Source organism: Xenorhabdus ehlersii, assembly GCF_003610465.1.
GTDB classification, from domain to species: Bacteria; Pseudomonadota; Gammaproteobacteria; order Enterobacterales; family Enterobacteriaceae; genus Xenorhabdus; species Xenorhabdus ehlersii.
Window position 1 is genome coordinate 1 of the sequence record NZ_RAQI01000005.1, and the last position, 57,671, is coordinate 57,671.

Genomic DNA, 57,671 nt, shown 5'->3' on the forward strand with positions numbered 1-57,671 from the left:
GGGGAGGAGCCCAGAGCCATCAGCGATATGAGTGTCAGGAGAACGGTCTGGAAAGGCCGGCAGTAAAGGGTGAGAGCCCCGTATCCGAAGACACTGGTATTTGTGAGCTCAACGAGTAGGGCGGGACACGTGGTATCCTGTCTGAACATGGGGGGACCATCCTCCAAGGCTAAATTACTCCTGACTGACCGATAGTGAACCAGTACCGTGAGGGAAAGGCGAAAAAGAACCCCGGCGAGGGGAGTTGAAAGAGAACCTGAAACCGTGTACGTACAAAGCAGTGGGAGCCTTTGATTTATCAGGGTGACTGCGTACCTTTTGTATAATGGGTCAGCGACTTATATTCTGTAGCAAGGTTAACCGCATAGGGGAGCCGCAGGGAAACCGAGTCTTAACTGGGCGTTAAGTTGGCAGGGTATAGACCCGAAACCCGGTGAATCTAGCCATGGGCAGGTTGAAGGTTTGGGTAACACTAACTGGAGGACCGAACCGACTAATGTTGAAAAATTAGCGGATGACTTGTGGCTGGGGGTGAAAGGCCAATCAAACCGGGAGATAGCTGGTTCTCCCCGAAAGCTATTTAGGTAGCGCCTCGTGAAGTCATCTTCGGGGGTAGAGCACTGTTTCGGCTAGGGGGTCATCCCGACTTACCAACCCGATGCAAACTGCGAATACCGAAGAATGTTATCACGGGAGACACACGGCGGGTGCTAACGTCCGTCGTGAAGAGGGAAACAACCCAGACCGCCAGCTAAGGTCCCGAAGTCATGGTTAAGTGGGAAACGAAGTGGGAAGGCTCAGACAGCCAGGATGTTGGCTTAGAAGCAGCCATCATTTAAAGAAAGCGTAATAGCTCACTGGTCGAGTCGGCCTGCGCGGAAGATGTAACGGGGCTAAACCATGCACCGAAGCTGCGGCAGCGACACGAATGTGTTGTTGGGTAGGGGAGCGTTCTGTAAGCCGGTGAAGGTGAACTGTGAGGTTTGCTGGAGGTATCAGAAGTGCGAATGCTGACATAAGTAACGATAAAGCGGGTGAAAAACCCGCTCGCCGGAAGACCAAGGGTTCCTGTCCAACGTTAATCGGGGCAGGGTGAGTCGACCCCTAAGGCGAGGCTGAAAAGCGTAGTCGATGGGAAACAGGTTAATATTCCTGTACTGGCCATAATTGCGATGGGGGGACGGAGAAGGCTAGGCAAGCCGGGCGACGGTCGTCCCGGTTTAAGTGTGTAGGTGGGATAACTTGGCAAATCCGGTTATCCAGGACACTGAGGCACGATGACGAGGCATTACGGTGCTGAAGTTGCTGATGCCCCGCTTCCAGGAAAAGCCCCTAAGCGTCAGATTATGGTCAATCGTACCCCAAACCGACACAGGTGGTCAGGTAGAGAATACTCAGGCGCTTGAGAGAACTCGGGTGAAGGAACTAGGCAAAATGGTGCCGTAACTTCGGGAGAAGGCACGCTGGCGTTAGGTGAAGAAACACGCTTTCGGAGCCGAGGCCAGTCGCAGATACCAGCTGGCTGCAACTGTTTAATAAAAACACAGCACTGTGCAACACGAAAGTGGACGTATACGGTGTGACGCCTGCCCGGTGCTGGAAGGTTAATTGATGGGGTTAGCCGCAAGGCGACGCTCTTGATCGAAGCCCCAGTAAACGGCGGCCGTAACTATAACGGTCCTAAGGTAGCGAAATTCCTTGTCGGGTAAGTTCCGACCTGCACGAATGGCGTAATGATGGCCAGGCTGTCTCCACCCGAGACTCAGTGAAATTGAACTCGCTGTGAAGATGCAGTGTACCCGCGGCAAGACGGAAAGACCCCGTGAACCTTTACTATAGCTTGACACTGAACCTTGAGCCTTGATGTGTAGGATAGGTGGGAGGCTGTGAAATGTGGACGCCAGTCTGCATGGAGCCATCCTTGAAATACCACCCTTGAATGTTTGATGTTCTAACGTCGGCCCGTTATCCGGGTTGCGGACAGTGTCTGGTGGGTAGTTTGACTGGGGCGGTCTCCTCCCAAAGCGTAACGGAGGAGCACGAAGGTTAGCTAATCACGGTCGGACATCGTGAGGTTAGTGCAATGGCATAAGCTAGCTTGACTGCGAGAGTGACGGCTCGAGCAGGTGCGAAAGCAGGTCATAGTGATCCGGTGGTTCTGTATGGAAGGGCCATCGCTCAACGGATAAAAGGTACTCCGGGGATAACAGGCTGATACCGCCCAAGAGTTCATATCGACGGCGGTGTTTGGCACCTCGATGTCGGCTCATCACATCCTGGGGCTGAAGTAGGTCCCAAGGGTATGGCTGTTCGCCATTTAAAGTGGTACGCGAGCTGGGTTTAGAACGTCGTGAGACAGTTCGGTCCCTATCTGCCGTGGGCGTTGGAAGATTGCAAGGGGCTGCTCCTAGTACGAGAGGACCGGAGTGGACGCACCACTGGTGTTCGGGTTGTCATGCCAATGGCACTGCCCGGTAGCTAAGTGCGGAAGAGATAACCGCTGAAAGCATCTAAGCGGGAAACTTGCCTTAAGATGAGTCTTCCCTTGTCCCTAGAGGACACTGAAGGAACGTTCGAGACGAGGACGTAGATAGGCCGGGTGTGTAAGCGTTGCGAGACGTTGAGCTAACCGGTACTAATGACCCGTGCGGCTTAACCTGACAACACCGAAGGTGTTTTGGGGTTTGAGAGAGAGAAGTTTCAGAGAAAGCAGGCTTGTTCGGGATTGAAAACAGAATTTGTCTGGCGGCAACAGCGCGGTGGTCCCACCTGATCCCATGCCGAACTCAGCAGTGAAACGCCGTAGCGCCGATGGTAGTGTGGGGTCTCCCCATGTGAGAGTAGGACACTGCCAGACATTCAATTAAATGCTTGTTGCCGGCATAAAAGGCAGCAGGATAAAGAAATTCGGTGGTGCGGTAGTTCAGTTGGTTAGAATACCGGCCTGTCACGCCGGGGGTCGCGGGTTCGAGTCCCGTCCGCACCGCCACCGTATTTAGATGAAACCCTGAGAGATGTCTCTCAGGGTTTTTTCTGTTGCCTAATCTACAGCTTATTGCTTATATCCTTATCAATGATTTTAAATTCGTATTTTTCATTTAGATGCTAAATGAGCTTATTTACGTTTTATTTTATTCCATTAGAGCGATGATCTTTTAATGTATATACCAATCGCCATTGAAGATGCTTGATTTCTTATCCAAATCAGATCATGCATGCAACCATGAAAATTCATCTGACACCAGAACAAAAACACGCCCTTGAATTGATGCATGATACTACTCGCGACAGTCGAGTCTGTGATCGCATTAAGGCGGTGCTTTTGGCCTCAGAAGGTTGGACTGCTCAGATGATTGCACAGGCCTTGCGTATTCATGAAAGTACGGTCAGCCGTCACCTGAAAGATTTTATCGCGCAGGAAAAGCTCACCCCAGAAAATGGCGGCTCTGAAAGCCATCTCTCTGCCGAACAAACCGCCGACCTGATTGATTATTTGACCGCCAATTTGATGCATACCACAACCCAAATTGTGGCCTATGTCCAAGCCCGTTGGCAGGTTTCTTTCAGCGTGGGCGGAATGACAAAATGGCTTCACCGCCAAGGTTTCAGCTATAAAAAACCCAAGGGTGTTCCTCATAAATTCGATGCGCACAAACAGCAACAATTTATTGATGACTACAAGGCGCTGAAAGAGGAAGCGGGGCAGAATGAACCGATCCTATTTATTGATGCGGTGCATCCTTCACAGTCCACAAAGCTCAGCTATGGCTGGATGAAAGCAGGAAAAATCAGGTAAAAGGGATCGAAACCACCGGCAGTCGTACCCGTCTCAATATTCTGGGCGCCCTGAATTTACAACGGATTGAAGACACCGTGATCCGTGAATATCCGCGCATCAATGCCGAAAATATCGCCTATTTCTTCGGTGCGCTCCGAGAAACTTACCCGCTTTCGCAAAAAATCCACATCATTTTGGATGGAGCGGGTTACCATCGAGCCGAGTTGGTGAAAGATATTGCGTATGTCCTGAATATTGAATTGCATTACCTCCCGCCTTACAGCCCAAACCTCAATCCGATAGAGCGATTGTGGAAGTATATGAATGAGCAAGTGCGTAACAATATCTATTTTCCGGATGCGAAGACCTTCCGTGAAACTCTTCGTCACTTTTTTCATGTCACTTTGCCAGAAAAAGCGAAAGAGCTCACGACTCGACTGACTGATAATTTTCAGATTTTAAAACCTGCATCTTCAAGTTAGATTGGTATAGTGGAATAATTACAGCTTTTATAAATTAATTAATTTTATCAAAATAATTTTAATTAATCTTATCCTTATATGTCCTTACCCGATAGAAATTTATTTTTTAATATTAAATAAATCAATCTACTCATTCTAATGAGTAATTGTTTTACTAATATGTTGTGCTGTTATTATATAGTTACACAACCTTGTTGCTTTTTTAAGCACTAGAGATTGAAATCAATTACCAAGATGTCATATTAGTGGAGATAAAGGTGTTGAGGTAAGCTGGGGGAAACTTGATCAGGAATAGTTATTTAAGAAAAAGCTGGGCGAGAAAAGATTACGCTCAAAAAAATTTTGCCATGAGATATGTTGCTGGACAGCCTGTGGAACGGGTTTTCCCTACTTCTAAGCAATTACTTGAGGATGAGTCGCTACCACGTGGAGAACCGCTTCTTGACCATAATCGTGAGCTTTCTGTTGCCATCTGGAATATCTATAAACAACAGCGTCCATCATGGCAGTATGTTTTGGCTTCTTTGATTGAGAAGAGTGACCTTGTCTTGCTACAAGAAGCACAAACGACCCCAGCTTTATTGAAATTCATTACAGACAGCGGCTTGGTCGCGGACCAGGTTCCTGCATTTGCTATCCCTCAACACCCATCAGGTGTGATGACATTGTCCTCGTCTTCACCAGTTTATTGCTGTCCGCTGCGTGAAAAAGAACCGATATTTAGGCTATCTAAATCGTCATTAATTACAATTTATCCATTGCCAGACAAACGCCAGTTAATGGTGATAAACGTGCATGCCATTAACTTTAGCCTTGGTGTTGATGTTTATAGTCGACAATTAAATAACATTGGTATTCATATAAGCTTACATAACGGCCCCGTCATTTTTGCTGGAGATTTTAATACGTGGAGTCGGCAGAGGTTAAAAATATTAGAACGTTTTGCACACCGTATGCATTTGGAAGAAGTATATTTTAATGATGATCATAGAACGATTGTTTTTGGCAAACCGCTGGATTTTGTTTTTTATCGTGAATTAAAAGTTTCCCGTGCAGCAGTTGTAATGACCGGTGCTTCTGATCATAACCCATTGATGGTGAACTTCTCTTTATGACGATTTCTCTATGTGATGATAACTGATGGATAAAGTGGCGTATTGATCTTGCAGAGAAAAGATAAAAAAGCGTCGGAGATTATCGACGCTTTTTGAAACATACTTGAATAGTTTATTGGTTAGAAGAGCGTTTTGCTGATAGTTTCTTCTTCACACCGAAGAAATAGGCTAGAGTCAGAATAAATACCCAACCCAGACCAACATATAGCGCGTCTCTTGTTTGCTCAAAATAACCCAGTAATGCGATGACACTGACCATGAAGACAAGCGTGATTATCGGGGCTATAGGCCACATCGGAATTGGAAATTTCAATGTCTTGACTTCTTCCGCACTCATTTGGCGACGCATGGCAATTTGCGAGATTAAAATCATCAACCATACCCAGACGGTTGCAAATGTGGCAACGGAAGCGATAAGAATGAAGATCTCTTCAGGGATCAGATAATTTAGCACTACGCCAAGTAACAGAACCGCAGTCATGACAAGAACCGTCATCCATGGCACACCATTACGAGTTAATTTTTTGAATGATTCGGGAGCCTGTCCTTCTTGTGCCATACCATACATCATCCTGCCCGCACCAAAAATATCACTATTGATAGCGGAAATAGCAGCAGTAATCACGACCACATTTAAAATATTTGCGGCTGAATTAATTCCCAAATTGGAAAAGATCTGTACAAATGGGCTTCCATCCTGACCAATTTGATTCCATGGATAGATGCTCATCAGGATACACAGAGTCAAAACATAGAAGATCAAGATACGAAACGGGACAGCATTAATTGCCTGAGGGATTGTTTTTTCTGGATTTTTTGCTTCACTGGCAGTGATACCAATGACTTCTATGCCACCAAAAGCGAACATAACAATGGCGAATGAAGCTATCACCCCACTGATACCATTTGGCATAAAACCACCATGCTCCCATAAATTGGACAGACCGGTTGCATGTTCGGTTGCTTGCCCGAAACCGTAAAACATAATGGCAAGGCCACCGATAATCATGGCCATAATGGCAGTGACTTTAATGATTGAAAGCCAAAACTCCATTTCACCAAAGATTTTTACGTGGCACAGATTCAAGGCACCAATAAAACATACAATCCCTAAAACCCAAATCCACTGATCAACATGTGGGAACCAGAGCTTCATATACGTGCCGAATGCAGTAACATCAGCCAGGCAAACAAACAGCATTTCAAGAATATAAATCCAACCAGTTAAAAAACCGGCCAAAGGTCCCAGATAATGGCTGGCATATTGCGAAAAAGAACCAGAAACAGGATGGTGAACGGCCATTTCGCCAAGTGCTCTCATCACGATAAATACGGCAGCTCCGCCGAGTAAATAGGCCAGCAATACAGCGGGACCAGCTTGCTGTATTGCTGCTGCTGAGCCATAAAACAGCCCCGTGCCTATTGCAGAGCCTAAAGCCATAAAACGGATGTGCCGCACGCTTAGACCCTGTTTAAGCTGATTTTCATTATTTTGCATTCGTTATTCCCATCAATCCTTTCAGCCTGAGAGTATTTAGGCATACGATGCTCTGTCTGGCGTGAGATGCCAGCAAAAGCAACCTGGTACAATACCATAAAGATGGATGTTCGCGGGATAGATATCTGTAATAATAACGGGCAGTTTATTAAAACCAGAGTTTTTTTATGATTTACCCAATAAATGAAATCTTCCAAACTTTACAGGGAGAAGGCGTGTTTACCGGTGTACCTTCGGTTTTCATTCGATTGCAAGGATGTCCGGTAGGGTGCAGTTGGTGCGATACCAAACATACGTGGGAAAAAGAGGCTGATAAACAGCAACCGATGGAAAATATCTTGCTGAAATCGCAAGACAGCGATCTGTGGGGCATTGCCACTGCAAGACAATTGCTGAGTATATTCACTCGCCAAGGTTACAGTGCGAAGCATATTGTCATTACCGGGGGAGAACCGTGCTTATATGATTTGTGTCCTTTGACTGAAACACTGGAAAGTGAAGGCTATCAATGTCAGATAGAGACGAGTGGTACACATACGATTCAGTGTTCTGATAAAACGTGGGTGACGGTTTCTCCGAAAGTGAAAATGCGCGGAGGCTATCAGGTCTTGCCTGAAGCTATTAAACGCGCTGATGAAATTAAGCACCCTGTCGGGCGGCGGCGCGATATTGAAGCATTAGATGAATTATTGACTATGCTTGATGGAAATCCTACTCCGGTTATTGCCTTACAGCCGATCAGTCAGAAAGAAGATGCTACTCGCCTGTGCATCGAAACGTGCATTGCCCGTAATTGGCGTTTTTCGATGCAAACCCATAAATACTTAAATATCGCTTAAATCTGATTCAGCACCAGGCTCTGGTGCTGAATCCTTATTCTCCCCGATAGATACAACCTGCGCTACAAGTCTCTTTAACCATAACAGCACTGAGTTGAGGCAATGTCGGTTTTAACTTCTCCCAGATCCACTTGGCCAACACTTCGCTGGTTGGATTTTCAAGCCCGGGAATCTCATTGAGATAGTGGTGATCGAGCTGTTCCCAGACAGGTTTAAAGGCAGTTTTGACATCGGCAAAATCCATGAGCCAGCCACTAAGCGGATCGACTTCTCCGGTGACCTCCAGACGTACCATAAATGAATGCCCATGCAAACGCCCACATTTGTGCCCTTCCGGTACGTGTGGAAGGCGATGTGCTGCTTCGAATTGAAAATCTTTAAAGATGGTTGTACTCATTGTGCTTTCCCCTGATTTCAAAAGGTCGGCTATTCTACCTGAACTTTGCGAGCTTAACGTGATTTTTCTGGAAGTAAAAAGCACAATGCTTAACGACTTTATTGATATATTAAATCTGTAAATAAAGTTAGGCGTTTTGGTTATGAGATATTGCGATCCTTTCTTTAAATACCGCTCCCATTCTGGGATAACCTTAATCAATTCATGTTCATGACTGGATTGATTCCTGCATCTTTTACAACATGGATACTGGCTATAGCAAAAGGCACTGGGACAATGACCGCAAAACCACCTTCAATTGCATTACTACCTGTTTCTCCAGAACAATTATCACGCTTGCAATCTGCAATTAGCGATTTTTCTCCCCATCAATTAGCTTGGTTGTCTGGCTATTTTTGGGGAATGGTAAATCATCAGCCACAAACTGGTGCAGAGACACCGGCCGTTTCCGTACAGGAAACCGTGACGTTGCTTTCCGCATCGCAAACAGGCAATGCCCGTCGTCTGGCTGAACAGCTAAGAGATTCACTATTAGCTGAAAATATCAATGTAAATTTAATTAATGCTGGTGACTATAAATTTAAGCAAATTTCCCAGGAACGTGTATTGATTATTGTTGCTTCAACACAAGGTGAAGGTGAACCCGCAGAAGAAGCTGTAGCACTCCATAAGTATCTCTATTCCAAAAAAGCGCCATCAATGAAAGAGACGATATATGCCGTATTTGGCCTTGGGGATACGTCATATGAAAACTTCTGTCAGGCAGGGAAAGATTTTGACAGTCGTCTGCATGAGCTTGGTGCCCAGCGCCTACTGGATCGTGTTGATGCTGATGTGGAATATCAAGCACAGGCTGCTCAATGGCGTCAGCAAATTACGGCTATTTTGAAGCAGCGTTTGTCAGTACAAGCAAATGCTGTCACTTCGCCAGCTACTGCATCGATTATTCCAGCGCATGTCAAGGAAACCCAAACGTATACCAAAGAAAGCCCTCTAATGGCCTCTCTGTTGACTAACCAGAAAATAACGGGACGTGGTTCTGACAAAGATGTTCGCCATATTGAAATTGATATAGGGGATTCAGGGCTGTGTTATCAACCAGGGGATGTCCTTGGAGTCTGGTTTGAAAACGATCCGGTTTTAGTGGATGAATTAATAGCCCTGCTTTGGTTGGAAGGTTCAGAACAGGTCAATGTGCATGGAAAATCCCTTCCATTGCGTGAGGCGCTGATTAGCCATGTAGAGTTGACCCAAAATACCGGTGTGATTGTTGGGAAATATGCAGCGTTGGCGAAAGATGAAAAACTGTTATCGCTAGCCGCTAACAAACAAGCATTGCAGCAATATGCCCAGGCAACACCCATTGTAGATATGGTCAGAGCTGCTGCTTCACATCCAGAAGCCCAACAATTTATTGATTTATTGCGCCCACTGACACCACGTCTCTATTCCATCTCCTCTTCACAATCTGAAGTGGAAAACGAAGTCCACATTACCGTGGGAGTCGTTCGTTATGACATTGAAGGACGTGCCCGTACAGGCGGAGCGTCGGGTTATCTGGCGGATCGTTTGCAGGAAGATGACAACATCCGTGTGTTTATCGAACAGAACGACAATTTCCGTTTACCGGCCGATCCTAATACACCAATCATCATGATTGGGCCGGGAACAGGGGTTGCTCCGTTTAGGGCATTTTTGCAACACCGTGATAGTCAGGGAGCTGAAGGTAAAAACTGGCTGTTTTTTGGTAACCCACATTTTGTTGAAGATTTTCTTTATCAGGTTGAATTTCAGCGCTATGTGAAAGAGGGCTTATTGACCCGCATGGATCTGGCATGGTCAAGGGATCAGCAGCATAAAGTCTATGTACAAGACAAACTGCGTGAACAGGGAGGAGAAGTCTGGCGCTGGATTCAGGATGGCGCTCATCTGTATGTTTGTGGCGATGCGAATCGCATGGCAAAAGACGTAGAACAAGCCCTATTGGACATTATTTCACAACATGGTGGCATGGATGCTGAACAGGCTGATGAATTCTTGAGTGAATTGCGCCTTGAGCGCCGTTATCAGAGAGATGTTTACTAATATGAGCAATGTGAGCAAAGAAAAACCAGATCCTTTGATCGTTGAAGGCAAACTTGCAGACAGTGAACGCATGAAGTTGGACAGCAATTATCTGCGAGGAACGATTAGCGAAGATTTAAAAAATGGGCTGACAGGCGGATTTGAGGGGGATAATTTCCTCCTTATCCGCTTTCATGGCATGTATCAGCAAGATGACCGTGATATTCGGGCTGAGCGTACAGAACAAAAACTTGAACCGCGCCATGCCATGATGCTGCGTTGTCGCTTGCCTGGGGGAATTATTACCCCAAAACAGTGGCTGGGCATTGATCGGTTTGCGACAGAAAATACGTTGTATGGCAGTATTAGATTGACCAACCGCCAGACATTCCAGTTTCATGGGATCTTAAAAAATAATCTTAAGCCTGCACACCAATTATTAGCACAGATGGGGTTGGATTCACTGGCTACTGCCAACGACGTCAATCGTAACGTGTTGTGTACATCTAATCCGGTGCAATCTGCGTTACACCAACAGGCTTACGAGTGGGCGAAAAAAATATCGGAACATCTGCTGCCTCGTACCAATGCGTATGCTGAAATCTGGTTGGATAAAGAAAAAATCGCAACAACCGATGAAGAACCGATTCTTGGTACTACTTATCTGCCACGTAAATTCAAAACATCGGTGGTGATCCCGCCACAAAATGATGTGGATCTGCATGCCAACGATATGAACTTTGTCGCCATTGCGGAAAATGATCAATTAATTGGCTTTAACGTATTAGTGGGTGGGGGATTAGCCATGACCCACGGCGACAAAAAAACCTTTCCACGGCTGGCGAGTGAATTTGGTTTTATTGCACTGGAGCACACACTGGCAATTGCAGAGGCGATAGTTACCACCCAACGTGATTGGGGTAACCGAACTGACCGTAAAAATGCGAAAACTAAATATACCCTTGAACGTGTAGGCATTGAAACCTTCAAACAAGAGGTTGAGAAACGTGCTGGCGTGAAATTTGCGACAATTCGCCCGTATGAATTCACTGGTCGGGGTGATCAAATTGGTTGGTTAAAAGGCATCGATGATCAATGGCATCTGACCTTATTTATTGAAAATGGCCGTGTACTGGATTATCCCAACAAGCCATTAAAAACTGGGATTGCAGAAATTGCGAAAATCCATAAAGGGGATTTTCGTCTGACTGCCAACCAAAACCTGATTGTGGCAGGGATACCTGAGGGTGAAAAATCGCAGATCGAAGAAACTGCCCGTGCTCATGGTTTAATTGACGATAGCGTGACAACTTTGCGTCACCATGCTATGGCTTGTGTTTCATTTCCTACTTGCCCGTTAGCGATGGCCGAAGCAGAACGTTTCCTGCCGACTTTTGTCGATTATGTTGATGCATTAATGGAAAAGCATGGTGTTGGTGATGAAGAGATCATACTGCGTGTTACAGGCTGTCCGAATGGATGTGGCAGGGCGATGCTGGCAGAAATTGGGTTGGTGGGTAAAGCGCTTGATCGTTATAACCTGCATCTTGGGGGAAATCGCATAGGTGATCGAATTCCCCGCATGTACAGGGAAAATATCACATCAGCAGAGATCCTTGAGATACTGGATGAATTAATTGGTCGTTGGGCATCGGAACGTCATGTCGATGAATGTTTCGGTGATTTTCTGATCCGTGCTGATATCATCAAGCCAGTATTGAATTCAGCCGTCGATTTTTATGATTGGCAGGAGGCAGTATGAGCCGACTGAATTTATCGGAGCTGGTGGTATTGGCTCCAGAGCAGCAAATCACGTCATTGGCAGAAATCAATCAACAACTGGAGATGTTGGATGCCAGTGAACGTGTGAGATGGGCATTGGAACATCTGTCTGGTGAATTTGTGCTTTCCTCTAGTTTTGGTATTCAGGCGGCAGTTTGCTTGCATCTTGTGACACAGGAGTACCCTGATATTCCTGTGGTTCTTACCGATACGGGATACTTATTTCCTGAAACTTATCAATTTATCGATAAATTGACTGAAAAACTCAACCTGAACTTGAAGATTTTTCGTGCAGAATACTCTCCGGCTTGGCAAGAAGTACGTTATGGCAAATTATGGGAACAGGGAATAGAAGGGATTGAACGTTATAACCAAATCAACAAAGTTGAGCCGATGAATTGTGCATTAAAAACGCTACAGGCACAAAGCTGGTTTGCGGGCTTGCGTCGTCAGCAATCAGAAAGCCGGACTAATTTACCTGTGCTGGCAATTCAACGGGGAGTTTTTAAAATCCTGCCTATAATTGATTGGAATAATCGGCAGGTTCACCAATACCTGACCAAGCATGGCCTTGAATACCATCCATTATGGGAGCAGGGTTACCTTTCTGTCGGAGATACGCATACCACCCAAAAATGGGAACCAGGTATGAGTGAAGAACAAACCCGTTTTTTTGGCCTGAAACGCGAATGTGGTTTGCACGAAGGTTAATTTAATATTTTAGCTCACAATAATTTCTATTAGACAGCGCATCTCGCAAAAAGAAGCGCTGTTTTTTTATTCTGAATTTCTTGCTTAATCGACCTTATAACATACGAAAAAATTAGCTTATGCGATTCAGGAACAAATAATTACTTTTTGTCATTTCATAACCTGATCACAGCCTCATATATTCATCCTCTGGTTATCATAATAATTAAGAGCTATATCCTTTGTGACTTGAAATCCATAGGGTAGAACATGAACAGGTTCTAACGCAGGATGGTATCGTGGATTATTTACCTTTATTTATTGAGCTTAAAGCCCGATCTGTACTGCTGGTTGGAGGCGGAGAAATCGCCTCTCGCAAAGCAGACTTATTACTTCGTACTGGTGCAGCGTTAACGGTTGTTGCTCCTAAGCTACATGCAGAACTGCAACAACGCCATCAAACAGGAGAATTTGAGTGGTTACAGGGAACGTTTAAAACAGAATATCTTGATGGTGTATTTTTAGTGATTGCCGCCACAGACGATCACAACCTAAATCAACATATTTTTGCCGAAGCCAATAAGCGCGCTATCTTGACCAACGTTGTGGATAACCAACCGCTCTGTTCGGCCATTTTCCCATCAATTATTGATCGCTCCCCGATTATCGTGGCGATCTCATCGGCTGGAAAATCTCCGGTATTAACAAGATTATTGCGAGAAAAGCTGGAGTCTTTGCTTCCATTTAGCCTTGGTACGATGGCAAATATTGCGGGGCGCTGGCGCGAACGCGTGAAACAGCGTCTTACTTCCATACGTCAACGGCGTCATTTTTGGGAAAAGGCGTTTAATGGGCGTTTTGCCACACTGATCGCCAATGGGCAATTACAACAAGCAGAAGAGCAACTTGAACTGCAGTTGGCACAAGATGATTCTCATTCTCAAGGAGAACTCGCGCTGGTAGGCGCTGGGCCAGGTGATCCAGGGTTATTGACTTTAAAAGGTTTGCAGGTGATTCAGCAGGCTGACGTCATTCTTTATGACCATTTAGTGAGTGCAGAAATTCTGGAATTAGTTCGCCGTGATGCAGACAAAATCTGTGTTGGAAAAAGGGCGGGTAATCACTCCGTGGCGCAGGAAGAAATCCATGCACTGATCATCAAATTAGCGAATCAGGGGAAAAAAGTGGTTCGCTTAAAAGGGGGGGATCCCTTTATTTTTGGTCGTGGTGGAGAGGAGTTACAGATTGCAGCAGCAGCAGGGATTCCTTTTCAAGTCGTGCCCGGCATTACAGCAGCAGTGGGCGCTTCTGCTTACGCAGGTATCCCATTGACCCACAGAGAACACGCGCAAAGCGTCACCTTTATTACCGGACATTGCCGTGAAAATGGCAATGAATTGGATTGGCCAGCACTAGCGCGGGGCAATCAAACATTAGCCATTTATATGGGGATCATGAAAGCAGCCTTGATCAGCCAAAAGCTGATTTCACACGGTCGGGATAGCAATACCCCCGTTGCCGTGATTGGTTGTGGCACTCGTCCAGAACAGCAAGTATTGACCGGGACATTATCTGAATTGGAGCGATTGGCACAAGAAGCACCATCACCCGCCTTGCTGGTAATAGGAGAAGTGGCTCAACTCCACTATCAGATAGGATGGTTTGAAAGCAAAAATGCTGCTGATCAAGTAAATCGCCCTGCTGTGATTGATTTAGTATAAGGAGTGCCCAATGGACGAAAAAAGACTGACACACTTACAGCAACTTGAAGCTGAAAGTATCCATATTATTCGGGAAGTGGCTGCTGAATTTACCAACCCCGTCATGCTCTATTCGATTGGTAAAGATTCCTCTGTGATGCTACATCTTGCACGTAAAGCATTTTATCCGGGAAAACTGCCTTTCCCTTTATTGCACGTAGATACAGGCTGGAAATTTCAGGACATGTACGACTTCCGTGATCGCACAGCGGAAAAATATGGTTTTGAGTTACTGGTTTACCGCAATCCACAAGGAGAGGTGTTGGGAATTAATCCTTTTATTCATGGCAGTGCCAAACATACCGATATCATGAAAACAGAAGGATTGAAGCAAGCACTGGATAAATACGGCTTTGATGCAGCATTTGGCGGAGCGCGGCGTGATGAAGAAAAATCGCGAGCCAAAGAACGAATTTACTCATTCCGTGACCGCTCCCATCGTTGGGACCCCAAAAACCAGCGTCCTGAACTTTGGCGCAACTATAACGGCCAGATTAACAAAAGGGAAAGTATCCGCGTCTTCCCGTTATCCAATTGGACAGAATTGGATATCTGGCAATACATCTATTTGGAGCAGATCGATATCGTCCCCCTTTATTTTGCTAAATCTCGTCCGGTTGTTCAGCGTGAGGGAACATTAATTATGGTTGACGATGATCGAATCGACCTGAAAGCCGGGGAAGTCATTAGCCAGCGTAAAGTGCGCTTTAGGACACTTGGCTGCTGGCCGCTGACAGGAGCTGTGGAATCAGAAGCAGAAACGTTGCCGGAAATCATTGAAGAAATGCTGATATCGACCACTAGCGAACGGCAAGGGCGGCTGATTGACAGTGATCAGTCAGGTTCTATGGAGCTGAAAAAGCGCCAGGGTTATTTTTAAGGAGTCCAGATATGCCAGCACTTGCATATAATGAAACTATTGCTAGTCAGATCAAGCAACAAGGCGGAGTTGAAGCCTATCTTCGGACGCAGCAGGAAAAAGGATTACTGCGCTTTTTAACCTGCGGTAGCGTGGATGATGGCAAAAGTACCCTAATTGGACGTTTGCTGCATGACACCCGTCAAATTTATGAGGATCAACTTGCAACTTTACAAAGCGATAGTAAGCGAATAGGGACTCAGGGAGAAAAGCTCGATCTGGCTTTATTAGTTGATGGATTAGCGGCTGAACGGGAACAGGGTATCACCATTGACGTCGCATATCGTTATTTCTCCACGGAAAAGCGTAAATTCATCATTGCGGACACACCAGGGCATGAACAATATACCCGCAATATGGCGACAGGCGCTTCAACCAGTAATCTTTCCATTTTATTGATCGATGCACGCAAAGGTGTTCAGGAACAGACTCGCCGCCACAGTTTTATCAGTACCTTGCTGGGTATTCGTCACTTGGTGGTGGCAGTCAATAAAATGGATTTGGTTGGATATCAGCAAGAGCTATTTGAACAGATCAAGCAAGATTATTTGAATTTCGCAGCACAATTACCTACTGACCTAAACATCTATTTCGTCCCCATTTCGGCGTTGGAAGGGGATAACATTGTTACCCGCAGTGCAAAAATGGTATGGCACAGGGGAGAAACGCTACTGGATATCCTGGAATCCGTGGACGTAAAAACAAAAGCGACGGAGCAACCCTTGCGTTTCCCCGTACAGTATGTCAACCGCCCTGATCTTGATTTTCGTGGATATAGCGGCACATTGTCATCGGGGATTTTATGGCAAGGCCAGCAAATAAAAGTTATGCCGTCTGGTGTGATTTCTACAGTGGAAAGAATTGTCACTTTTAATGGCGATCTCACATTTGCCGTACCCGGAGAGGCTATTACCGTCGTATTAAAAGATGAAATAGATATTAGCCGTGGTGATTTATTGATTGCTGTTGAAGATCAAATGAGCGCGACCCGCCACGCTTTGGTTGATGTCGTCTGGATGTCAGAACAGCCACTGATTCAAGGGCAAAGTTTGGATATCAAAGTCGCGGGCAAAAAAAGCCGTGGTAAAGTCGATAATGTTCAATATCAAGTGGATATTAACAACCTGACACAGAAAGTCGCGGTTGAGTTACCCCTCAATGCCATTGGGCGGGTGGAATTTTCATTTGATGAACCTTTATTGCTCGACAGTTACGCGCAAAATGCAGATACCGGTGGCATTATCCTAATTGATCGTCTAACCAATGTTACCGTAGGCGCGGGATTGGTGCGTGAAATCCAGGCAGATGTTTATGAAGAGCCTAAAGGATACAGTGAGTTTGAACTGGAACTTAACCAATTAGTTCGTCGCCACTTCCCACACTGGGGAGTACGTGATCTATTGGGAGGAAAATAAGTGGCTCAGGATAATATCGTCTGGCATTCACATGTTTTGGATAGGGCACAGCGGGAAAGCGCAAATGGACATCCTGCACGGGTGATTTGGTTCACAGGATTGTCTGGCTCAGGAAAATCCACTCTTGCAGGGGCATTGGAGCAGGCATTGTTTGCACAGGGTATCAAAACATACTTACTGGATGGCGATAATGTGCGTTATGGCCTGTGCAGTGATTTGGGCTTTTCTGAAATAGATCGGCAGGAAAATATCCGACGAGTCGGTGAAGTCGCAAAATTGATGGTTGATGCGGGGTTAATTGTCCTGACAGCATTTATTTCTCCCCATAAAGCAGAACGGCAAAAAATACGTGAACTAATGGAAGAGGGACGATTTATTGAAGTGTATGTCGATACACCACTGGAGGTATGTGAGGCCCGTGATCCCAAGGGACTATATAAAAAAGCACGAGCGGGAGAATTGCGCAATTTCACCGGAATTGATGCTGCCTATGAAGCTCCCGAACAGCCAGAAGTCTATTTAGATGGTTCACAGTCTGTAGAATCTTTGATTGAAAAACTGCTTTTTGCCCTGAAAAACGACGATATCCTGCCAATTTAACGACCAAACCCAACAAACTGTCATGAAACACATTATTATTGTTAGTGAAATAATGTGTTTCTACACTCATTTAATGCAATGCATTTCTATTATGTCGTGCAATCCTGTTTTGCAAGTGGTTTTTTGCGAATGGTTTTGTAAATGGTTTTGTGAGAGTCAGTGGCGTCATGCTTTCAGTTGTGGGATGATTAGCGGGTTTTCAGGGGGGGAGATGGGCAAACTAACGCTACTATTATTGGTTCTTCTGGGTTGGTTACAGTATTCGCTGTGGTTTGGCAAAAACGGCATTCACGATTATATGCGGGTCAAAGCCGAAGTTGATAAACAAGAGGTTGATAACCTAAAACTAAAAGCACGTAACGACCAGTTGTTTGCTGAAATCAAGGATCTTAAAGGGGGGCAGGAAGCGATTGAAGAACGCGCTCGTAATGAATTGGGCATGATTAAACCGGGAGAGTCTTTTTATCGTATGGTGCCTGATACCTCAAAGCATAATGCGCAATAACCTTTAAATCAAAACAGTAAATAATAATCGAAATGAATAAGTCACAACTTCATTCCCCTGCTGGTGTTTCTCTTACTGAAATTATCGCCTTGATCCCTGCTGCGGGTATCGGTAGCAGGATGAAATCCGAGTGCCCAAAACAGTATCTGAAAGTTGCCGGAAAAACGATTCTTGAACATACCTTGGCAGCACTGTTTGAGCATCCTCGTATACAACGCGTTATTATTGCGCTGAATCCAGCTGATACACAATTTGCGCAATTGCCTATCGCTTCTGATCCAAGAATTACGACAGTTATTGGCGGTGAAGAGCGAGCTGATTCGGTTCTGGCTGGGTTAGATTATCTGGCTGGTTTGCCTACAGACAGGACAATCTGGGTTTTGGTGCATGATGCAGCCCGTCCTTGTCTTCATAGAAATGATCTCGATAGCCTGTTGCGGATTATTGATCACAATGTAGGATCTCCTGACATATGCGGTGGATTGTTGGCATCACCGGTGAGGGATACGATGAAACGCATGGTATCGCTGCCAGTAGCAGAGTCATCCACAATTAACCACACATTGATTGCTCATACCGTTGACCGTAACGGACTGTGGCATGCTTTGACTCCACAATTATTCCCTTTGCAGTTATTGCGTGACTGTTTGATCAAGGCACTTGCAGATCAAGCCTGTATCACCGATGAATCTTCGGCACTTGAGCACTGTGGTTATCGTCCCATGCTGATCAATGGACGGGCGGACAATATAAAAGTAACCCAACCTGAAGATTTGGCATTGGCTGAATTTTACCTATCCCAAAAAGCTAAGGAATCTATCGTATGAGAATTGGACATGGTTTTGATGTGCATAAATTTGGCGGAGAAGGGCCATTGATCATTGGCGGTGTCCGCATTCCTTATGAACAAGGATTAATTGCCCATTCAGATGGTGATGTCGCCTTGCACGCTGCTACAGACGCCCTATTGGGAGCGGCAGCATTGGGAGATATTGGCAAATTATTTCCCGATACCGATCCTGCCTTCAAGGGCGCAGATAGCCGTGAACTACTGAAAGAAGCCTACCGCCGTATCCGTGCAAAGGGCTATCGGTTAGGAAACTTGGATATCACCATTATCGCACAGGCGCCGAAAATGTTGCCGCATATTCCTCAGATGCGGGTTAACCTGGCGGAAGATCTTGAATGCCATATAGATGATATTAACGTTAAAGCGACAACAACAGAAAAACTGGGGTTTGTTGGTCGTAAAGAAGGTATTGCCTGCGAAGCGGTTGCTTTGTTGGTAAAAGAATAAGCGGGTAAAAGAAATAAGTATGATATTGAGTGAATTACATTGGCTTTATGGTCGACCGGAAGCGACCGGTATTGTTAAAGCCACACCAGAAGATTTTATTGTTCGCGAAGATTTGGGATTTTCTCCTGATGGAGAAGGCGAGCACTTAATGGTACATATCCGTAAAACAGGATGTAACACCCAATTTGTCGCGGATCATCTTGCCCGTTTTGCCAAAATACCGGCTCGCTCTGTCAGCTATGCGGGGTTGAAAGATCGCAACGCAGTGACGGAACAGTGGTTCTGCTTACACTTACCGGGGAAACAAGATCCGGATTTAGCGGCATTTCAACTTGAAGGTTGTGAAGTGCTGGCAACTTCCCGCCAGAAACGCAAACTACGGATTGGCGCATTGAAAGGCAATGATTTCATTCTGGTATTAAGAGACATTTCTGACCGGCAATCGGTGGAAAAACGCTTGCAGCAGATAGCGCAAACCGGCGTTCCAAATTACTTTGGTGAACAGCGTTTCGGGCGGGATGGACAAAATTTAGTTCAGGCTCAACGCTGGGCAGCTAATGAAATCCATGTCAAAGAACGTAACCGCCGCAGTTTTTATCTTTCTGCTTGTCGCAGCGCGATGTTTAATGCCATTGCCAGCCGACGTATTGTCCAAGGTAAACATCAAAAGGTAAAAAATGGCGATGCATTACAATTAACAGGGCGTAGTAGCTGGTTTGTCGCTGATGAATCTGAATTGTCGGTATTGCAGCAGCGAGTTATGGGTGGAGAATTACAGATAACGGCTCCTTTACCGGGTGACAAGGCATTAGGGACGCAGTATCAGGCCCTGGATTTCGAACAACAATGTTTATTGGATTACGAAGCGCTTTGGGCATTAGTCAAACGTGAGCGTGTGGAGAGCGCCCGTCGGGCAATATTGGTGAAACCACTTAACCTGTGTTGGGAATGGCAAGATGACCAAATTGTCACTCTGCATTTCTCTTTGCCATCTGGTAGCTTTGCAACCAGTGTCGTTAGAGAACTGATCAATCAGGATCTCGACTCTTCCCTTGATGTGGCTTGAATGCAAAGCACTCTACAAAACTGTTAACGTCATGCTAAGATCAAACACACACAGGGTAATTTACATTATTAACCTATTTATTTTTAGTTAAATCAATGAGATATATCAATGCTGCGGATATTGCTGAGTAACGATGATGGTGTCACCGCACCGGGAATTCAAACCTTAGCGGCTACATTGCGGAAACACTATCATGTTCAGGTAGTTGCACCTGACCGTAACCGTAGTGGTGCGTCGAATGCCTTAACGCTGGATCGCCCTTTGCGTATTAACACACTGAACAATGGTGATATTTCTGTTCAGGAAGGTACACCGACGGATTGTGTCTATTTGGGCGTAAATAATTTGGTGCGCCCTCGTCCTGACATTGTCGTTTCTGGTATCAACTGTGGTCCTAACCTTGGTGATGACGTGATTTACTCTGGCACGGTCGCGGCTGCAATGGAAGGACGTCACTTAGGCTTACCCGCATTGGCGGTATCACTCAATGGTGACCAACATTACGAAACAGCGGCAGAAGTGACCGTGCGTTTATTAGCTTTGCTGCAAAAAACCCCATTGAGAGCGGGCAATATTTTGAATGTTAATGTACCTGATATTCCCATTGAACAAATCAAGGGGTTTCGGGTGACGCGATGCGGTCGCCGTAGTGCGGCTGAGCAGGTTTATGCGATGGAAGATCCCAAAGGCAATATGCTCTATTGGCTAGGCCCTCCGGGAGAAAAAAGTGATTTTGGGCCTGAAACAGATTTTGCGGCGGTAGAAGAAGGATTTGTCTCCATTACCCCTTTGCAAGTGGACTTAACAGCTTATAAAGCCCAGGAGCTGATAAGTGATTGGTTGACAAAAGTCGGGGATATTGGGGAATGTTAAACCGATCAATGAAAAATTTGCTGGCGCAACTGCGTCAGCAAGGAATTCACAATGAGCCCCTGTTGGCGGTTATTGGCAAAGTACCTCGAGAATGTTTTGTTGATGAAGCTCTCGCCCATAAGGCATATGAAAATACCGCACTGCCTATTGGTCATGGGCAAACGATATCCCAACCTTATATTGTTGCTCGCATGACTGAGTTGCTGAATTTAACCCCGGCATCCAGTGTATTGGAAATTGGAACAGGCTCAGGTTATCAAACAGCAATACTTGCCCACTTAGCCAAACGCGTTTTCTCCGTGGAGCGGATTAAAGGATTGCAGTGGCAGGCTAAGCGCAGATTGAAGCAACTCGACCTACATAATATCTCAACCCGCCACGGTGATGGCTGGGATGGATGGTCATCAAAAGGACCCTTTGACGCTATTATTGTCACAGCCGCACCACCAGAAATTCCGCAGGCATTACTCCATCAACTTGCCGATGGAGGCGTGATGGTTTTACCTGTCGGCGAGCGTACTCAGTTACTGAAAGTAGTACATCGTTATGGGAATGATTTCCATGGCGACGTTATTGAACCTGTCCGTTTTGTACCCCTAATTCAAGGCGAGCTAACATAATCAGCTAATTTATTTGAGGGGGGGAGTTTCAAATTAGCTGTTATTTTTTCTGAAATTAAGCAAAATGTTTCGCTTTAAATCTTCCGTAATTCTAAATTTTTATAAATTATTATTATTTTCACTTATATTTGCCTTTATGGGGGAATAAAGTATGAATCTAGAAAAACCAGTGAAAAAAATAAAGTGGATAATCGCCAGTACTGTTATGGGCGTTGTATTGATAGGTTGCAGTAATACACCAAATCGTCCAGCCCCAATTGTGAATATCGACACAAATCGTGTTTCAGATAATCATGCTATTAAAAATCGCCAGCTAGTGAATAATGCTGCCAATGGCAGTTCATCTCAAGGGCGAATTATTTATCGCCGTAACTACGAAAGTATTCCCAAAGGAAGCTATAACGGAAGCACTTATACGGTTAAACATGGCGATACTTTGTTTTATATAGCCTGGATTACAGGCAGTGATTTCCGTGATCTGGCTCTCAGAAATAATATTTCAGAGCCTTATAGCTTAAATGTTGGTCAGGTCCTGAGAATAGGTAATTCAACCTCCAAAAATGGTGTATTAATAGCATCAAATAGTACTGAATCAAAAATTAGTCAGGTTGATTTTCAAAAAATTAATGCGTATCCTGCAAATATTGATAGACCAAGGTCAGGAAAAATGTTGCCAAAGGCAACCATTTCTGATGACGATAATTCTGTCCCAAAAGTATCTATAGCAACAGATACAGGGGTAAATAATGCTATTAATGGTGCTGATACTATTAATAGTTGGAGATGGCCGGCAGAAGGAAAAATTCTTGAAGGCTTCTCTGATTCTCAAGGAGGAAATAAGGGTATTGATATTGCGGGGAGTCGTGGCCAACCCGTATTTGCTACAGCCCGTGGAAAAGTGGTTTATGCCGGAAATGCATTACGTGGCTATGGAAATCTAATAATAATAAAACATAACGATGACTACCTAAGTGCTTATGCGCACAATGACACCATGTTGGTTCGTGAGCAACAGGATGTTCAAGCGGGGCAAAAAATTGCCACGATGGGTAGCACCGGAACAAGTTCAGTAAGATTACATTTTGAAATTCGCTATAAGGGAAAATCCGTAAACCCGCTGCGTTATCTTACGCAGCGATAAACCGGGGCAGGGATCTGAAATTCCTGCCCGCATTATCATGGGTAGGAGCAGCTGATGAGCCAAAGTACGCTTAAAGTTAATGAGTTGTATGATGATGCGAATTTAGACGAAAATAGCATGGAAGCTGATGACTTTGATGAAGCGTTGCTGAAAGATGAGGATGATATAACTGGTCTTGATGAAGATTTGGATTTGTTGCAAGGAGTAAACCAACGGGTTCTTGATGCAACACAGCTTTATCTTGGAGAGATTGGTTTCTCACCTCTGCTGACAGCAGAGGAAGAGGTTCTTTTCGCCAGACGAGCACTACGAGGGGATGTTGCTGCACGCCAACGCATGATTGAAAGTAACTTGCGATTGGTTGTAAAAATATCCCGCCGATATAGCAATCGTGGATTAGCACTGCTAGATCTGATTGAAGAAGGTAACCTTGGGCTTATTCGTGCAGTGGAAAAATTTGATCCTGAAAGGGGTTTTCGTTTTTCCACTTATGCGACATGGTGGATCCGTCAAACCATTGAACGTGCCATTATGAATCAAACTCGCACAATTCGCTTGCCTATTCATATAGTCAAAGAATTGAATGTCTATTTACGTACTGCAAGAGAACTGGCACATAAATTGGATCATGAACCGAGTATCGAAGAAATTGCGGAAAAACTGGATAAACCGGTTGAAGACGTAAGTCGTATGATGCGGCTGAACGAACGCATTACTTCTGTCGATACACCGATTAGTGGTGATTCAGATAAGGCATTATTGGATATTTTATCTGATGAAAATGATTCAGGGCCAGAAACAACTATTCAAGATGATGATATGAAACAGAGTATCGTGAAATGGTTGTTTGAACTGAACGCAAAACAGCGTGAAGTTTTGGCCCGTCGTTTCGGTTTGCTTGGATACGAAGCAGAAACATTGGAAGATGTTGGGCGAGAAATTGGTTTAACAAGAGAGAGAGTTCGTCAGATTCAAGTTGAGGGATTGCGCCGTCTTAGAGACATATTGCATACCCAAGGTTTGAATATAGAATCATTATTCCGTACTTAATTCTTTATTCCTGAGAACGTATACCTAAGAAATTTCAAATTGCAGTGTTAGTGGAAAGTAGATGAATTTCCAGAAACAAAGATAATTAGAAAACTTGGTGATGGCAAGAGTAGAAGTAAGTCCAAAAGTGACAATTGAAAAGATAAAGATAAAGGTATAGAGAAGATAGGCGGTAATCCTAAGGTGGGCTAAATAAGCCCACCTTTTATTTACTCATTTATATTTTCATTACCATTTGGTGTGACATTTATCAATTTTAGATAATCGGAACACCACTATGAAATTTAAAATCATGATCGGGAGTTTGAATAAGTTCTGCTTCAACCTGGCCGAAATAATTCACTCTTTCTGTAATATCTTCTTTAGATATTGACTGAGCGAGCATCAAATAATCTTGGTAATGGCGAGCTTCTGAACGCAGCAGAGAAATATAAAACTTACCCAAATCCTCATCCAGATGAGGAGCTAATTTTGCGAAACGTTCGCATGAGCGTGCTTCAATATAAGCACCAATAATCAGTTTATCGACCAACGTATAAGGTTCATGATTGGTAACATGCTGAAATAGGGATTTAGCATAGCGACTAGCACCGATACTGTCATATCTTACCCCTCTGGCATCCATGATTTCTAATACTTGGTAAAAATGATGCAACTCTTCCTTAATCAATAACACCATCTTATCGATGAGATCTTGACTATAAGGTGATTTTGCTCGCGCGGTAATTTGCTTGGTGGCCTGATTTTTTCCTTTCAATGAATGAATATCACCCATTTTTTTATAGGCAAAATCCTCATAGGGCTGAAACCAAGCGAGCAGAGCATCAGCACTCTCAGGAGCAACGGCATATTTACGAATTAAGAACATAGCACTTTGTGCCGCTTTCAATTCACATAGCAGATGATCGCGCAATAAGATTGGCAAATTCTCAGGCAGCCGTGCTTTTTCTACCCATTGGTCGGGAGTTTCGCACTGTAAAAATTGATAAATGGGAGCTAACAGATTAGCATCAAACTTCATTGTTGTTCCATTCATGGCTGTTTCATTCATTGTTAAACCATATCTTTCAGACGATAAATCCACTCTAATGCCTGACGTGGTGTCAAGGTATCTGGATTAAGGTTTTCCAATGCTTCAATTGCCGGAGAGGTCTCTTCTGTCAGCAAGGTTAACTGTGGTGTATCGACATGGCCTACTGCCGCATTATTGGAGAGTGATTCCAGCTCTTTCAATTTTTGGCGCGCACGTTTAATGACATCGCGTGGAACACCTGCCAGCGAAGCAACAGCTAGCCCATAACTCTTGCTTGCTGCCCCTTCTTGCACACTGTGCATGAAAGCAATGGTGTCGCCATGCTCGACAGCATCAAGGTGAATATTGACAACTCCTTCCAGTTTCTCAGGCAATGTTGTCAGTTCGAAATAGTGAGTCGCAAACAGGGTCATTGCTTTGATGCGATTAGCTAAATTTTCAGCACAGGCCCACGCCAGGGATAAACCATCATAAGTTGATGTACCACGACCGATCTCATCCATCAAAACCAGACTATGTTCAGTCGCGTTATGTAAGATATTGGCAGTTTCGGTCATTTCCACCATAAAGGTAGAGCGTCCTGATGCCAGGTCATCGGATGCACCGACACGAGTAAAGATACGATCTACAGGGCCAATAACCGCTTTTTCGGCAGGAACAAAGCTTCCAATATAAGTCATCAACGTAATCAAAGCCGTCTGACGCATATAGGTACTTTTACCTCCCATATTTGGCCCTGTAATAATCAGCAAACGGCGCTGTGACGAGAGCGTCAATGGGTTAGAAATAAACGGTTCACTTAATACTTGTTCGACAACCGGATGCCGACCGCCAGTGATCTGAATACCCACTTTATCGGTTAGTATCGGGCGGGTGTAATTTAGAGTTTCAGCGCGTTCAGCAAGGTTTGCCAGTACATCCAGTTCTGACAGTGCTTCGGCACAGGTTTGCAAATCGGCCAGATGAGGCAGCAATAGATCGAACAACTCTTCGTACAGAGCTTTTTCGATGGCAAGCGCTTTGCCTTTGGAAGTCAGTACCTTGTCTTCATATTCCTTTAATTCAGGAATGATATAGCGTTCTGCGTTTTTGAGCGTTTGACGACGAACGTAATGGATAGGGACTAAATGGCTTTGTCCACGGCTGACCTGAATATAATAACCATGCACTGCATTAAAGCCCACTTTCAGGGTATCAATGCCAAGTTTCTCGCGTTCACGGATCTCCAGTTTATCGAGGTAATCACTGGCGCCATCGGCTAGTGCTCGCCATTCATCCAATTCAGCATTATAGCCCGTGGCAATGACACCACCATCACGCACCAGAACAGGAGGCGTTTCGACAATCGCATTCTTTAGCAGAGTCTGCAATTCATCAAAATGTCCCATACGCTGCTGTAGCGCTTGGATATAAGGGGCATCTGAGGATGTCAGGATCTGATGAATATCAGGCAATTGCTGGAAAGCATGACGCATTCTGGCCAGATCACGGGGGCGGGCAGAGCGCAGAGCAAGACGGGCAAGCACACGCTCTAAGTCACCGACCTGGCGCAAAAACGGCCGTAATTCATAACCGATTTCCTGTAATGCGGAAATGGCTTGATGGCGATTTTCCAGTATATCTTTATTGCGGGTTGGTGCATGCAGCCAGCGTTTCAGCATTCGGCTGCCCATCGGTGTCACACATTGATCGAGTACCGCCGCCAGCGTATTCTCAGTGCCACCGGACAAATTTTGTGTCAGCTCCAGATTACGGCGGGTGGCAGCATCCATAATAACCGTTTCCTGCTGGCGTTCCATCGTCATGCTGCGAATATGAGGTAAAGTGGTACGTTGAGTATCTTTGACATATTGCAGCAAACAGCCTGCGGCACGCAGAGCGAGCGTCGCTTTTTCCACCCCGAAGCCAATCAGGTCACGGGTGCCAAATTGCAAATTAAGTTGTTGTCTTGCTGTATCCAGCTCAAATTCCCACATTGGGCGCCGGCGCAAACCATGACAACGTTCAATCAGCGCCATATGCTCAAAGGTTTCAGGATAAAGCAATTCCACGGGATGGGTGCGTTGCAATTCTGCGGCAATACTATCTTGATCGGACATTTCAGAAACGCGGAAACGGCCAGAAGTGATATCCAGCGTCGCGTAACCAAATCCCTGATTATCATGCCAGATAGCGGCGAGCAGATTATCCTGACGTTCTTGTAGTAAAGCTTCATCAGTTACGGTGCCTGGAGTGACAATACGCACAACTTTGCGTTCAACAGGGCCTTTACTGGTTGCAGGATCTCCAACTTGTTCGCAGATCGCCGCAGATTCACCAAGTTGTACCAGTTTTGCCAGATAGTTTTCGATTGCGTGATAAGGAACACCCGCCATCGGAATAGGTTGACCAGCCGATTGTCCGCGCTTGGTTAGGGAGATATCCAGTAACTTCGCCGCCTTTTTGGCATCGTCATAGAACAACTCGTAAAAATCCCCCATTCTATACAGCAGCATAATATCAGGGTGCTGCGCTTTCAGACGCAGATACTGCTGCATCATGGGAGTGTGGCTATCTATATCCTTTGCTGGAGATTCTTTCATATTGACTTGATTCAATTCTATTATTCCTGTTGACTCAGTTGGGCCATCGACGCTCAGTCAACCCATCTAAATGACAAAACCTAAATATAATCAGCTAAGGATGGAACGTTAATAGACCTCATCCTGGGCGAAAACGCTATCTTATCACTGATAATCTGTGTGATTCATCTGTGGATGCGATTAGAAGATTTAAACGGTAGGTTAGCAGGATTACTCGCAGGAATGTATCAGATTTTTTCACAATTCAGCAGGATTGCGAAGCGGCTCGATTGTTGTTTAGTTTGAGTCATACTATCAAATAACAAATAATAGGAAAGCAGATGGCATAAAGCACTTGAATTCTATTTATCGGCTCAGTTTGAGCATACGATCTTGGTAACCCATGATGGTTTTAAAGTGTTGACGCTGCGGGATGAAGAACACGAAGTTTTTGCACGTGACCTGTCGATCACTCAATAAATTATAATTTATGATGTGATAGTTTTCCCAATACTGTATTGCGCAGTGTTGGGTTTTATTTGGCTAAAATATCGCCACGTTGGGTTTGTAGAAATTTAACTATGGCTATGTGAAATTACAGGGTGATTATGTCTTGGCTTTATAAAAACAAGAATCTCTCTTGTTTTATTGTTCTCTTTTTTCTTATTTTTCTGATACATAAATGTTTGGGGTATCAGTTAAAACTAATATATGTCTTCAGTGCCTTTGCACTCTTTTTATTTTTGGCTGCTATCAGTAGACGAATTTATATCTTTTTGATTGCTTTTTTTTCCTTGATAGGAATGCTCTATACTCCAATTGGCCTCAATTACGGTTATCCAGACATCAATGCGGTAGGATCATTAATTTATACAAATAGGAATGAAACAACGGAATATATTAGTGGACTTTCTGTTTCAACTTATTTAACTGCTATAGCTATTTTTGTTCTGATGATATTTTCACTTAAGCTAAATGTTACCTTAACAAGCAAAAGTAAAAAGTGGTTGTTTACCCTGTTTTTTATTTCGGCTTTCTGGTCCCCAGCCAAAGGGTATATAAAATCGGGTTTTGAAGATAGCTCGGAACTTTTGAATACCAGTTTACCGGAAGTTCGCTTTTTCAGTGATGCCTATCAGAGCTACCAGCAAGTCATGTCAGAAAATCACCGATTTGCCAAGATTATTAAATATCGGGATGACTGGCAGCCAGTGGTGAAAGAAGAGAAATACGACACTTATATCATGGTGATTGGTGAGAGCGTCCGAAAAGATTTTATGAGTGTCTATGGGTTCCCGGATAAAAATACCCCTTGGTTGGATAACGCGAATGCCACCGTGTTAACCAACTATATTTCTGCGGCACCATCGACACAGTTATCGTTGACTAACTCTTTGGCGGTTCGTGAAGCAAATGAAATTCAACTGAATAACAGTATTGTTTCACTGGCGAAAAAAGCGGGATTTGAAACTTACTGGCTGTCCAACCAGGGAATGAAGGGAGGGTTTGATTCTCCTGTAGCACTGATTGGGCAGCAGGCCAATCATTATACTTTTCTAAAAGAAGGCAATTCAGATGATCGCAGTTATATGCCGGATGAAAATTTATTGCCTTATATTCGCAAGGCATTAATGAAGAATGAGCAGAAAAAGAAACTGATTATTATTCACTTAATGGGTTCGCATCCACAACCTTGCACCAGAACGAATGATAAATATGGCACCTATTTTCATTCCAAAAATATTTCATGTTATCTTCAGAGTATTCATAATACGGACAGACTGCTAGCTGACATTGAAAGTATTGCCAATAAAAATCAATTGCACTGGACAATGCTTTACTTTGCGGATCATGGTTTGTCACTTGTGAATAAGAATACAGATAGCGAGAATCTGACCCATAACGATAGTAATAAGCAGAATTATCAAGTTCCCTTTATTATTACCGGTTATGACTATGTCATTAACAATGCCGACAAGAACACAGCAAGCAAAAATATCATAGATGCTCACCGCAGCGGTTTGAATCTACTGTCTATGTTATCCACATGGTTGGGAATTGAAGAACTTCGCTTGGTATCCAAATGTGCTTGGTTTTCCAACCAAGCGTGTCTGAACCAACATACAGTGATTTCATTCAGTAACGAATATAAAGACTTTAACCACCTAAAGGATGACGCCATTAACTTCGATTGATGAATATACCTTCGTCTTGCAATTTATTAAGGAAGTGAGTTACCTCACAAAACTTGGCTCATGCTTTATATGTATGAACCACTGATTGGGGGATTTTGACCGCTTAATGTTGGTATTCAACCGCTGAGTAAGATCCTCTCCCTCTTATCAGGGAGAGTTTTATATCATAGTGCAGTGTGACGAGGAGTATATCCCTTTTATGGGTATTGCTTCCTGCCGGCTGTAGATGGTCGGTTTATGGAGAAGGAAGTAAAAATTAAATAATGACTCGCTGTTCGTCTTACTGTGGAAAAGGAAGTTTTATGAAGAATAATAAATTGTTAAAACATATCCCCTGGATGATATTGGGGATAATTGGCGCATTCTGTCTTGGAGTCGTTGCGCTGCGTCGGGGAGAACACGTTAGCGCTTTGTGGATCATTGTCGCTTCCGTAGCCGTTTACTTGGTTGCTTATCGGTATTATAGCCTGTATATCGCCACGAAGGTAATGAGACTGGATGCCACGCGAGCAACCCCCGCTGTTGTCAATAATGATGGTTTGAACTATGTTCCTACCAACAAAAATGTCTTGTTTGGTCATCATTTTGCCGCTATCGCGGGGGCAGGTCCGTTAGTCGGGCCAGTATTGGCGGCACAGGTCGGTTATCTGCCAGGAACATTGTGGTTGCTGGCAGGGGTAGTGCTTGCCGGAGCGGTGCAGGACTTTATGGTGCTGTTTATCTCCTCCCGCCGTAATGGGGCATCATTGGGTGAGATCGTCAAGGAAGAGATGGGGCGTGTGCCAGGCACAATAGCTCTGTTTGGTTGCTTCTTAATCATGATCATCATTCTGGCGGTACTGGCGTTAATCGTCGTGAAAGCATTGGCAGAAAGCCCGTGGGGCGTATTTACGGTTTGTTCAACAGTGCCGATTGCGCTTTTCATGGGGATCTACATGCGATATATCCGCCCGGGGCGTGTGGGTGAAGTCTCTGTGATCGGTATTCTCCTGCTGATTGCCGCCATTTGGTTTGGTGGTGTTGTCGCCGCCGATCCTTACTGGGGACCCGCGCTGACTTTCAAAGATACCACCATCACTTATGCGCTGATCGGATATGCATTTATCTCTGCATTATTGCCAGTTTGGCTTATTTTGGCACCGCGTGACTATCTGGCAACTTTCCTGAAAATTGGGGTTATTGTTGGTCTTGCAATTGGGATTATCATCCTGAATCCTGAACTGAAAATGCCAGCCGTCACACAATATATTGACGGTACTGGGCCAGTCTGGAAAGGAACGCTGTTCCCATTCTTGTTCATTACTATCGCTTGTGGTGCGGTGTCTGGTTTCCATGCTTTGATCTCTTCGGGGACGACACCTAAGCTGTTGGCAAATGAAAAAGATGCACGTTTCATTGGTTATGGTGCGATGTTAATGGAGTCGTTTGTGGCGGTCATGGCATTGGTTGCTGCATCCATCATTGAGCCGGGTCTGTATTTTTCGATGAATACCCCTCCGGCCGCGCTGGGTATTACTATGCCTGACCTGCATAATTTGGGCACTGCCGAGGCGCCAATGATTATGGCCTCTTTGAAAGAAGTAACGAGCCATGCGGCCGCGACTGTAAGTTCTTGGGGCTTTGTTATTTCCCCCGATCAAATTCTGCAAACGGCAAAAGACATTGGTGAGCCATCCGTTCTGAACCGCGCAGGAGGAGCGCCAACTTTGGCAGTGGGTATTGCCCATGTATTCCATCAGATCATTCCTGCGGCAGACATGGGCTTTTGGTATCACTTTGGTATTCTGTTTGAAGCGTTGTTTATCCTGACGGCGTTGGATGCGGGCACACGTTCTGGTCGTTTCATGTTGCAGGATCTTTTGGGTAACTTCGTTCCATTCCTGAAAAAAACGGACTCTTTGATTGCGGGTATCATTGGTACAGCCGGTTGTGTTGGCTTATGGGGTTATTTGCTGTATCAAGGCGTGGTTGATCCATTGGGTGGCGTCAAGAGCTTATGGCCGTTATTTGGTATCTCTAACCAGATGTTGGCCGCCGTTGCGTTGGTATTGGGTACGGTTGTCTTGATCAAGATGAAACGCACCCGATATATCTGGGTAACGGTTATTCCTGCGGTTTGGTTGTTGATTTGTACCACATGGGCGCTGGGGCTGAAATTATTCAGTGATAACCCACGGCTTGAGGGCTTTTTCTTCCTGGCGAAAGAATACAAGCAGCGAATTGCCGAAGGTGGTGCAGAATTGACGGCTGGGCAAATCAGTAACATGAATCACATTGTTGTGAACAACTACACCAATGCGGGATTAAGCATTCTGTTCCTGATAGTGGTGTACAGCATCATTATTTATGGTATCAAAACTGCGATTAAAGCAAGCAAAAACCCGACGCGTACCGATAATGAAACGCCTTATGTTCCGGTTCCTGAAGGTGGGGTGAAAGTCTCTTCTACGCACTGATGCAATACTAAAACTGATACCGACCAAATCATTCCGTATCAGTAACCGCTATACCCCACATAATTGACTTTGTACTATGTGGGGTATTTTTTATTGGGGAACTATTCCTTATAGAACAAGCCTTGGAGAACAATTTATGTTTGGTAATCTTGGTCGGGCAGGCAAGTATTTGGGGCAGGCTGCCCGAATGTTGGTGGGCGTTCCCGACTATGACACATATGTACAGCATATGAAAGAAAACCACCCTGATAAGCCTTATATGTCTTATGAAGAATTTTTTCGCGAACGTCAGAATGCTCGCTATGGTGGCGATGGCAAAGGCGGAATGCGCTGCTGTTAGTGAAAAAAGTGGTTAATTCATTGAAAATTATTTAGCAATCAATAGCATCGGGAAACGAAAATGCAACCAATATCAGTCACGATCCTGAGCGGTTTTTTGGGATCAGGCAAAACGACGCTGCTGCGTCATATCCTCAATGTTGATCATGGTTACAAAATAGCCGTCATTGAAAATGAATTTGGTGAAGTCCCCATTGATGATGAATTGATTGGTGATCGTGCAACTCAAATTAAGACATTAATCAACGGATGTATCTGCTGTAGTCGTTCGAATGAGCTGGAAGATGCATTATTGGACTTGCTGGATAGCATGGATAAAGGGCAGATCAACTTTGACCGCTTGATTATCGAATGTACCGGCATGGCTGATCCCGGCCCGATTACGCAAACTTTCTTTTCCCATGAAATTTTGTGCCAGCGTTTTTTACTCGATGGCATTATTACGCTGGTGGATGCAGTTCATGCGGAACAACAGTTAGATCGTTTTTCCATTGCACAGGCGCAGGTAGGATATGCAGACAGGATCCTTTTAACCAAAACAGATATTGCTCCCATTCATGATGCCTTAGTTGAACGTTTGCAGCGAATCAATGCCAGGGCACCGATTCATAAGGTTATTCAAGGTGAAGCCGATTTAGACTTACTGTTCGATATCGAAGGTTTTATGTTGAATGACAAACTGACGGTTTCGACACCCACTTTTCGATTTGCACCCAAACAACAAAACTCGGTTCAGTCGATTGTCATTAACTTAGCACACCCAGTTGAACTGCCGGAAGTTTCTAACCTGATGGACGAGCTATTACTGAGTTTCGCGGATAATCTCCTGCGATACAAAGGTATTCTTGCTATCAAAGAAGAACCATGTCGGTTACTGTTTCAAGGGGTTCAGCGTCTGTATGGCGCGGATTGGGATAGAGAATGGCGCGATAATGAAGTACGTGAAAGTGTGCTGGTTTTTATTGGTATAGATCTGCCAGAACAGAAAATCCGTGAAAAATTTGCGGAATTGTTTAAAGAATAATTGATTGAGTAATAATTTTTTATGGAATTTTAATTGTTCATTTTTATTTCTTATTGAGTAGTGAAATTGTTCATATAAATTCGCTGCTCAAAATTAAATAAAAATTTATATATTTACCTGTTAGACTTAAGTTTTTTAAAGAACCAACCTGGTGTGTTAACAAGTGTAAAACAATAAAAATAAAAACCATTTACAAATTGAGTTTATCATACGTAAAAAATAGTCATTTATCTTAGATTTTCATGACATTGTCTATTTTATCTGCCAGCAATCTCCACAAATTAACTAGTGGAGATTGTTACAATAACAGATCATGTGAGTGAAAACAGCAGAAAAAATAACACAACTATTTAGAGTGAGATTCCCAAATTCTGGAAAAACGTTTCACATTACTGGCGGTGTAAATTACAGTATGTGAAATATTACGGTGTCCGAGATAGTCTTGAATCAAGCGGGTATCGCGACCGAGATCAGCTAATGCATAACCACAAGCATGTCTTAACATATGCGGATGTGGAGAAACACTGACAGACGCCTGCTTTCCATAACGTTTTAATAAACCATAAACTTGTTGCCGTGAAACAGGACCCGATTTTTGAGAAAGAAATACCCACGGAGAATCGGCTTCGCGCCATTTTTGGCGAATATCTAGCCATTTATTTAACGCTTCAATTTCTTCTGGAATTAAAGGATGTGTGGTTGAAAGTCCACCTTTTAACCGTCTGATATGAATGATCGCTGAATTCAAATCAAGATCAGATAGGCATAGATTACATAACTCACTTACCCTAAAGCCGTGAATGAAACACATTAACAGCATGCAATAATCCCGTTCTGCGTGACGTCCTTGTTTTGTTGCTGCCAGAATTGCGTCTATTTCGTATCGGGTTAAAAACTTACGTTGTTTCATGAAATTATCATTCCTATGAAATCAGAGAGATAAATTGTAAATAGCAAGGTATTTAAGTTAATCGAATACAACAAAACATTAGTATTTTTTAAACATAATTAACTAAATACCAGATTAATTTAATTGGAATAACACAAATAAAAAAATTGCTGCTTATTTTTGTCTTGTTTTTAATGAAAATGCTAATTGAAATCGTATAAATACGTGTTATGTGATTCTGATACACAGAATGAGGCAATCATAAATAGAATTCCATATATAAAAACAGCTCTATTGAACTTTACAACTAATCATTTGGCCTGGTTTGTTTTTTAGTTTTTTATTCTTTTAAAAACTCTTTTAAGTGTATTGGGTTTGTATTTTTACTGCATTTAGTGGAAAAAGTAAATGATTTATCTAAGTTGTTTAGATAATGCCTTATTATTGATTGAAAATTAACTTTTATTTGGAGTTTTTGAAATAATATTTTAATTTTTTATCTATTATTGGATTTTTATTCTAAGTTACTGCGTTTTTTGGATGAAAAATGAGAAATACTGAGGGTGATCAAGAGATAATGTTTGAAATAACATTAGGTTAAAGGAAGGGTTTTCGTTAACTTAATAACATTGGTTATAGTTTTCATTGTTTATTATATCTTTATTTGGATTGAATTGATTGGTCGTTTTTTGTTCTGTTTGTAAAGTTTAATTAAATAGATATTTTTCATGATTAATTATGTATGGAATCATCATTAAAAGGATTATTTAATGAATGCTCCTGCTAATCCTAATTAAAAACATGTGGATTTTATTCATAGATTGCCACAAAATCATCTTAATATTATTATCATATGGAAGATGTAAAAATTAAAAATCTTTATTGTACTGTTGATGATTTCCAGCTCTTCATTATTAGATATCGCCACGCCAAGTAATAAAGAGGATTTGTTTATTGGTTTAATAAAAGATACCTGACGATGATTAACATTACTCATTCTTGTTATTTCATGCTCAAAGGAAAAAATCAAGATCCCATTTTTATGACCCGTTTGATATTTATTACCTATGGAATCAAAGGTAGAGCAACCCGCAGATATCAAACCTTGTTTCTTCCCTTTCATCGTTGCATATATTAAATTAGCCACACAATCTCCTTTAGACTAATATAGTATTCCTATTGTAAATAGAATTAATGATACAAAATAATCTTACTATAATGGGATCTAAAAAAATTAACCGGCTAATTTAATTTGTTTATCCTCTTAAGGTAATATCATCGGTAAGAGAAATATCATCAATCATACAGTCCCCTCGGCAGCTCGCTTAAAACTGCGAGTTTTATATCAGAACCAGATAGTTCCACAGCATGGACAATAATTCTGGATGCGGCCATTGTCAATACTGCAGGATTACCCTGCAAATGAAAGTCGGAAAGTTCACGGGTGTTAGGTTGTATAAGCCACTGTTCATTTCGTCCTATGAATGCAGGGTATGTACGATTTTTTCCGTTTTATCAGACGACCCCAAAATTAGTACGACAAAATTTTGGACTATTCCGGCTTACAACCCCTACACGTAAGTTGCTGTTCAAATGCTTCCGCTAGTCCTGAATAAGTGCAGTAGATTTTGTAGGGAGTTGATTAGTTGAATGCGCCTTATATCTCCTAACAGAAAGATGAGAATTTAGGGCGCACTGGGTAAACCTTAATAATAAGCCCTTATATCAGGAGAAGGCCAGGAAAGGGGAAATACATAGCAAGATCCCAGTAAAGATGATCAAGATGAGCGATACCCCTTTGTAATAGCGCAGGCCAGGGATCTTGTAGACCAAATAAGCCGGAATAAGGCAGCCAACGATGCCAAATATTGGGCTACAAATAGAAGTAAAACTTAAGACTGGAGCATTCAGGAGGATCGCGCTCCATGCCAATAAGATGGCAAAAACCATGATGCCTTTTTGTACCCACTTTTCATTGATCTTTTCGGCAGGTACCAGGCGACTAAGAATATTCATGGCAATGCCTTGGCTGGCTTCGCGAAACCCAAGGTAAACACCAAAAAATGCAGTCATCACAGCAAAGACATTGAGCATGATACTGACGGCAATAACCCAACCGCCGGGAAAGAATTGGGCGGCAATTGCTAATGCTGAAATATTCTGTTCATAGGCTTTGAGTGCTTCGTCATGTCCCATTGCCAGCGTAAAAGAGATGGCATAGAAAAATACCGTACAAAACAGGATACCAAAGGCAATGTTCATAGCTCGCAGTGCCTTGTGACGGGCAACTTCACGGTTTTTCTCCCGATTGCGATAAGAAATCACCATTGGGCTAAGTGTTTGGATAAACAGGATGGACGTGAGCGTAAAAGGTAACGTGATGATGGCTTGTTTGATCAATAGCCCTAGAGGAGGCAATGCCCCGATATTGTAAAGATGCCACATACCGATCATGGAAAATCCTAATGCCGCGATAACAAATAACTTTGTTATGACCATCAGACTGGATATTTTGAACAGTAATTGTTCACCACGGGAAGAGATGGCGACTAATACACAGATTAATACCAATCCATAAAGCGGATTTTTCGACATTAATTCATCGGTGACCCCAAATGTTTGCAGGTAAGAAGCACTATCATTGGTTATCGCGGTGGAATAAACAAACATCCAGATCACCAGCATAATAAAGTAGAGTATTCCTAACAGAATGCCCCAATTTTTACCAAGATAACCACTGATAACACTAGGATAATCTTTGCATTCTGGTGACTCTGCAAGGGTATTGATGAAGAGCCGCTGAAAGAGATACATGGCAGGATAACCAATAATGGAAGAGAGCAGGAAAACCCACAATCCCATCAATCCAACCTGAACAGGCAAGAAAACAATTCCGGCCCCGATTGCCATGCCGATACTCATAATGACCCAGCCAGTATCGGTATGGTCGAATTTTATTGCTTTTTTCCACTCCTCCTCCGTCATGTTGGCGCGTTTGGCCGATGGAGATAACAGTGGCGTGACATCATTGTTTTTTGTTGCTGTTTTCATATCTTTTAGTAAGTGAATTATCGTGTGCTAATAGTCAATGATTTCAAGGAGAACAACTTCTTCATGAAGAAGAAATTGCAAAGGGAAACTGCGCAAAAAAGAAAATTGTCGAAAACACTTTGTCAGGATTAAATCCTTTTTATCGTTAATATTATGCTGTAGTTCAGGGGATTAATCTAGAATTTTTTACTAGTGAAAGGGGGGGATGCATAGTTTAATCCTGCTTTCCGATGAGAAATAAAGACAAATCAATACCTAATTGGTAAGCCTTATTTTACGATGGATTTGGGATTAATAAAAAAGAATAGAATCGTGTCATTGATAAAAATAAAATGGAAACAGCCCAATTTTTTTATTTTTATTTCGTAACAGTCCTGAAATTAAATTATCAGATAAATACTTGGTGAATTATTTTTAATTCTTAATGAGAAAACTGTTCAAGTTACCATTGCACTTATTAGTTGAATCCACCTTTGATTGAAATTAAAATGCCACAAATAGACTTATGGCATTTTTTGTTGTTATTTTTTAATTAGACATCCAATCGCTTGGTTTGCCATCTTTTAGACTTCCAACGCCAAGAGTTCACTAACCCGCGGATCCACTCGTCGCAGAAGAACCCTATCCAGATCCCCAAGATCCCCATACCCATGGTAATACCCAAAAAATAACCGACGGGAATAGATATTCCCCACATACAAATCAACGCGGTATAGAGTGGAAAACGGGCATCACCAGAAGCACGTAGGGCATTGACCATCACAATGTTGAAAGTACGTCCTGGTTCCAAAAAGACTGAGAGCAGGAACAAGGGTAACAGAAGTTCAACAATCTTTTGATCTTCCGTCATGACATAGAGAAGCGGTTCCCTGAAAATCCAGAACATTAAGACGATGCCTACAGTAACAATCACACCAATTCTCAGGCTTTTCAGCCCCCGAAGATAGGCATCTTCAAAACGCTTTGCCCCAACAAGGTGACCTACCATAATCTCATTGCCAATGCTGATAGAGATGCCAAACAACATAATGAACAGAGATAGCTGGAAGTACAGTGTTTGCGCGGCCAGAGACATTTCACCCATCAGGCCGATAAACGCCTGTGCAGTCATATATTGCAGGATCCACACCAAATTTTCACCTGCGGCGGGTAAGCCGATATGCAGGATTTTGCCCAATATATTCTTAGACCAGTTCACGAACAATTTAGGCTCGAACTTGATCTTCAAACCACAAAACAGTAATCCGCAGAGCAAAATAACAGCGACAGTACGACCAAATACCGTAGACCAAGCCACGCCTTCGAGTCCATATTGAGGCAATCCAAAGAATCCATACAGCACGATCATATTGCCGACAATGGTAAGCAGGTTGGCAATTAGCGTGACATACATGGCCGATTTTGACTTTCCATAAACCCGCATACAGGCTGCCAGAATAATCGAAATCGCTTCGGGTATCAGACAGATACCAAGAACATGCAGATAAGCGAACCCATCTTTCATCAGATTTTCGGGCAGGTTCATGATATGCAGGATCTTATAACCGAAGAACACCGTGATCAGAGCACAACTGAAACCCAGCACAAAATTAAAAGCAATGGAAATGTGAATAGCCTGACTAGCCTTATCACGTCTCCCTGATCCCAAATATTGTGCAATGACAACACTGCAACCTACGCTGATGAAGTTAAAAATTGTAATAAAGAGATCAAAAACATGATTACCCACTCCCATTGCAGCAAGATAAGCAGAAGAAATATGGCTGACCATATACGTATTGATTAATAACGTCGCCATATGCAGAAAGATATCAATGAAAATCGGCCAACTTAACGAAAAAAGAGAGCGATTAACAACATCAGACTGATGCATTAGTAAAACCTATTTATTAGAAGTGAAATGAATGGTCTTTTGCGGTGTGACATACCTAGAAAGCATAGCTGATTTTACAGGGTTTATTGATGATTTGATAGGCAGAACAAGCGATTTATGTTTTGGTTGCAGTTGAGTAGCATTAACTTGCAATAGCAGCGTTTATCCATGCCAGTCACCATCATCAAAGCTGTAAACCAATGCAGATAAAATAGCGGGACGTAAGAGTAGTAGCAGAATATGCAAAATTGTTTTCATTGAACCTGCTCGCAGGCTGAGAGAGGCCTCATCCAGTGATTTATCAATTTGCCCAAGTCCTGCAATACCAGCTCGAATGCCAACGGGTACATTTCGCATCGTCATGGAGATGATGATAATGAATGCTGTACCCGTGATATAGAATGGCGTGTTATTGAAAGCCAGGAGATAAGATATCCCTGTTACTGTACCGGGAACGGCAAAACAGAGCATGGTAGTGAACTCAATGATTTTTTTGCCGCGGAATTGCTGTGTACCACGATATAGGCAATCAATAACCCGAAAATGGCGGTAATGGGGGTAGCAATGCCTGCATACAGTAATGTATCGGATGTACCTGAGCTTTGTGGATCTGCAAATTTTATTGTATTCATAATATAGAGTTGTTTTAATAGTGCAGTGTTCAATTTACTTGAACACTACAGGGAGGTAATTCTGTTATCAGTATGTTTTATACTCTTTACTGACGTCAGTCATTAATATTGGCATCAGTAATAACCCCATCACAGCGGCTGCAAGAGTCAGCAAGGCAAACATGCCTGTCCAATCATAGTGGTCAATGATTTGGCTTAATGGCCAACCAGCAATTGCAGCACCATAATAGGCATACAATCCTAAATATCCAGTTACCGTACCTGCCGCTTTTTTGTGGCAGTGTTCAGTTGCTGAAAGGCCAATTAACATCTGGGGACCAAATACAAAAAAACCAATACTAAAAATACAGAGAGATAATAGTAAATAATTATTTATAGGAATTAACCAGAGCGCGGCCATAGAAAAGAAAAGACCGAGAGAAAATAGTAGAATCACTGGTGTACGTTGACTGCGAAATAATAAGTCAGAGCCCCATCCAGCACAAAGAGCACCTAATAACCCTCCCAGTTCAAATAGTGATAGAGTGGCATTGGCATTCAGTAAATTAGCTCCATGTTTTTCTAATAACCATAAATTACCCCAGTCATTAATTGCGATCCTAATGAAATAGATGAGAATATAAGAAAAACCAAGGAGCCAGATGGTACGGTTGAATAAAATGGTTTCCTTTAAGATTTTTATTATGGGCATGGGTAAAGACAACCGTTCTTGTCGTAGCTCCATAGTATCTTGTCGCCAATGCCCTACGCTAGGTAAACCATGTTCTTGTGGAATTCCCCGTATTCTCCGGCATAACCAAATGCCAAGCACAATGCTAATGAGTCCAGGAACGAATAATGCAGCGCGCCAACCATAATAATTTGCTAAAAGTGCAGACAACAATGGCAGAAAAATACCACTTATATTGATGGATATATTCCAGCAGCCCCACCAGAAACCTCGCTCATTACGAGAATACCAGTGAGTGAGAAGTCGAGCACATGTTGGCCATCCCCATCCCTGAAAAAAGCCATTCAATGTCCAGACAAATAGTAAGGAAGGCAGTGATAAGCAGAAGGTAAAAATAATATTCAGTACTCCTGTCATTAATAGCCCTACCCCCATGAACCAGCGATAACCAGTATGATCATGAAAAATGCCGGAAAAAAATTTTGAACTGCCATAAGCAAGGTAAAATAAACTGGTTATCCATCCAATATCAGTTTTATTAAGAGCCAATTCCAGCTGCATGGTTGGCATAACTACATTTAAACTTTTGCGAGTTAGGTAGAATGTGGCATAGCCTATAATCATTGACATGAGCAAATGGCTTCGCCAATAACGATAATGTTGTGATATTTGCTCATGGCTGGTGCCTTGCATAAGTGCCTCCATAAAAAAGATACGAGTAGTCGTTGTTGCTTTAGTCGTCCCAAAGAGGATACTTTGTTATGCAGTATCACTACCTGAATCTATTGGTAAATATATAATGACATGGGTTCCTTGTTGGATTTTGAGCCTCCAATGGCCTCCAAGCGCCCGGACACGTTCTTCAATACCCTTAAGCCCAAATCCCGTATTTTTTTTATCATCAATAATACCAATACCATTATCGCCAACCTGAAGTACGATTAAATTTCTTTTTTGCTTTAATGTAATGTTTATTTGGTTGGCGTTAGCATGTTTACTGATATTGTTCAGTAATTCTTGAATCAGCCTATAAAGTGTCAGAGTGATCGTGTTATCACTGGGAGTGTGTGGTAACTGGTAATCAAAATGGCAGAAAATGTTTTGTTCTTCAAAAGCAAACTCATTTATTAAGTGATTAATTGATTGCTCAAGAGACATTTCGTCAAGTGCAGGTGGGCGAAGTTCACGCAGCAGTTGACGAGTTGTTTGATGTATTTGTTGGGAGAGGTGATTAATCTGTTCGGCAGAGTTATGAGCTAATGCTAACGTTGAAGTTCGTTTTATTAGCATAGATTGAATTTGAATGGCAGTTATATTTTGTCCAATGGCATCATGAAGTTCTCTGGCAATATTTTTACGGATATCTTCTTCTGTATGTACTAATTTTTGCATCAAAATATGGCGTGTTGCTAACTCTTTTTCTAATCGTTCACGATAACGGTTTAAATTATTTGCCAACTGTTTTTGATAGGTTAGGCTACCTGCCAATTGTTGCTGGCGACTGATGGCAATACCAAGCCCTATCCCTAATAAAGCCTGAGTGGTTAAAAAAATCTCCAATTCCTGTAATTCGCTGAATGAACCATTGAATTGACGGGCAGAAGTGACGAGTAAACTTCCTAACAATGCGGAGAGAACACCGCCTTGCCAACCATAATGATAAGCCATAAATATATTAGGAATAAAGACTAAAATTGATAGTAACCATTCTATTTCTGAGGATAGAAGATATTGGCCACTTATTCCCAGAAAACTAAACAGGAAACACCATATCAGCAAGGATATTCTTAATTGTGGATCGGGTATATCAGCTTTAGTATGCTGATTCTTCCAATATTTCTCATATAAATAAACATAAATCAGATAGATGAATGGGGAGAGTAAAAATCCGCCAGTTAAGGAAGAGAGAAAAATAAAGCTGATTTGATCGGGCAACGAAAAGCTTAAAAACAAGATTTGTAAAAGGCTATTAATGATAACGCCTGCCAACAAGATAGAAAGCTGTTGCCAATAAAGAGAATAATTCCACCATATCTTTTGAATAGTTAGTGCAGTGATCACACTAATAAATGGTGAAAGCAGAATGATTGGATATATAATAAGTTGCTCGCTTTTTAGCCATAGCAATATACTGGTTTCACTCATCAGAAGGATTGGAAGATAACGCCGCCCCAGTAAAATCATAAATACTAAACGTATCCCTTGGGGTAAAAATAGTGTCGCCTGTAATCCACTATTGTGAAAATAAAAACTAATTACCCATAATGAAATCCAAATCAGTGAATAAAATAGACAGAGGAATAGTGATTGTAAAATGAAGAGAAATTTTTCATTCATTGATTGATTAACTCGTCATAATGATTTGATTCTTGAGGGCATAATGAACTAGATCAATAGTAGTATTACATTGTAATTTATCTAAAATTCTGGCTCGATGAACATGAACTGTATTGTGACTAAGTTCAAGTTGCTCAGCAATCACTTTTACACTGCTCCCATTGACTAATAAGGTAAAAATTTCTCTTTCTCTTGGTGTCAGAGCGTGTAGTGCTGTAATTTCTTGAGGTTTTTGGCGAAGTGCTTTCAGTGCATGAGCACAAAGATAAATGTTTCCTTGATGGACTAACCGGACGGCTTGTACTAATTCCTCTGGCCCACAAAATTTTGTCAAATAACCTCGCGCACCTGAATCTAGCGCACTTTGTACAAGCGCAGCAGTGTCATAAATACTTAACATGATCGTACGAAAATTTGGGCCGGTGGGACGAAGCCGGGTCAGAAGTTGTAGGCCACTTTCGTTGGGCATGGAGATATCCATGATGACGATATCAATCGTTTTTCTTAGTAAATCCGGCCATGCTTCATCGGCACTGCTGTATTGACCAACGATTATAATATCATCTTCAAGTGTCAATAATTGGGCAAAACCTGAACGGACAACAACATGATCATCAATGAGAGCAATTTTTATAGTCATTTTTATTGTATGTTGTAGGGAGTTTTATTATAAATCATTTAGATATCATAATGTTCATAAAATAAAATTCATGCAAATAAATAAACTAAATTTGTTAGTTAGATAACAAAATTTATTTTAAGGCAGCTAAATCATATCGATTTCAATTGGTTATTATTATTTCCATTTCTATACCTCCATATCGTAATGATGAATTCTGTTTTTATTAATTCTCAATAACAAAATAAAAATATTTATTGATATTAAATAGTGTTTTTTCTTTATTAAATGAAACTGGTGGGTTTAATAAAGAAATTACACTGTTATTTTATATATTTTCATTATTATATTTCATGTGTTATTTTATGGTGAATGATATGAAAAAAATTTTACCATAATCCCTTTGTAGGGGGAATTATGCTAGATTCTCCTATAAAAAATATTGGATATTTTTCTATATAGGAAGCGATATTATTGCATCATCAGATATGCTTTATTGTTTTTCCTGGCGTTGATCATGGAGCCGCCCTTGATTATTTGAAAACAATTTATGGCGCTAAAATTATCACAAGCACTGAGTTAGGTGTGCCGTCAAAATAAAGAATGCTATGTTTGATAAAAAATGAATGACTGGCAGACTGATATTCTGCCAGTCAAATAGATCAGGTCGAATACAATTATCTATAGATCGGGTAAATTTCGGCCGTAATAGATTTCCTGTATCTCTTTTTTAAGTAAACGGGTGATTTCTCTCTTTTCCATTTCGCTTAGTTCTTCCGCTGTGGTATTGAACAAATATTCATTCAGATCGAATTCTTTCAGCATCATTTTGGTATGGAAGAGATTTTCCTGAAAAATATTCACATCAATCATATGGTACTGAGATTGAATTTCTTCTGTCACATAATTCTGGATGGAGCTAATCTCATGGTCAATGTAGTATTTTATGCCATTGATATCTCGGGTAAAACCACGAACGCGATAATCCATTGTTACAATGTCAGATTCCAATTTATAAATCAGGTAATTCAGAGTATTAAGGGGAGAAATAACACCACAGGTTGATACTTCAATATCTGCCCTGAAGGTACATATACCATCATCTGGATGGCTTTCTGGATAGGTATGCACACAGATGTGGCTCTTGTCCAAATGGGCGACGACAGAGTCAGGGAGTGGGCCTGGGTTTTCCGTATTATCCACCCGTTTGGCAGAAATGGGTTCTTCACTAATCAGAATGGTAACGCTCGCTCCTTTGGGGTCATAGTCTTGACGAGCAATATTAAGAATGTTTGCACCAATAATTGAACAGGTTTCACTGAGTATTTCAGTCAGGCGGGTTGCATTATACTGTTCATCAATGTACGCGATATAACTGTCGCGATCGGCTTTCGTTTTTGCATAACAGATATCATAAATACAGAAACTCAAGCTTTTTGTCAGATTATTAAAGCCGTGCAATTTCAGTTTGCGCAATTTAGTTCACCTCCCGGTTTATGGGGGATCAGATAGGGCATTCAGTAAGTATTGCGGCAGTGCGAAACTTCCTGCATGTACGGCAGGTGTGTAGTAACGGCAGGTTATGGCCGCATCTTTAAAGCGTTGTTGTAGCGTTGTCAGAGGTACCTGACGCAAGGCAGAATTTTGGGTTGCCCATGCAAATGTCATGATCCCACCGTGATAGGTTGGAATGGCTGCCTGATAAAAACTGCTGTCAGTAAAATAGTGGCTTAACTTTTTATAGCTGTTAACGGCTTCATTCTGCTGAAAGAAACAGACACCGTTTTGGGCGACAAAAATACCACCTTCGTTTAAGCAACCAGCGCAGCCTGCATAGAAGTCAGAAGTAAACAGGCTTTCACCTGGTCCATCAGGATCAGTACAATCAGAAATGATGACATCAAATTTTTCAGATGTGGTTTTGACAAAATTAACACCGTCGTTAATCACCAGCTTGAAACGGGGATCATTATAGGCTCCCGCGTTATGGTTCGGCAAATATTGGCGGCAGAATTCGATTACACCAGCATCAATTTCTACCATTGTAATATTATCGAGATAGTGATGACGGCAAACTTCACGCAGCATCCCGCCATCACCACCGCCAATGATCAACACTTTTTGGGCTTGGCCATGAGCAAATAGTGGTACATGGGCCATCATTTCATGATAGATAAACTCATCGCGCTCTGTGGTTTGAACCACACCATCAAGTGCCATGATGCGGCCTAGTTCTGTATTTTCAAAAATAACTAGATCTTGATGCTCTGTTTTATCGTGATAAAGCACGTTTTCAACAGCGAAATACTGACCGAAATTGGGATGCAACGTTTCATACCAAATTTCTTTTTGTGACATGTTCCGCTATTCCTCCATTGTGATCTTCATCGGCATTGGTTGGACATAGTAGCCAATAATTTACATTGTTGTCACTTAGTTTCAACATGAAATTAACCTTGGAAGTATTCAAAAGGAATTATTTTATATAAGAGAGTAGGCTGAGGGAGTTCCTTGCAAGAGAACGGCATTTAACCTCATGAGGCAGGTTGATTCCCTTTAAATCTTTGTAACCTAATTGATTTAGTTCTTGCATTAACTGACTATCATAGTTACTGAGATCCCACTTGTTACGTTGGGCAAAATAGATAATTGTACGCTTAATTTGAAAATCTGGGATTTGGCTATAGCCGCAGTCATGTTTTAGATAGATATAGACGGCTGTCAGATCGGCGAGATCTTCAGCTTCATTCTCAGACAGCGCTGTTGCAGGTTGAGCAAAACTAAACAGAGCCAGAATGTACGCGAATAAGGCAATTTTTTGCATAATTTCTATTATACTGATTTTCTACTATTTTACTTAAATTAACATATTAATATCTTTGTTAGCCAAACTTTATTTGCTTCATTTTAATAAAATTACCGTTTTTTCTGCCAGTGAGAAAATTGGGTTGTATGTTAACGAACAGGTTTGTTCTGATGGCAGAGAGTGTTATTTTATGCGCTCGATGAAGCTTATGCTATTGAGCGGTATGTAAATAGTCACATTCATTTTTTGGTTTGACTTGTGATTATTTAGAATAAAATCAACTGGTTATATTAATGAAGAAACATATTGTAGAAGTAATGATCTCCGAGCAGGAGGTTAAGCAACGTATTGCTGAGCTGGGGCAACAGATTACAGAGCACTATCGTAATAGCGATCGTGAATTAGTATTGATTGGCCTGTTGAGAGGGTCGTTTATCTTTATGGCAGATTTATGCCGTGAAGTTCAGGTTCCCCACGAAGTGGATTTTATGACTGCATCCAGTTATGGCAATGAGATGAGTTCTACCCGCGATGTGAAAATCCTCAAGGATCTGGATGAAGACATTCGTGGTAAAGATGTGTTGATCGTTGAAGATATTATCGATTCAGGCAATACACTGAACAAAATCCGCGAGATTCTGGCGTTGCGTGAGCCTAATTCACTGGCGATTTGTACTTTGTTGAACAAACCATCTCGTCGCGAAGTCGATGTTCCAGTTGAGTGGATTGGTTATTCAATTGAAGATAAATTTGTCGTCGGTTACGGCATTGACTATGCACAACATTATCGCCATCTGCCTTATATCGGGCATGTCACCCTGTTAGAAGATTAATTTTTGCGACAAACAGAAATAATCAATTCGGCATAAGCAAATGGCAGCTTTTTTGCTGCCATTTGTTTTTTATAATTAATAGGTTGTCCTTCGATCTGCTATTTTGTCTGGGATAACTTGGAAATAGCCTGACGGTAATTAAGTTCCAATTTTTCACGGCTGTCAGCTGTAATATCCAGATCATGTAATTCACCATCCTTTAAACCATATACCCAACCATGAATCATCACTTTCTGCCCGCGTTTCCATGCGGATTGCATAATGGTTGAGTGGCCAAGGTTGTAAACCTGTTCAATGACATTCAATTCACACAGGCGATTCAGCCTGTCGTTAGGAGGTAACTCACCAAGCATGGAACTGTGTTTGTACCACAAATCACGGATATGGAGCAGCCAGTTATTGATTAAGCCCAATTCAGTGCCATCTACGGCAGCTTCAATACCACCACAACCGTAGTGACCACAGATGATGATGTGTTCAACCTGCAAAACATCAACGGCATATTGTACAACAGATAAACAGTTTAAATCGGTATGGATAACGAGGTTAGCGACGTTTCGATGAACAAAAAGATCGCCGGGGGCTGCATCAATCAGTTTTTCGGCAGGTACTCGGCTATCAGAGCAGCCTATCCACAGAAAATGAGGTTTTTGCGCTTTTGATAATTCTTTGAAAAAAACTGGGTTTTCTTCGTTTACGGACTTTGACCACTGTTTGTTCCTGGCAAACAGTTCTTCAATTTTTCTCATCATAACTAATAGCCTGATAACATTTTTGAGATAGAATCATATACGACATTAATTGAGAATTTAACATTTAATTGAAGAATGTTTTTTATTTTACCCCCTACCATTGCTAAGAAATAGGGGAAAAATAATGGCATAATTTCTATTTTTCAGCAGTCAGAAATAGCAAATAATAAAGGTATTTTTTACTTATGGCTTACGCATTGGAATTGAGGCAGCTCACGAAAGTCTATGAGAGTGGAATAAAAGCGCTGCGGGGAATTGATTTGCGTGTAGAAGCAGGCGATTTCTACGCGCTTTTGGGGCCAAATGGTGCAGGGAAATCCACCACGATAGGTATTATTAGTTCTTTGGTTAATAAAAGTGGGGGTAAGGTCAAGGTTTTTGGCTACGATATCGATATGGATCTCGTTAATGCCAAACGGCAGCTTGGCCTTGTTCCACAGGAATTTAATTTCAACCCATTCGAGACGGTGATTCAGATTGTATTAAACCAGGCGGGATATTATGGTGTCCCGCGCAATGTGGCACAGGAGAGGGTGGAAACCTACCTTACTCAATTGGATCTATGGGAAAAGCGCAACGAGCGGGCAATTCGTTTATCTGGTGGTATGAAACGGCGTTTAATGATTGCCCGTGCCTTAATGCACCAGCCAAAATTGTTAATTCTTGATGAACCTACGGCGGGAGTAGATATTGAGCTGCGCCGATCTATGTGGGAATTTTTGAAAGAATTGAATGCGCAGGGAACTACCATCATTCTGACAACTCACTACCTTGAAGAGGCTGAGATGCTGTGCCGAAACATCGGCATTATCCAACATGGCGAGCTGGTGGAAAACACAAGCATGAAAAACCTGCTTAGCCAACTTGAAAGTGAAACATTCTTGCTGGATTTATTACCAAAAGAAGCAAATCCTGTTGTTGAAGGCTACGACTACCGTCTGATTGATGCAGTAACACTGGAAGTGGATGTAAAACGTGGGCAGGGATTAAATGATGTTTTCTCCCAGTTAAGTACGCAGGGTATACAAATCAGCAGTATGCGTAATAAAGCGAATCGTCTGGAAGAGCTGTTTGTCGGATTAACCAATAGTAATCAAGGAGATAGTTAATGATCCAACTATATTGGGTGGCTCTGAAAACCATTTGGATTAAAGAGGTTACCCGTTTTGGTCGTATTTGGGTACAGACATTATTGCCGCCAGTGATCACGATGTCCCTTTATTTCGTTATCTTCGGCAACCTGGTTGGTTCCCGCATTGGCGAAATGGGGGGAGTTGGTTATATGCAGTTTATTGTGCCTGGATTGATCATGATGTCAGTGATCACCAACTCTTACGCTAACGTTTCTTCATCTTTCTTTGGTGCTAAGTTCCAACGCAGCATTGAAGAAGTGCTGGTTGCTCCGGTTCCAACCCATGTCATCATTGCTGGATTTATTGGGGGAGGGGTAGCTCGTGGGGTATGCGTTGGCATTCTGGTGACATTGGTTTCCCTATTATTCGTACCGTTGCAGATACATTCATGGGGAATGGTGGTTATCACTTTACTGGCAACTTCGATCCTATTTTCATTGGCGGGGCTATTGAATGCCATTTTTGCGAAAACATTCGATGATATTAGTATCATCCCAACATTTGTTCTGACTCCGTTGACCTATTTGGGGGGCGTATTCTATTCCCTTACCCTGTTGCCTACTTTTTGGCAGGTAGTGTCAAAGCTTAACCCGATCGTCTATATGATCAGCGGCTTCCGTTATGGTTTTCTCGGTATTATGGATGTTTCTCTGGCGATGACATTAGGTATGTTGGGGATCTTTATTGTTGGATTCTATGCATTGGCCTGGTATCTCATTGAATCAGGGCGAGGGCTAAGAACTTAATAGCCAAAATATAATACTCCGCCGTTGATTGCGGCGGAGTGAGGGACACACATATATCCCACAATTAAAATCAGTCAGCCAAATCAACCTGCTGATTATCAATCAGTCTTGTTTGCCCTAACCATGCAGCCATCAGGATCACGGCTTTTTTACTTTGTGCCGTTAATGGCATCAGGTTTTCTGCATCACGGATAAATAACTCATCCGGCATAAAGCCTTCTTCCCGCAAGTGTGCAGATGCCAGTTCAATGAGTCGTTCAGTATCCCGTTCGCCATTTTTCAGCCTTTCTGCCATAGATTGCATAATTTTGTTCAGCAAAGGCGCAGTTTTTTTCTCTTCAGCGGACAGAAGACTATTACGTGAACTCAGCGCCAATCCATTTTTATCACGGACGATCGGCACGGAAACCAATGTAATATCGTAAGCCATATCGGCAATCATCTGGCGGATAATCTGTAATTGTTGGAAATCTTTTTCGCCGAAATAAACCAGATCGGACTGGATCAGGTTGAACAATTTGCTGACAACGGTAGTGACGCCACGGAAATGTCCTGGTCGGCTGGCACCTTCAAGGATATAAGAGAGTTCTGGTACCTCAACAAAAGTTTGGTTGCCGTTTAAACCATGTGGGTACATCTCGTTAGTATTAGGGGCGAATACCAACTCGACATTGCGACGGCTTAGTTTTTCGCAATCTTCCTGCAAGGTTCGAGGATAATTGACCAGATCGTCTTCTCGATCAAATTGCATCGGATTGACGAAGATACTGACGATAACAACATCAGCCTGTGCTTTGGCGGTATCAACTAACGCCATATGACCATCATGCAAGTTTCCCATCGTGGGAACGAAGGCAATACGCTTGCCCGCCTGGCGCCAGCGACGGATTTCCCGGCGTAAAATTGGGATCGTTTCTATAATCAGCATTGCTGTACTCCTTTAATTCGTCGTCATGCTGGGGAATAATCAGTTGAATGAGTGTGCCTGGTCGGGATAGGCGCCGCTTTCTACTTGTTCAATATATAGGCGGATAGCATCCCTTATATTGCCAGTTTCTTTGAGGAAGTCTTTGGCAAATTTGGGTGGTCTTGCGGTGATACCCAAGGCATCATGCATAACCAGAATTTGACCGTCAGTCATATTGCCTGCCCCAATGCCAATAACCGGAATTTCCAGGGCTTCAGTGATACGCTGCGCCAGTGCAGTCGGAACACATTCTAACACCAGGAGTTGCATACCTGCTTTTTCCAAAGCAATAGCATCGTCAAATAACTTTTGGGCTGAGGAGTCATCACGCCCCTGAACTTTATAGCCACCGAGTACATTGACTGATTGTGGTGTCAGACCTAAATGGCCGCAAACGGGGACGGCACGCTCGGTCAGCCTTTTGACGGTATCACATAGCCAGTCTCCACCTTCAATTTTGACCATATTGGCACCAGAACGCATGAGTGCAGCCGCATTGTCAAAACTTTGTTCGGGGGTTGCGTAGCTCATGAAAGGCATATCTGCGATGAGAAAAGCATGAGAGGCGCCAGTGCGAACACTTCGGGTGTGGTAGGAGATATTTTCAATGGTAACCGGCAGGGTAGAGTCGAACCCCTGTATGGTCATGCCGAGTGAATCACCAATGAGCATGACACTAATGCCTTGTTCAGCGAAAAGGTGGGCGAAACTGGCATCATAAGCTGTGATAGTTGCAAATTTGCGCTTTTCTTTTTTTAACTGACTTAAATCAGCCAGAGTTGTTGGTTTCATCATTATTCTCTCCTGAATAGTTATACCCTCTATTTTTTAAGTTGCCTCTCTACTTTCTACTACAAGCTACAACCAAAGCATCAGGCCATTTTCCGGAACTTTTTTTAATTGCTCTGTCAGGGATTCTCCATCGGGAAACACAAGGTCTGGTGCGATTTCTGCAAGTGGATAAAGCATAAATTCACGCTGTTTTAACCCATAGTGGGGAACCGTCAAGCGTTCGGTGTTGATGATGTGATTACCAAACAGCATGATATCCAAATCGAGCGTTCTTGGCCCCCAGCGTTCGTCCTTACGAACGCGTCCTTGTTCCAGTTCGATTGCTTGGGTGTGATCAAGCAATGCTTCTGGAGGTAATTGGGTTTCCAATGCAACGGCAAGGTTGAGGTAATCTGGCTGATCCTGTGGCCCCATTGGTTTGGTTCGGTAAAAAGATGATCGCACCACAAAAATGGTATCAGGGATCTTGCTTAAGGCAGCAAGTGCGTTATTGACTTGCTGCAAAGGATCGGCCTGATTGCTGCCAATGGCGATATAGACTCGAGTCATATTAATAACCGTTATTCCTGTTCTGGCGAACGCGTCCACCACGGCGGGGGCGTGTCCTGCGGCGAATGGGTTCGCTGCCCAGATCGGATATCATTTCGCGCTGTTGTGATGAAGTTGATTGTTGGAATGCAGTCCACCACTGCACCAGTTCTTTCAGTTCATGGCGTGGTTCAATGCTGGCGCGTAATTCTAGTAAGTCATATGCAGCACGAAACTTCGGATGTTCCATCAATTTATTTGCTCGTTTTCCTTGACGGCGCGGCAAGCGAAGCTGAAGCAACCAAATATCGCGCATGGTTGTGGTATGGCGTTTCGGGATCGCAATAGAGCGGCACTGTTCATCAAGAATATCATTCATTGCTAACGCAAAGGCGTCGTAATACTGTAATCCGCCTTCTTGTGTCAATTTTTCCGCATGTTCAATCAATGGATACCATAACATGACCGCAAATAAGAACGCGGGATTCACTCTTTTGTCACTTTGTAAGCGAAAATCGGTATTTTTCAGCACTTGTGTCAACAGCTTTTCCATTGACGAATCACCACGTTGGGTGAAACCAGGTTGAATAAGCGGAAATAATGGCTGGAACAGATGATATTCGCGCAGCAGTTTATAAGTCTTGTAACCCTGTCCTGTCTGTAACAGTTTCAGAGATTCTTCGAACAGACGTGCTGCTGGAATATCTTTCAACAGAAATGCAAGGCGCGGGATAGGTTCAGCGGTAGCTGGCTCGATAGTCATATCCAGTTTGCTGGCAAAACGGACAGCCCGCAGCATACGCACGGGGTCTTCCCGATAGCGCGTTTCTGGATCACCAATCAGGCGAATGATACCTGCATTCAGATCGGCCATGCCACCAACGTAATCCCGTAGTGAGAAATCTTCAATGCCATAATAGAGGCTATTGATCGTGAAATCGCGACGAACAGCATCTTCTTCTACTGAACCAAAAATATTATCCCGTAGTAACATGCCGCTTTGGGCTTTATGTGACTGGTTGCGGTCATTGTTTTCAATTTGATCATGTGGCCCGCGGAAGGTGGCAACTTCAATCACATCAGGGCCAAACATGATATGGGCAAGGCGAAAACGACGTCCGACAAGGCGACAGTTACGGAACAGTTGGCGAACTTGTTCAGGTGTAGCGTTGGTCGCTATATCAAAATCTTTGGGTTTTTTGTGCAGTAGTAGATCACGAACTCCACCACCGACCAGATAAGCTTCAAAACCTGATTTATTTAGGCGGTACAGAACCTTCAAGGCATTATCACTGATGTCCTTGCGTGAAATTGGGTGCTGGTCGCGTGGGATCACCGTGATCGGGGAGTCCGAAGGTATTGCCCTGACGGATTTTTTCTTCATTTTGTCGTTTTCGGCATGTGATGAAGATGAATGATTCCCTCTGCGACGTTGACGCAGAGGACTGCTCTCTGTTTGAGCAGAATGGTCAGATACGGTGACTGGCCTTTCACTGACTGCCGGTGTTACGCGCTTTGTTCTGTGATCGCGGATTAATAAATTACGGCAGAAAGTTGCTACTCGGTTAAAAATGGTACACCTCGGTAGTGACTGATCAATTAAAACAAAAAACAGCCGCCAATCATAACTTACTGGACATTTTTTGAGAATGCTTACAGTACCAATAGAAAGACTTTATTTAACTTAGTCTATTAGCTAGGTTTTTTTGGCAGAACCGCGTTTATATTCCAACCGACGACAGCTTGCTGTAGCAGTTGATCTGTCGTGAGATCCTGCCAGCCTGCGATAGTGGGCTGATTTAAAAATGATAACGCATCAATAAGCAATGGCCTTGGATCGCTCAATGGGATCGGCTGGGCATGATTTTGCTTAGAAAGTTTATTTCCCTCTTTATTTAGCACGAGAGGTAAATGCACATAATCTGGTGTTGCAAAATTTAAATGCTGATATAGAGACAGCTGACGAACCGTGGGTTCAATTAAATCCGCTCCTCTGACAATTTCAGTGACACCTTGATAGTTATCATCAATAACAACGACAAGATTATAGGCAAATAAACCGTCTTTGCGATAAATAATGAAATCTTCCTCAGCCATTTCCGTGGGCACAGTGATATGGCCTTGCAATTTATCGTAAAAACCATAAATCGGATGGTGCTGTTTTAGACGAATTGCAGCGTTGTGAGCTGGCAGAGGTAAATGTCGGCAGTGGCTATTATAAAAACCACCTAGTTGTTGGATGCGTTGGCGGGTACAGGTACAGTAATAGCTATCTCCTTGCTGTTTTAATTGATCGAGGATGGCACGGTAAGCGTCATGACGCTGAGATTGATAGAGTATCTCACCATCCCAGTAAAGCCCATAATGCTCAAGAGCTTGCAATATCCGTTTGTCTGCTCCGGGAATTTCCCGTGGGGGATCAATATCATCAATACGCATCAGCCATTTTCCGTGACAGGCACGGGCTTGCAGATAACTACCTAGTGCAGTTACCAGAGAACCAAAATGGAGATCGCCGGAAGGAGATGGAGCAAACCGCCCAATATATAACGAGGAATGTCCAGATTGAGTCATAGTGGATTCAACATAGGGGCATACGGCGCATTTAGCGCCGTACTTAACCCTATTGGTTAGCCAGCCATTTGTTTTTCACGAATTTCGGCCAACGTCTTGCAGTCAATACATAAATCGGCTGTTGGACGAGCCTCTAAACGGCGGATGCCGATTTCAATCCCACAGGCTTCACAATAGCCAAAGTCTTCTTCTTCGACCTTTTTCAGCGTTTTTTCGATCTTTTTGATCAACTTACGCTCACGATCCCGATTACGTAATTCAAGACTGAACTCTTCTTCTTGCGCCGCACGGTCAACTGGATCAGGGAAGTTTGCTGCCTCATCTTGCATATGAGATACAGTACGGTCTACTTCATCCCTGAGTTGATTGCGCCATGCTTCCAGAATCAGCTTGAAATGCTTTAACTGGGCATCGTTCATGTATTCTTCGCCTGGCTTTTCCTGGTAAGGTTCTACCCCAGCGATGGCGAGAATGCTCAAGGACGAGGTTTTACGTTTTTGCCCTTCTTGCATAATGCTTCTCCTTACACACGCACTATCAAACGACCCCCCGACAAGAGGGGGAAAAAAATAGGCCGCTATAAATAGCAGATGACTGCGAGGTTGGCAATTGTTCCTGCCATTAGTTTTGCAATGGTGTGAAGGCAGGCATGTTTACTGCCTAAATATGTTGCAAAACCCCTCTCGTCAGTATGATTTGTTTACAAATTATCCCATTGATACGAAAGGTAATTTGTCACTTATAACCATCCCGTTTTCTGTCATGCTGGCCTTATAACAGATTACTTCGACCCCTGATTGGCATGCTTGTTCCAAAAGAACAGCATAATCATGGTCAATATGTTTTGCTGCTGCAACCTGACTGATGCCAGAATGTAAAACAGCAAATAATAAAACAGCACGCTGGCCTTGTTGTGCTATCAATGATAGCTCACGTAAATGTTTTTGCCCTCGAATTGTGACAGCGTCAGGAAAATATCCATAATTTTCCTGTAACAATGTGACTGATTTGACTTCAATATAGCAGTTAACCTTTTGTTTTGATTGTAACAATAAATCTATACGACTTTTCTCTTTTCCATAGCTAATTTCACGACTCATGTGCTCATATCCAGATAATTCTGAAATGGTATTTTTTTCAATAGCTTGATAGGCCAGGTCATTGGCTCTGAGGGTGTTGACACAAATCCAGTGACCATCTTGGGTTTGCGTTAGTTCCCAGCTATTGGGGTACTTGCGTTTGGGATTATCGGATGTGGAATACCACACGGTATCCCCTGGCGTGGCACATCCTGTCATGGCACCCGTATTGGCACAGTGTATAGTGAGTATTTCACCTTCTGGCGTTAGGACATCCGCAAGAAAGCGTTTATAGCGGCGGATTAAGGTAGCAGGTTTTAGGGGCGGTGAAAATTCCATAAACTTTCCTTCATAACCGGTGGGCGAATGAAATCAAAGGCGCTAATGCTACAATGGCATCCATTGAAAGTTAATTCATTATGGTGATCCTTTGTCATTGCCCATTTGTGACTTATTACCCATTTATAATGTCGTGGACTCCGTTATTGCTGCATTGCAAACATCGAAGCAAGTGTTATTACATGCACCAACGGGAGCTGGAAAATCGACCGGATTGCCATTGGCAATTTTACAGCAGGCGCAGTTGTCGGGGCGCATTATTATGCTGGAACCACGGCGTATTGCTGCACGTAGTGTGGCTGAGCGTCTTGCCGAACAACTCAATGAGCCTGTTGGTATGACTATAGGCTACCGGATGCGTTCGGAAACCAAAGTCAGTGCTGCAACACGGCTTGAGGTTGTGACCGAAGGGATTCTGACGCGTATGCTGCAACAAGATCCTGAATTGAGTGGTGTCTCTCTCGTCATTCTTGATGAATTTCATGAGCGTAGCTTACAGGCCGATCTTGCATTGGCACTGCTGCTGGATGTACAGGAAGGGTTGCGTGATGATTTGCGTATCCTGGTAATGTCGGCAACATTGGATAACCAGCGCCTTTCTGCTTTATTACCCGATGCGCCGGTGATTGTGTCAGAAGGGCGCAGTTATCCGGTAACGAGGTCATATCATCCACTTCCTTCTCATCAATCTTTTGAACAATCAGTTGCATCGGCGGTATTGCGATTATTGCAGCAGGAGACGGGATCGTTGTTGCTGTTTCTGCCCGGTATCGGTGAAATTCAGCGGGTGTTGTCGCAATTGGAAGGCAAGATCAATGACGATACGTTATTGTGTCCATTATATGGTGCATTGTCGTTGGCAGAACAACGCAAGGCAATAACGCCAGCGCCTGTCGGGATGCGTAAAATTGTGCTCGCCACCAATATTGCAGAAACCAGTTTGACGATTGAAGGTATCCGCCTAGTGGTAGACAGCGGACTGGAGCGATCTGGTCGATTTGAACCGAAGACTGGTCTAACGCGTTTGATTACTCAACGCATCAGCCAAGCATCTATGGTTCAGCGAGCAGGGCGGGCTGGGCGATTAGAGGCAGGTGTCTGTTGGCACTTATTTAGTCAGGATCAGGCAGAAAGAGCCAGAGAGCATAGCGAGCCGGAGATGTTACATTCAGATCTAAGTGGATTACTGCTCTCTTTATTGCAGTGGGGATGCCGTGATAGCACCCACCTTCATTGGCTGGACAATCCACCACAACCCGCATTGGCGGTTGCAGAATCCCTGTTGCTTCGTCTGGGAGCGTTGGACGACAACCAGCAACTGACTTCCCGTGGTTGGCAAATGGCAGAATTCGGCAGTGAACCGCGTTTGGCTGCAATACTGTGTTCAACTCAGGAGAGCGAAGGTAAAGAAGGCGAAGGCTGTGCAGCATTGATAACGGCAGCGAAATTGGTTGCCATTTTGGAAGAACCACCGCGTCGTGGACAGCCTGATCTTCTCTATTGGATGACGACGAATCAACGTCATTGGCAGCAACGAGCCAATCAGCTCGTC

The 57,671-nt window shown here is 43.1% G+C and carries 45 protein-coding genes, 1 tRNA gene, 2 rRNA genes and 4 pseudogenes (1 of these 52 running past the window's edge); 29 read left to right on the forward strand and 23 right to left on the reverse strand.

All coding sequences use genetic code 11. The features are described from left to right. The 5 genes and pseudogenes from BDE27_RS14790 to BDE27_RS14810 form a co-directional block, all read left to right on the forward strand. Positions 1–2,660: ribosomal RNA gene (locus tag BDE27_RS14790) — 23S ribosomal RNA — on the forward strand; the annotation flags it as partial. 81 nt (positions 2,661–2,741) lie between these two features. Beyond that, positions 2,742–2,857: ribosomal RNA gene (rrf, locus tag BDE27_RS14795) — 5S ribosomal RNA — on the forward strand. A gap of 55 nt (positions 2,858–2,912) precedes the next feature. Then, positions 2,913–2,989: transfer RNA gene (locus tag BDE27_RS14800), tRNA-Asp, on the forward strand. Positions 2,990–3,223: 234 nt separating this feature from the next. Next, positions 3,224–4,260 (forward strand): annotated as a pseudogene (locus BDE27_RS14805) (IS630 family transposase). Positions 4,261–4,541: 281 nt separating this feature from the next. Next, positions 4,542–5,375 carry an endonuclease/exonuclease/phosphatase family protein gene (locus BDE27_RS14810; RefSeq protein WP_255430622.1) on the forward strand — a complete coding sequence of 278 codons (834 nt, stop codon included), beginning with the start codon at positions 4,542–4,544 and terminating at the stop codon, positions 5,373–5,375. Positions 5,376–5,487: 112 nt separating this feature from the next. Here the strand turns inward: BDE27_RS14810 and BDE27_RS14815 are convergent, their stop codons facing one another. Beyond that, a complete protein-coding gene (locus BDE27_RS14815; RefSeq protein WP_099131523.1) occupies positions 5,488–6,873 on the reverse strand; it encodes an amino acid permease in 1,386 nt (461 codons plus the stop codon). A gap of 167 nt (positions 6,874–7,040) precedes the next feature. On the opposite strand from BDE27_RS14815, the gene queE reads away from it, so the two are divergent. After that, positions 7,041–7,712 carry a 7-carboxy-7-deazaguanine synthase QueE gene (queE, locus tag BDE27_RS14820; protein ID WP_099131524.1) on the forward strand — a complete coding sequence of 224 codons (672 nt, stop codon included), beginning with the start codon at positions 7,041–7,043 and terminating at the stop codon, positions 7,710–7,712. A 34-nt stretch (positions 7,713–7,746) separates the two neighbouring features. Here queE and queD read toward each other — a convergent pair whose 3' ends face one another. Then, complete coding sequence (queD, locus tag BDE27_RS14825) at positions 7,747–8,109, reverse strand: 6-carboxytetrahydropterin synthase QueD (RefSeq protein ID WP_099131525.1); 363 nt, start codon at positions 8,107–8,109, stop codon at positions 7,747–7,749. A gap of 276 nt (positions 8,110–8,385) precedes the next feature. Between queD and cysJ the strand changes: the two genes are divergently transcribed. From cysJ to rpoS, 15 genes are all read left to right on the forward strand, one after another. Then, a complete protein-coding gene (gene cysJ / locus BDE27_RS14830; RefSeq protein WP_099131704.1) occupies positions 8,386–10,194 on the forward strand; it encodes an NADPH-dependent assimilatory sulfite reductase flavoprotein subunit in 1,809 nt (602 codons plus the stop codon). Position 10,195: 1 nt separating this feature from the next. Further along, positions 10,196–11,935: an assimilatory sulfite reductase (NADPH) hemoprotein subunit gene (cysI, locus tag BDE27_RS14835; protein ID WP_099131526.1), complete on the forward strand. Its 1,740-nt coding sequence runs from the start codon at positions 10,196–10,198 to the stop codon at positions 11,933–11,935. Further along, the gene (locus tag BDE27_RS14840; RefSeq protein ID WP_099131527.1) at positions 11,932–12,666 is read left to right on the forward strand and encodes a phosphoadenylyl-sulfate reductase; all 735 of its coding nucleotides are present in this window, start codon (positions 11,932–11,934) and stop codon (positions 12,664–12,666) included. The genes cysI and BDE27_RS14840 overlap by 4 nt, the downstream gene beginning before the upstream one ends. A gap of 278 nt (positions 12,667–12,944) precedes the next feature. Next, positions 12,945–14,366 (forward strand): siroheme synthase CysG, encoded by a 1,422-nt coding sequence (gene cysG, locus BDE27_RS14845; protein WP_099131528.1) that lies wholly within the window; start codon positions 12,945–12,947, stop codon positions 14,364–14,366. Positions 14,367–14,376: 10 nt separating this feature from the next. Next, a complete protein-coding gene (cysD, locus tag BDE27_RS14850) occupies positions 14,377–15,285 on the forward strand; it encodes a sulfate adenylyltransferase subunit CysD (protein WP_099131529.1) in 909 nt (302 codons plus the stop codon). 11 nt (positions 15,286–15,296) lie between these two features. Further along, entirely contained in the window at positions 15,297–16,739 is a 1,443-nt protein-coding gene (gene cysN / locus BDE27_RS14855) for a sulfate adenylyltransferase subunit CysN (RefSeq protein ID WP_099131530.1), read from the forward strand. After that, positions 16,740–17,339, forward strand: coding sequence for an adenylyl-sulfate kinase (gene cysC, locus BDE27_RS14860; RefSeq protein WP_099131531.1), 600 nt, complete (start codon positions 16,740–16,742; stop codon positions 17,337–17,339). It abuts the gene before it with no gap. Between the two features lie 211 nt (positions 17,340–17,550). Continuing rightward, positions 17,551–17,844, forward strand: a complete 294-nt coding sequence (ftsB, locus tag BDE27_RS14865) for a cell division protein FtsB (protein WP_099131532.1) — start codon at positions 17,551–17,553, stop codon at positions 17,842–17,844. A gap of 32 nt (positions 17,845–17,876) precedes the next feature. Next, positions 17,877–18,671, forward strand: a complete 795-nt coding sequence (gene ispD, locus BDE27_RS14870) for a 2-C-methyl-D-erythritol 4-phosphate cytidylyltransferase (protein ID WP_099131533.1) — start codon at positions 17,877–17,879, stop codon at positions 18,669–18,671. Next, positions 18,668–19,141: a 2-C-methyl-D-erythritol 2,4-cyclodiphosphate synthase gene (gene ispF / locus BDE27_RS14875; protein WP_092513684.1), complete on the forward strand. Its 474-nt coding sequence runs from the start codon at positions 18,668–18,670 to the stop codon at positions 19,139–19,141. The genes ispD and ispF overlap by 4 nt, the downstream gene beginning before the upstream one ends. A 19-nt stretch (positions 19,142–19,160) precedes the next feature. After that, a complete protein-coding gene (truD, locus tag BDE27_RS14880; RefSeq protein WP_099131534.1) occupies positions 19,161–20,207 on the forward strand; it encodes a tRNA pseudouridine(13) synthase TruD in 1,047 nt (348 codons plus the stop codon). Between the two features lie 108 nt (positions 20,208–20,315). Beyond that, positions 20,316–21,080 carry a 5'/3'-nucleotidase SurE gene (gene surE, locus BDE27_RS14885; RefSeq protein WP_099131535.1) on the forward strand — a complete coding sequence of 255 codons (765 nt, stop codon included), beginning with the start codon at positions 20,316–20,318 and terminating at the stop codon, positions 21,078–21,080. Continuing rightward, positions 21,074–21,700, forward strand: a complete 627-nt coding sequence (locus BDE27_RS14890; RefSeq protein ID WP_099131536.1) for a protein-L-isoaspartate(D-aspartate) O-methyltransferase — start codon at positions 21,074–21,076, stop codon at positions 21,698–21,700. Before surE ends, BDE27_RS14890 begins: the two co-directional genes overlap by 7 nt. Positions 21,701–21,851: 151 nt before the next feature. Beyond that, entirely contained in the window at positions 21,852–22,841 is a 990-nt protein-coding gene (gene nlpD / locus BDE27_RS14895; protein WP_099131537.1) for a murein hydrolase activator NlpD, read from the forward strand. Positions 22,842–22,895: 54 nt separating this feature from the next. Continuing rightward, positions 22,896–23,891: an RNA polymerase sigma factor RpoS gene (gene rpoS / locus BDE27_RS14900; protein ID WP_099131538.1), complete on the forward strand. Its 996-nt coding sequence runs from the start codon at positions 22,896–22,898 to the stop codon at positions 23,889–23,891. A 256-nt stretch (positions 23,892–24,147) separates the two neighbouring features. Here rpoS and miaE read toward each other — a convergent pair whose 3' ends face one another. Beyond that, the gene (gene miaE, locus BDE27_RS14905) at positions 24,148–24,927 is read right to left on the reverse strand and encodes a tRNA isopentenyl-2-thiomethyl-A-37 hydroxylase MiaE (protein ID WP_244208804.1); all 780 of its coding nucleotides are present in this window, start codon (positions 24,925–24,927) and stop codon (positions 24,148–24,150) included. Between the two features lie 17 nt (positions 24,928–24,944). Continuing rightward, positions 24,945–27,506: a DNA mismatch repair protein MutS gene (gene mutS, locus BDE27_RS14910; protein ID WP_099131705.1), complete on the reverse strand. Its 2,562-nt coding sequence runs from the start codon at positions 27,504–27,506 to the stop codon at positions 24,945–24,947. 1,070 nt (positions 27,507–28,576) lie between these two features. Here mutS and BDE27_RS14920 point away from each other — a divergent pair. The 4 genes from BDE27_RS14920 to yjiA all read left to right on the forward strand — a co-directional run bounded on the left by BDE27_RS14920 (position 28,577) and on the right by yjiA (position 33,499). Further along, positions 28,577–29,680, forward strand: a complete 1,104-nt coding sequence (locus tag BDE27_RS14920) for a phosphoethanolamine transferase (RefSeq protein ID WP_167450616.1) — start codon at positions 28,577–28,579, stop codon at positions 29,678–29,680. 302 nt (positions 29,681–29,982) lie between these two features. After that, positions 29,983–32,136, forward strand: coding sequence for a carbon starvation CstA family protein (locus BDE27_RS14925; protein ID WP_099131540.1), 2,154 nt, complete (start codon positions 29,983–29,985; stop codon positions 32,134–32,136). 136 nt (positions 32,137–32,272) lie between these two features. Beyond that, entirely contained in the window at positions 32,273–32,476 is a 204-nt protein-coding gene (locus tag BDE27_RS14930) for a YbdD/YjiX family protein (protein ID WP_099118661.1), read from the forward strand. Between the two features lie 60 nt (positions 32,477–32,536). Further along, entirely contained in the window at positions 32,537–33,499 is a 963-nt protein-coding gene (yjiA, locus tag BDE27_RS14935) for a GTPase (RefSeq protein WP_099131541.1), read from the forward strand. A gap of 346 nt (positions 33,500–33,845) precedes the next feature. Here the strand turns inward: yjiA and BDE27_RS14940 are convergent. The 11 genes and pseudogenes from BDE27_RS14940 to BDE27_RS14995 form a co-directional block, all read right to left on the reverse strand. Next, positions 33,846–34,412: pseudogene (locus tag BDE27_RS14940) on the reverse strand (tyrosine-type DNA invertase); the annotation flags it as partial. Between the two features lie 838 nt (positions 34,413–35,250). Further along, positions 35,251–35,535: pseudogene (gene tssD / locus BDE27_RS14945) on the reverse strand (type VI secretion system tube protein TssD); the annotation flags it as partial. 578 nt (positions 35,536–36,113) lie between these two features. Continuing rightward, on the reverse strand, positions 36,114–37,439 hold the full coding sequence (locus tag BDE27_RS14950) for an SLC5/6 family protein (protein ID WP_099131543.1): 1,326 nt from the start codon (positions 37,437–37,439) through the stop codon (positions 36,114–36,116). A 532-nt stretch (positions 37,440–37,971) separates the two neighbouring features. Beyond that, positions 37,972–39,312: an MATE family efflux transporter gene (locus tag BDE27_RS14955; RefSeq protein ID WP_099131544.1), complete on the reverse strand. Its 1,341-nt coding sequence runs from the start codon at positions 39,310–39,312 to the stop codon at positions 37,972–37,974. 186 nt (positions 39,313–39,498) lie between these two features. Next, positions 39,499–39,899 (reverse strand): annotated as a pseudogene (locus tag BDE27_RS14960) (ABC transporter permease subunit); the annotation flags it as partial. A gap of 112 nt (positions 39,900–40,011) precedes the next feature. Next, positions 40,012–41,307 (reverse strand): MFS transporter family glucose-6-phosphate receptor UhpC, encoded by a 1,296-nt coding sequence (uhpC, locus tag BDE27_RS14965; RefSeq protein ID WP_099131545.1) that lies wholly within the window; start codon positions 41,305–41,307, stop codon positions 40,012–40,014. A gap of 66 nt (positions 41,308–41,373) precedes the next feature. Then, a complete protein-coding gene (locus tag BDE27_RS14970) occupies positions 41,374–42,951 on the reverse strand; it encodes an MASE1 domain-containing sensor histidine kinase (protein ID WP_099131546.1) in 1,578 nt (525 codons plus the stop codon). 7 nt (positions 42,952–42,958) lie between these two features. Continuing rightward, positions 42,959–43,591: a response regulator transcription factor gene (locus BDE27_RS14975; protein WP_099131547.1), complete on the reverse strand. Its 633-nt coding sequence runs from the start codon at positions 43,589–43,591 to the stop codon at positions 42,959–42,961. Positions 43,592–44,251: 660 nt separating this feature from the next. Then, entirely contained in the window at positions 44,252–45,046 is a 795-nt protein-coding gene (speD, locus tag BDE27_RS14985; protein WP_099131548.1) for an adenosylmethionine decarboxylase, read from the reverse strand. An 18-nt stretch (positions 45,047–45,064) separates the two neighbouring features. Next, positions 45,065–45,928 (reverse strand): polyamine aminopropyltransferase, encoded by an 864-nt coding sequence (gene speE, locus BDE27_RS14990; RefSeq protein ID WP_099131549.1) that lies wholly within the window; start codon positions 45,926–45,928, stop codon positions 45,065–45,067. A 118-nt stretch (positions 45,929–46,046) separates the two neighbouring features. Next, positions 46,047–46,394 carry a YacC family pilotin-like protein gene (locus tag BDE27_RS14995; RefSeq protein WP_099131550.1) on the reverse strand — a complete coding sequence of 116 codons (348 nt, stop codon included), beginning with the start codon at positions 46,392–46,394 and terminating at the stop codon, positions 46,047–46,049. Between the two features lie 275 nt (positions 46,395–46,669). Between BDE27_RS14995 and hpt the strand changes: the two genes are divergently transcribed. Beyond that, positions 46,670–47,209: a hypoxanthine phosphoribosyltransferase gene (gene hpt / locus BDE27_RS15000; protein ID WP_099131551.1), complete on the forward strand. Its 540-nt coding sequence runs from the start codon at positions 46,670–46,672 to the stop codon at positions 47,207–47,209. 98 nt (positions 47,210–47,307) lie between these two features. On the opposite strand, the gene can is transcribed toward hpt, so the two are convergent. Further along, complete coding sequence (can, locus tag BDE27_RS15005) at positions 47,308–47,961, reverse strand: carbonate dehydratase (RefSeq protein WP_099131552.1); 654 nt, start codon at positions 47,959–47,961, stop codon at positions 47,308–47,310. A gap of 185 nt (positions 47,962–48,146) precedes the next feature. On the opposite strand from can, the gene BDE27_RS15010 reads away from it, so the two are divergent. Continuing rightward, entirely contained in the window at positions 48,147–49,070 is a 924-nt protein-coding gene (locus tag BDE27_RS15010) for an ABC transporter ATP-binding protein (RefSeq protein WP_099131553.1), read from the forward strand. Then, on the forward strand, positions 49,070–49,840 hold the full coding sequence (locus tag BDE27_RS15015; protein ID WP_099131554.1) for an ABC transporter permease: 771 nt from the start codon (positions 49,070–49,072) through the stop codon (positions 49,838–49,840). The genes BDE27_RS15010 and BDE27_RS15015 overlap by 1 nt, the downstream gene beginning before the upstream one ends. A 70-nt stretch (positions 49,841–49,910) precedes the next feature. Here the strand turns inward: BDE27_RS15015 and panC are convergent, their stop codons facing one another. The 7 genes from panC to sfsA form a co-directional block, all read right to left on the reverse strand. Beyond that, on the reverse strand, positions 49,911–50,768 hold the full coding sequence (gene panC, locus BDE27_RS15020) for a pantoate--beta-alanine ligase (RefSeq protein ID WP_099131555.1): 858 nt from the start codon (positions 50,766–50,768) through the stop codon (positions 49,911–49,913). Between the two features lie 39 nt (positions 50,769–50,807). Continuing rightward, the gene (gene panB / locus BDE27_RS15025) at positions 50,808–51,599 is read right to left on the reverse strand and encodes a 3-methyl-2-oxobutanoate hydroxymethyltransferase (protein WP_099131707.1); all 792 of its coding nucleotides are present in this window, start codon (positions 51,597–51,599) and stop codon (positions 50,808–50,810) included. A 66-nt stretch (positions 51,600–51,665) separates the two neighbouring features. Next, a complete protein-coding gene (gene folK, locus BDE27_RS15030) occupies positions 51,666–52,148 on the reverse strand; it encodes a 2-amino-4-hydroxy-6-hydroxymethyldihydropteridine diphosphokinase (protein WP_099131556.1) in 483 nt (160 codons plus the stop codon). A 1-nt stretch (position 52,149) separates the two neighbouring features. Next, a complete protein-coding gene (gene pcnB / locus BDE27_RS15035; RefSeq protein ID WP_208638600.1) occupies positions 52,150–53,511 on the reverse strand; it encodes a polynucleotide adenylyltransferase PcnB in 1,362 nt (453 codons plus the stop codon). Positions 53,512–53,819: 308 nt separating this feature from the next. After that, positions 53,820–54,701 carry a tRNA glutamyl-Q(34) synthetase GluQRS gene (gluQRS, locus tag BDE27_RS15040; protein WP_099131558.1) on the reverse strand — a complete coding sequence of 294 codons (882 nt, stop codon included), beginning with the start codon at positions 54,699–54,701 and terminating at the stop codon, positions 53,820–53,822. 56 nt (positions 54,702–54,757) lie between these two features. Continuing rightward, a complete protein-coding gene (gene dksA / locus BDE27_RS15045) occupies positions 54,758–55,213 on the reverse strand; it encodes an RNA polymerase-binding protein DksA (protein ID WP_074019168.1) in 456 nt (151 codons plus the stop codon). 195 nt (positions 55,214–55,408) lie between these two features. Beyond that, positions 55,409–56,119 carry a DNA/RNA nuclease SfsA gene (gene sfsA / locus BDE27_RS15050; protein ID WP_099131559.1) on the reverse strand — a complete coding sequence of 237 codons (711 nt, stop codon included), beginning with the start codon at positions 56,117–56,119 and terminating at the stop codon, positions 55,409–55,411. A 91-nt stretch (positions 56,120–56,210) separates the two neighbouring features. On the opposite strand from sfsA, the gene hrpB reads away from it, so the two are divergent. Beyond that, positions 56,211–57,671, forward strand: partial view of an ATP-dependent helicase HrpB gene (gene hrpB / locus BDE27_RS15055; RefSeq protein WP_099131560.1) — the 5' portion only. 1,023 nt of this gene lie beyond the right edge of the window; only the first 1,461 of its 2,484 coding nucleotides appear in the window; it begins with the start codon at positions 56,211–56,213; its stop codon lies off the right edge, out of view.

What these genes read in the sequence shown, in the direction of transcription:
- BDE27_RS14815 (WP_099131523.1), bottom strand. Translation starts at nt 6,873, where the DNA reads ATGCAAAATAATGAAAATCAGCTTAAACAGGGTCTAAGCGTGCGGCAC.
- queE (WP_099131524.1), top strand. Translation starts at nt 7,041, where the DNA reads ATGATTTACCCAATAAATGAAATCTTCCAAACTTTACAGGGAGAAGGC.
- queD (WP_099131525.1), bottom strand. Translation starts at nt 8,109, where the DNA reads ATGAGTACAACCATCTTTAAAGATTTTCAATTCGAAGCAGCACATCGC.
- cysJ (WP_099131704.1), top strand. Translation starts at nt 8,386, where the DNA reads ATGACCGCAAAACCACCTTCAATTGCATTACTACCTGTTTCTCCAGAA.
- cysI (WP_099131526.1), top strand. Translation starts at nt 10,196, where the DNA reads ATGAGCAATGTGAGCAAAGAAAAACCAGATCCTTTGATCGTTGAAGGC.
- BDE27_RS14840 (WP_099131527.1), top strand. Translation starts at nt 11,932, where the DNA reads ATGAGCCGACTGAATTTATCGGAGCTGGTGGTATTGGCTCCAGAGCAG.
- cysD (WP_099131529.1), top strand. Translation starts at nt 14,377, where the DNA reads ATGGACGAAAAAAGACTGACACACTTACAGCAACTTGAAGCTGAAAGT.
- cysN (WP_099131530.1), top strand. Translation starts at nt 15,297, where the DNA reads ATGCCAGCACTTGCATATAATGAAACTATTGCTAGTCAGATCAAGCAA.
- ftsB (WP_099131532.1), top strand. Translation starts at nt 17,551, where the DNA reads ATGGGCAAACTAACGCTACTATTATTGGTTCTTCTGGGTTGGTTACAG.
- ispD (WP_099131533.1), top strand. Translation starts at nt 17,877, where the DNA reads ATGAATAAGTCACAACTTCATTCCCCTGCTGGTGTTTCTCTTACTGAA.
- ispF (WP_092513684.1), top strand. Translation starts at nt 18,668, where the DNA reads ATGAGAATTGGACATGGTTTTGATGTGCATAAATTTGGCGGAGAAGGG.
- truD (WP_099131534.1), top strand. Translation starts at nt 19,161, where the DNA reads ATGATATTGAGTGAATTACATTGGCTTTATGGTCGACCGGAAGCGACC.
- surE (WP_099131535.1), top strand. Translation starts at nt 20,316, where the DNA reads ATGCTGCGGATATTGCTGAGTAACGATGATGGTGTCACCGCACCGGGA.
- BDE27_RS14890 (WP_099131536.1), top strand. Translation starts at nt 21,074, where the DNA reads ATGTTAAACCGATCAATGAAAAATTTGCTGGCGCAACTGCGTCAGCAA.
- nlpD (WP_099131537.1), top strand. Translation starts at nt 21,852, where the DNA reads ATGAATCTAGAAAAACCAGTGAAAAAAATAAAGTGGATAATCGCCAGT.
- rpoS (WP_099131538.1), top strand. Translation starts at nt 22,896, where the DNA reads ATGAGCCAAAGTACGCTTAAAGTTAATGAGTTGTATGATGATGCGAAT.
- miaE (WP_244208804.1), bottom strand. Translation starts at nt 24,927, where the DNA reads ATGAATGGAACAACAATGAAGTTTGATGCTAATCTGTTAGCTCCCATT.
- mutS (WP_099131705.1), bottom strand. Translation starts at nt 27,506, where the DNA reads ATGAAAGAATCTCCAGCAAAGGATATAGATAGCCACACTCCCATGATG.
- BDE27_RS14925 (WP_099131540.1), top strand. Translation starts at nt 29,983, where the DNA reads ATGAAGAATAATAAATTGTTAAAACATATCCCCTGGATGATATTGGGG.
- BDE27_RS14930 (WP_099118661.1), top strand. Translation starts at nt 32,273, where the DNA reads ATGTTTGGTAATCTTGGTCGGGCAGGCAAGTATTTGGGGCAGGCTGCC.
- yjiA (WP_099131541.1), top strand. Translation starts at nt 32,537, where the DNA reads ATGCAACCAATATCAGTCACGATCCTGAGCGGTTTTTTGGGATCAGGC.
- BDE27_RS14950 (WP_099131543.1), bottom strand. Translation starts at nt 37,439, where the DNA reads ATGAAAACAGCAACAAAAAACAATGATGTCACGCCACTGTTATCTCCA.
- BDE27_RS14955 (WP_099131544.1), bottom strand. Translation starts at nt 39,312, where the DNA reads ATGCATCAGTCTGATGTTGTTAATCGCTCTCTTTTTTCGTTAAGTTGG.
- uhpC (WP_099131545.1), bottom strand. Translation starts at nt 41,307, where the DNA reads ATGCAAGGCACCAGCCATGAGCAAATATCACAACATTATCGTTATTGG.
- BDE27_RS14970 (WP_099131546.1), bottom strand. Translation starts at nt 42,951, where the DNA reads ATGAATGAAAAATTTCTCTTCATTTTACAATCACTATTCCTCTGTCTA.
- BDE27_RS14975 (WP_099131547.1), bottom strand. Translation starts at nt 43,591, where the DNA reads ATGACTATAAAAATTGCTCTCATTGATGATCATGTTGTTGTCCGTTCA.
- speE (WP_099131549.1), bottom strand. Translation starts at nt 45,928, where the DNA reads ATGTCACAAAAAGAAATTTGGTATGAAACGTTGCATCCCAATTTCGGT.
- BDE27_RS14995 (WP_099131550.1), bottom strand. Translation starts at nt 46,394, where the DNA reads ATGCAAAAAATTGCCTTATTCGCGTACATTCTGGCTCTGTTTAGTTTT.
- hpt (WP_099131551.1), top strand. Translation starts at nt 46,670, where the DNA reads ATGAAGAAACATATTGTAGAAGTAATGATCTCCGAGCAGGAGGTTAAG.
- can (WP_099131552.1), bottom strand. Translation starts at nt 47,961, where the DNA reads ATGATGAGAAAAATTGAAGAACTGTTTGCCAGGAACAAACAGTGGTCA.
- BDE27_RS15010 (WP_099131553.1), top strand. Translation starts at nt 48,147, where the DNA reads ATGGCTTACGCATTGGAATTGAGGCAGCTCACGAAAGTCTATGAGAGT.
- BDE27_RS15015 (WP_099131554.1), top strand. Translation starts at nt 49,070, where the DNA reads ATGATCCAACTATATTGGGTGGCTCTGAAAACCATTTGGATTAAAGAG.
- panC (WP_099131555.1), bottom strand. Translation starts at nt 50,768, where the DNA reads ATGCTGATTATAGAAACGATCCCAATTTTACGCCGGGAAATCCGTCGC.
- panB (WP_099131707.1), bottom strand. Translation starts at nt 51,599, where the DNA reads ATGAAACCAACAACTCTGGCTGATTTAAGTCAGTTAAAAAAAGAAAAG.
- folK (WP_099131556.1), bottom strand. Translation starts at nt 52,148, where the DNA reads ATGACTCGAGTCTATATCGCCATTGGCAGCAATCAGGCCGATCCTTTG.
- pcnB (WP_208638600.1), bottom strand. Translation starts at nt 53,511, where the DNA reads ATGAAGAAAAAATCCGTCAGGGCAATACCTTCGGACTCCCCGATCACG.
- gluQRS (WP_099131558.1), bottom strand. Translation starts at nt 54,701, where the DNA reads ATGACTCAATCTGGACATTCCTCGTTATATATTGGGCGGTTTGCTCCA.
- dksA (WP_074019168.1), bottom strand. Translation starts at nt 55,213, where the DNA reads ATGCAAGAAGGGCAAAAACGTAAAACCTCGTCCTTGAGCATTCTCGCC.
- sfsA (WP_099131559.1), bottom strand. Translation starts at nt 56,119, where the DNA reads ATGGAATTTTCACCGCCCCTAAAACCTGCTACCTTAATCCGCCGCTAT.